Annotated in this window: 55 protein-coding genes and 1 tRNA gene (2 of these 56 only partly in view); 40 read left to right on the top strand and 16 right to left on the bottom strand. The window is 65.2% G+C overall.

Going from position 1 to position 56512, the window contains the following annotated elements; genetic code table 11:
- Positions 1 to 279 carry the final stretch of a polyribonucleotide nucleotidyltransferase gene (pnp, locus tag V6Z91_RS29810; protein ID WP_338764892.1) on the top strand. 1839 nt of this gene lie to the left of the window's left edge, so the window shows 279 of its 2118 coding nt (coding positions 1840-2118); its start codon lies beyond the left edge, outside the window; the stop codon is at positions 277 to 279.
- 131 nt (positions 280 to 410) lie between these two features.
- Positions 411 to 1457, top strand: coding sequence for a zinc ribbon domain-containing protein (locus V6Z91_RS29805; RefSeq protein WP_338764889.1), 1047 nt, complete (start codon positions 411 to 413; stop codon positions 1455 to 1457).
- Positions 1458 to 1583: 126 nt separating this feature from the next.
- On the opposite strand, the gene V6Z91_RS29800 is transcribed toward V6Z91_RS29805, so the two are convergent.
- The 5 genes from V6Z91_RS29800 to V6Z91_RS29780 all read right to left on the bottom strand — a co-directional run bounded on the left by V6Z91_RS29800 (position 1584) and on the right by V6Z91_RS29780 (position 8565).
- Positions 1584 to 3206, bottom strand: coding sequence for a methyl-accepting chemotaxis protein (locus tag V6Z91_RS29800; protein WP_338764886.1), 1623 nt, complete (start codon positions 3204 to 3206; stop codon positions 1584 to 1586).
- A gap of 281 nt (positions 3207 to 3487) precedes the next feature.
- The gene (locus tag V6Z91_RS29795; RefSeq protein ID WP_338764883.1) at positions 3488 to 4882 is read right to left on the bottom strand and encodes a c-type cytochrome; all 1395 of its coding nucleotides are present in this window, start codon (positions 4880 to 4882) and stop codon (positions 3488 to 3490) included.
- A 209-nt stretch (positions 4883 to 5091) separates the two neighbouring features.
- Complete coding sequence (locus V6Z91_RS29790) at positions 5092 to 6003, bottom strand: carbohydrate kinase (protein WP_338764880.1); 912 nt, start codon at positions 6001 to 6003, stop codon at positions 5092 to 5094.
- Entirely contained in the window at positions 6000 to 7202 is a 1203-nt protein-coding gene (locus tag V6Z91_RS29785; protein ID WP_338764877.1) for an AGE family epimerase/isomerase, read from the bottom strand. The genes V6Z91_RS29790 and V6Z91_RS29785 overlap by 4 nt, the downstream gene beginning before the upstream one ends.
- A gap of 358 nt (positions 7203 to 7560) precedes the next feature.
- Entirely contained in the window at positions 7561 to 8565 is a 1005-nt protein-coding gene (locus V6Z91_RS29780; protein ID WP_338764875.1) for a LacI family DNA-binding transcriptional regulator, read from the bottom strand.
- Positions 8566 to 8910: 345 nt separating this feature from the next.
- Between V6Z91_RS29780 and V6Z91_RS29775 the strand changes: the two genes are divergently transcribed.
- The 4 genes from V6Z91_RS29775 (at position 8911) to V6Z91_RS29760 (ending at position 13740) form a co-directional block, all read left to right on the top strand.
- Positions 8911 to 10185 carry a sugar MFS transporter gene (locus V6Z91_RS29775; RefSeq protein WP_338772118.1) on the top strand — a complete coding sequence of 425 codons (1275 nt, stop codon included), beginning with the start codon at positions 8911 to 8913 and terminating at the stop codon, positions 10183 to 10185.
- Positions 10186 to 10461: 276 nt separating this feature from the next.
- The gene (locus V6Z91_RS29770; RefSeq protein WP_338764873.1) at positions 10462 to 11766 is read left to right on the top strand and encodes a cellulase family glycosylhydrolase; all 1305 of its coding nucleotides are present in this window, start codon (positions 10462 to 10464) and stop codon (positions 11764 to 11766) included.
- A complete protein-coding gene (locus V6Z91_RS29765; protein WP_338764871.1) occupies positions 11763 to 12962 on the top strand; it encodes a glycoside hydrolase family 27 protein in 1200 nt (399 codons plus the stop codon). The genes V6Z91_RS29770 and V6Z91_RS29765 overlap by 4 nt, the downstream gene beginning before the upstream one ends.
- A 43-nt stretch (positions 12963 to 13005) precedes the next feature.
- A complete protein-coding gene (locus tag V6Z91_RS29760; protein ID WP_338764869.1) occupies positions 13006 to 13740 on the top strand; it encodes a GDSL-type esterase/lipase family protein in 735 nt (244 codons plus the stop codon).
- A gap of 116 nt (positions 13741 to 13856) precedes the next feature.
- Here V6Z91_RS29760 and V6Z91_RS29755 read toward each other — a convergent pair whose 3' ends face one another.
- Together V6Z91_RS29755 and V6Z91_RS29750 are read right to left on the bottom strand one after the other, a co-directional pair.
- Positions 13857 to 14468: a transposase gene (locus tag V6Z91_RS29755; protein WP_338764866.1), complete on the bottom strand. Its 612-nt coding sequence runs from the start codon at positions 14466 to 14468 to the stop codon at positions 13857 to 13859.
- 226 nt (positions 14469 to 14694) lie between these two features.
- Positions 14695 to 17403: a TonB-dependent receptor gene (locus tag V6Z91_RS29750; protein WP_338764864.1), complete on the bottom strand. Its 2709-nt coding sequence runs from the start codon at positions 17401 to 17403 to the stop codon at positions 14695 to 14697.
- A 417-nt stretch (positions 17404 to 17820) separates the two neighbouring features.
- Here V6Z91_RS29750 and V6Z91_RS29745 point away from each other — a divergent pair, with 417 nt between their 5' ends.
- From V6Z91_RS29745 to V6Z91_RS29615, 27 genes are all read left to right on the top strand, one after another.
- Positions 17821 to 18582 carry a DUF2807 domain-containing protein gene (locus V6Z91_RS29745; protein ID WP_338764861.1) on the top strand — a complete coding sequence of 254 codons (762 nt, stop codon included), beginning with the start codon at positions 17821 to 17823 and terminating at the stop codon, positions 18580 to 18582.
- Between the two features lie 88 nt (positions 18583 to 18670).
- Positions 18671 to 19255 carry a tetratricopeptide repeat protein gene (locus V6Z91_RS29740; RefSeq protein ID WP_338772116.1) on the top strand — a complete coding sequence of 195 codons (585 nt, stop codon included), beginning with the start codon at positions 18671 to 18673 and terminating at the stop codon, positions 19253 to 19255.
- A gap of 135 nt (positions 19256 to 19390) precedes the next feature.
- A complete protein-coding gene (locus tag V6Z91_RS29735) occupies positions 19391 to 20371 on the top strand; it encodes an NAD(P)H-quinone oxidoreductase (protein WP_338764858.1) in 981 nt (326 codons plus the stop codon).
- A 129-nt stretch (positions 20372 to 20500) separates the two neighbouring features.
- Entirely contained in the window at positions 20501 to 21250 is a 750-nt protein-coding gene (gene tpiA / locus V6Z91_RS29730) for a triose-phosphate isomerase (protein WP_338772114.1), read from the top strand.
- 320 nt (positions 21251 to 21570) lie between these two features.
- A complete protein-coding gene (secG, locus tag V6Z91_RS29725) occupies positions 21571 to 21984 on the top strand; it encodes a preprotein translocase subunit SecG (RefSeq protein WP_338764855.1) in 414 nt (137 codons plus the stop codon).
- 98 nt (positions 21985 to 22082) lie between these two features.
- Positions 22083 to 22167 (top strand) — tRNA-Leu (locus V6Z91_RS29720).
- A 179-nt stretch (positions 22168 to 22346) separates the two neighbouring features.
- Positions 22347 to 22706, top strand: coding sequence for an NADH-quinone oxidoreductase subunit A (locus tag V6Z91_RS29715; protein ID WP_338764852.1), 360 nt, complete (start codon positions 22347 to 22349; stop codon positions 22704 to 22706).
- A 3-nt stretch (positions 22707 to 22709) separates the two neighbouring features.
- Entirely contained in the window at positions 22710 to 23186 is a 477-nt protein-coding gene (locus V6Z91_RS29710; protein ID WP_130188314.1) for an NADH-quinone oxidoreductase subunit B, read from the top strand.
- 20 nt (positions 23187 to 23206) lie between these two features.
- A complete protein-coding gene (locus V6Z91_RS29705) occupies positions 23207 to 23800 on the top strand; it encodes an NADH-quinone oxidoreductase subunit C (RefSeq protein ID WP_338764845.1) in 594 nt (197 codons plus the stop codon).
- The gene (locus tag V6Z91_RS29700; RefSeq protein ID WP_338764843.1) at positions 23800 to 25053 is read left to right on the top strand and encodes an NADH-quinone oxidoreductase subunit D; all 1254 of its coding nucleotides are present in this window, start codon (positions 23800 to 23802) and stop codon (positions 25051 to 25053) included. Before V6Z91_RS29705 ends, V6Z91_RS29700 begins: the two co-directional genes overlap by 1 nt.
- A gap of 17 nt (positions 25054 to 25070) precedes the next feature.
- A complete protein-coding gene (gene nuoE, locus V6Z91_RS29695; RefSeq protein WP_338764841.1) occupies positions 25071 to 25547 on the top strand; it encodes an NADH-quinone oxidoreductase subunit NuoE in 477 nt (158 codons plus the stop codon).
- Complete coding sequence (gene nuoF, locus V6Z91_RS29690) at positions 25544 to 26842, top strand: NADH-quinone oxidoreductase subunit NuoF (RefSeq protein WP_338764839.1); 1299 nt, start codon at positions 25544 to 25546, stop codon at positions 26840 to 26842. The genes nuoE and nuoF overlap by 4 nt, the downstream gene beginning before the upstream one ends.
- A 10-nt stretch (positions 26843 to 26852) precedes the next feature.
- Entirely contained in the window at positions 26853 to 29192 is a 2340-nt protein-coding gene (nuoG, locus tag V6Z91_RS29685) for an NADH-quinone oxidoreductase subunit NuoG (RefSeq protein WP_338764837.1), read from the top strand.
- The gene (gene nuoH, locus V6Z91_RS29680; protein ID WP_338764835.1) at positions 29192 to 30271 is read left to right on the top strand and encodes an NADH-quinone oxidoreductase subunit NuoH; all 1080 of its coding nucleotides are present in this window, start codon (positions 29192 to 29194) and stop codon (positions 30269 to 30271) included. The genes nuoG and nuoH overlap by 1 nt, the downstream gene beginning before the upstream one ends.
- A gap of 14 nt (positions 30272 to 30285) precedes the next feature.
- On the top strand, positions 30286 to 30774 hold the full coding sequence (gene nuoI / locus V6Z91_RS29675) for an NADH-quinone oxidoreductase subunit NuoI (RefSeq protein WP_338764833.1): 489 nt from the start codon (positions 30286 to 30288) through the stop codon (positions 30772 to 30774).
- An 18-nt stretch (positions 30775 to 30792) separates the two neighbouring features.
- Positions 30793 to 31422, top strand: a complete 630-nt coding sequence (locus V6Z91_RS29670) for an NADH-quinone oxidoreductase subunit J (protein ID WP_338764831.1) — start codon at positions 30793 to 30795, stop codon at positions 31420 to 31422.
- Positions 31419 to 31727, top strand: coding sequence for an NADH-quinone oxidoreductase subunit NuoK (gene nuoK, locus V6Z91_RS29665; protein WP_338764828.1), 309 nt, complete (start codon positions 31419 to 31421; stop codon positions 31725 to 31727). Before V6Z91_RS29670 ends, nuoK begins: the two co-directional genes overlap by 4 nt.
- Positions 31728 to 31763: 36 nt before the next feature.
- On the top strand, positions 31764 to 33884 hold the full coding sequence (gene nuoL, locus V6Z91_RS29660; RefSeq protein ID WP_338764826.1) for an NADH-quinone oxidoreductase subunit L: 2121 nt from the start codon (positions 31764 to 31766) through the stop codon (positions 33882 to 33884).
- A gap of 24 nt (positions 33885 to 33908) precedes the next feature.
- Positions 33909 to 35408, top strand: coding sequence for an NADH-quinone oxidoreductase subunit M (locus tag V6Z91_RS29655; protein WP_338764824.1), 1500 nt, complete (start codon positions 33909 to 33911; stop codon positions 35406 to 35408).
- A 22-nt stretch (positions 35409 to 35430) separates the two neighbouring features.
- On the top strand, positions 35431 to 36921 hold the full coding sequence (gene nuoN, locus V6Z91_RS29650) for an NADH-quinone oxidoreductase subunit NuoN (protein WP_338764822.1): 1491 nt from the start codon (positions 35431 to 35433) through the stop codon (positions 36919 to 36921).
- Positions 36921 to 37229 carry a DUF2818 family protein gene (locus V6Z91_RS29645; protein WP_338764819.1) on the top strand — a complete coding sequence of 103 codons (309 nt, stop codon included), beginning with the start codon at positions 36921 to 36923 and terminating at the stop codon, positions 37227 to 37229. The genes nuoN and V6Z91_RS29645 overlap by 1 nt, the downstream gene beginning before the upstream one ends.
- A gap of 57 nt (positions 37230 to 37286) precedes the next feature.
- Positions 37287 to 37850, top strand: coding sequence for an NUDIX hydrolase (locus tag V6Z91_RS29640; RefSeq protein ID WP_338764816.1), 564 nt, complete (start codon positions 37287 to 37289; stop codon positions 37848 to 37850).
- Positions 37851 to 37886: 36 nt separating this feature from the next.
- Positions 37887 to 38561 (top strand): hypothetical protein, encoded by a 675-nt coding sequence (locus V6Z91_RS29635; protein WP_338764813.1) that lies wholly within the window; start codon positions 37887 to 37889, stop codon positions 38559 to 38561.
- A 93-nt stretch (positions 38562 to 38654) separates the two neighbouring features.
- Positions 38655 to 39344, top strand: coding sequence for a 2-C-methyl-D-erythritol 4-phosphate cytidylyltransferase (ispD, locus tag V6Z91_RS29630; RefSeq protein WP_338764811.1), 690 nt, complete (start codon positions 38655 to 38657; stop codon positions 39342 to 39344).
- Entirely contained in the window at positions 39341 to 39835 is a 495-nt protein-coding gene (gene ispF, locus V6Z91_RS29625; protein ID WP_338764809.1) for a 2-C-methyl-D-erythritol 2,4-cyclodiphosphate synthase, read from the top strand. Before ispD ends, ispF begins: the two co-directional genes overlap by 4 nt.
- A gap of 2 nt (positions 39836 to 39837) precedes the next feature.
- Positions 39838 to 40134 (top strand): hypothetical protein, encoded by a 297-nt coding sequence (locus tag V6Z91_RS29620; protein WP_338764807.1) that lies wholly within the window; start codon positions 39838 to 39840, stop codon positions 40132 to 40134.
- A 126-nt stretch (positions 40135 to 40260) separates the two neighbouring features.
- Positions 40261 to 40677: a VOC family protein gene (locus V6Z91_RS29615; RefSeq protein WP_338764804.1), complete on the top strand. Its 417-nt coding sequence runs from the start codon at positions 40261 to 40263 to the stop codon at positions 40675 to 40677.
- Positions 40678 to 40760: 83 nt separating this feature from the next.
- Here V6Z91_RS29615 and V6Z91_RS29610 read toward each other — a convergent pair whose 3' ends face one another.
- The 6 genes from V6Z91_RS29610 to V6Z91_RS29585 all read right to left on the bottom strand — a co-directional run bounded on the left by V6Z91_RS29610 (position 40761) and on the right by V6Z91_RS29585 (position 47647).
- The gene (locus tag V6Z91_RS29610; RefSeq protein WP_338764801.1) at positions 40761 to 42935 is read right to left on the bottom strand and encodes an ATP-binding protein; all 2175 of its coding nucleotides are present in this window, start codon (positions 42933 to 42935) and stop codon (positions 40761 to 40763) included.
- Complete coding sequence (locus tag V6Z91_RS29605; protein ID WP_338764798.1) at positions 42932 to 43528, bottom strand: biliverdin-producing heme oxygenase; 597 nt, start codon at positions 43526 to 43528, stop codon at positions 42932 to 42934. The genes V6Z91_RS29610 and V6Z91_RS29605 overlap by 4 nt, the downstream gene beginning before the upstream one ends.
- Before the next feature lie 16 nt (positions 43529 to 43544).
- A complete protein-coding gene (locus V6Z91_RS29600) occupies positions 43545 to 44528 on the bottom strand; it encodes an FHA domain-containing protein (protein ID WP_338764796.1) in 984 nt (327 codons plus the stop codon).
- Positions 44525 to 45961: a serine protease gene (locus V6Z91_RS29595; protein ID WP_338764793.1), complete on the bottom strand. Its 1437-nt coding sequence runs from the start codon at positions 45959 to 45961 to the stop codon at positions 44525 to 44527. The genes V6Z91_RS29600 and V6Z91_RS29595 overlap by 4 nt, the downstream gene beginning before the upstream one ends.
- 112 nt (positions 45962 to 46073) lie before the next feature.
- Positions 46074 to 46730, bottom strand: a complete 657-nt coding sequence (gene ribA / locus V6Z91_RS29590) for a GTP cyclohydrolase II (protein WP_338764790.1) — start codon at positions 46728 to 46730, stop codon at positions 46074 to 46076.
- Between the two features lie 215 nt (positions 46731 to 46945).
- Positions 46946 to 47647, bottom strand: coding sequence for a pirin family protein (locus tag V6Z91_RS29585; RefSeq protein ID WP_338764789.1), 702 nt, complete (start codon positions 47645 to 47647; stop codon positions 46946 to 46948).
- 148 nt (positions 47648 to 47795) lie between these two features.
- Here V6Z91_RS29585 and V6Z91_RS29580 point away from each other — a divergent pair, with 148 nt between their 5' ends.
- The 5 genes from V6Z91_RS29580 (at position 47796) to V6Z91_RS29560 (ending at position 53421) form a co-directional block, all read left to right on the top strand.
- Positions 47796 to 48716, top strand: coding sequence for a LysR substrate-binding domain-containing protein (locus tag V6Z91_RS29580; protein ID WP_338764787.1), 921 nt, complete (start codon positions 47796 to 47798; stop codon positions 48714 to 48716).
- A gap of 110 nt (positions 48717 to 48826) precedes the next feature.
- On the top strand, positions 48827 to 49777 hold the full coding sequence (locus tag V6Z91_RS29575) for an HDOD domain-containing protein (protein WP_338764784.1): 951 nt from the start codon (positions 48827 to 48829) through the stop codon (positions 49775 to 49777).
- Complete coding sequence (locus V6Z91_RS29570; protein WP_338764782.1) at positions 49770 to 51932, top strand: EAL domain-containing protein; 2163 nt, start codon at positions 49770 to 49772, stop codon at positions 51930 to 51932. The genes V6Z91_RS29575 and V6Z91_RS29570 overlap by 8 nt, the downstream gene beginning before the upstream one ends.
- Before the next feature lie 66 nt (positions 51933 to 51998).
- Positions 51999 to 52949, top strand: coding sequence for an EamA family transporter (locus V6Z91_RS29565; RefSeq protein WP_338764779.1), 951 nt, complete (start codon positions 51999 to 52001; stop codon positions 52947 to 52949).
- Between the two features lie 58 nt (positions 52950 to 53007).
- A complete protein-coding gene (locus tag V6Z91_RS29560; RefSeq protein ID WP_338772112.1) occupies positions 53008 to 53421 on the top strand; it encodes an IS1595 family transposase in 414 nt (137 codons plus the stop codon).
- Positions 53422 to 53637: 216 nt separating this feature from the next.
- Here the strand turns inward: V6Z91_RS29560 and V6Z91_RS29555 are convergent, their stop codons facing one another.
- On the bottom strand, positions 53638 to 53994 hold the full coding sequence (locus V6Z91_RS29555; RefSeq protein ID WP_338764777.1) for a KGG domain-containing protein: 357 nt from the start codon (positions 53992 to 53994) through the stop codon (positions 53638 to 53640).
- Between the two features lie 276 nt (positions 53995 to 54270).
- On the opposite strand from V6Z91_RS29555, the gene V6Z91_RS29550 reads away from it, so the two are divergent.
- Complete coding sequence (locus tag V6Z91_RS29550) at positions 54271 to 54654, top strand: PPC domain-containing DNA-binding protein (RefSeq protein ID WP_338772110.1); 384 nt, start codon at positions 54271 to 54273, stop codon at positions 54652 to 54654.
- Here V6Z91_RS29550 and V6Z91_RS29545 read toward each other — a convergent pair.
- Positions 54651 to 54863: a DUF3820 family protein gene (locus tag V6Z91_RS29545; protein ID WP_338764775.1), complete on the bottom strand. Its 213-nt coding sequence runs from the start codon at positions 54861 to 54863 to the stop codon at positions 54651 to 54653. The two genes, V6Z91_RS29550 and V6Z91_RS29545, sit on opposite strands and share 4 nt — an antisense overlap.
- Before the next feature lie 112 nt (positions 54864 to 54975).
- Here V6Z91_RS29545 and V6Z91_RS29540 point away from each other — a divergent pair, with 112 nt between their 5' ends.
- Positions 54976 to 56181, top strand: coding sequence for an MFS transporter (locus tag V6Z91_RS29540; protein WP_338764774.1), 1206 nt, complete (start codon positions 54976 to 54978; stop codon positions 56179 to 56181).
- A gap of 97 nt (positions 56182 to 56278) precedes the next feature.
- Here V6Z91_RS29540 and V6Z91_RS29535 read toward each other — a convergent pair whose 3' ends face one another.
- Positions 56279 to 56512: the 3' portion of a DUF3861 domain-containing protein gene (locus V6Z91_RS29535; RefSeq protein ID WP_338764772.1), read on the bottom strand. Its footprint extends 93 nt past the window's final position; 234 of the gene's 327 nt are visible here — the last part of the coding sequence; its start codon lies beyond the right edge, outside the window — the gene reads right to left on this strand; the stop codon is at positions 56279 to 56281.

The raw sequence follows: 56512 nt of genomic DNA, 5'->3' as shown, positions 1-56512 counted from the left end.
AAGCGCCGCATCGAAGAGCTGACCGCATCGGTCGAAGTGGGCAAGACCTACGACGGTACCGTGCTCAAGCTGCTGGACTTCGGCGCGATCGTGCAAGTCATGCCGGGCAAGGATGGCCTGCTGCACATCTCGCAGATTGCCAACGAGCGCGTGAACGCCGTGGCCGACTACCTGAAGGAAGGCCAGCAGGTGCGCGTGAAAGTCCTGGAAACGGACGATCGCGGCCGCCTGAAGCTGTCCATGAAGGCTGCCGCGGAAGAAGGCGCGGCTGCCAAGTAAGCACCGTTCGCTTCAGCGATGAAAACCGCCGTGCGCAAGCCCGGCGGTTTTTTTTTTAGAGTATTGCCACAGCATCGCGCCGGCGAAAGCCGCTATGCTCCGTTCCGGTCCAACTTACCGGGAGCATCACGATGAGCAAAGCACTTCGCCTCTCCGAAAAATGGTTCCAGCGCGGCTTGTGGATCGTCGCGCTGCTGTTCGCCGGCTTCCTGATCGGCCTTGGCGGCAAGGTGGTCGACAACCTGAATCTGGTCGAGGAACCGATCGAACTGGTCCAGTTCATCGATCCCGCCAAACTGGCGGCGGTCCACGAAACGATCCGCGCCACCGACCGCAGGGAAGAGGATGCCCGCAAGGCCCTCGAACAGGCGGAGCAGCAGCATCGCGTGACCAAGGCGAACACGGAATCGGCGCGCGACACCTTCAACAACTGGCTCTCGACCCGCCACGCGACGGCGCGCCCCGACCAGGACCCCGAGCTCATCGCGCGCACGCGCCAGCTCGACGACCTGGCGGCAAGGGAGCGCAAGGCGCTGGGCGAAGTGGAACAGCAGCAGCAGGTGCGCCTGAATGCGCGCCAGGCGAGCGAGGCTGCCTACGAACAGTTGCATGCGCTGGAACGCGCGGCGCAGGCGCCCCTCGAAAAAGCCCAGCACCTGCGCGAGCTGCGCATCTTCGCCTACCGCCTGGCCCTGACCTTGCCCCTGCTGTTGGCAGCAGGCTGGCTGTGGAAGCACAAGCGCAAGAGCACGTGGTGGCCCTTCGTGTGGGGCTTCATCTTCTTCGCGCTGTTTGCCTTCTTCGTCGAACTCGTGCCTTACCTGCCGAGCTATGGCGGCTATGTCCGCTACGTGGTCGGTATCCTGCTCACGGTGGTCGTCGGCCGGCAAGCCATCCTCGGCCTGCAGCGCTACCTGGAGCGGCAAAAGGCGGCCGAGGCGCTGCCCGACACGCAGCGCCGCGAGAACCTGGGCTACGACATCGCCATGGCGCGCATGGCCAAGAGCGTGTGCCCCGGCTGCGAGCGCCAGGTGGACTTGAAGGACACGAAAATCGACTTTTGCCCGCACTGCGGGATCGGGCTGTTCAACCGATGCGTGGCTTGCGAGGCGCGCAAGAATGCGTTCACGCGGTTTTGCTATGCCTGCGGGACACAGGCCGCCGCACCCAAGGCATGAACGCGGCACAAGCACCACGACCAGTGTTGTAAAAAATCGGGGACTGTCCCCGTTGGGGAAGCGCCACACAAAGTGTTGTAAAAATTTGGGGACTGTCCCCAAATTCTTACAACGGTGATTGGGCGATTACTGCCAGGCCAGCTGCGCGGCCGAGTGCGCGACGGCAGGGCGCTTGAGCGGCGCGGCGGCGTGGCCCGATGCCTGCTGTTCCAGCCGGAACACGCTCACCGTCTCCTCCAGCGTGGCGGCCTGTTCCTGCAGGGCGCCCGCGGCGGCGGCGGCTTCCTCGACCAGGGCGGCGTTCTGCTGCGTCACCTGGTCCATCTGTGTGACGGCATCGTTGATCAGGTCGATGCCCGAGCTTTGCTCGGACGTGGCGGACATGATTTCCGTCATGATGCCCGCCACGCGGGCGATGCTCGTCACGATCTCGTTCATCGTCGTGCCGGCCTGGCCGACGAGGGTGGAACCCGCTTCCACGCTGGCTACCGAGTTGTCGATCAACTCCTTGATTTCCTTGGCGGCGGCGGCCGAGCGCTGGGCCAGCGTGCGCACTTCGCTGGCCACGACGGCGAAGCCGCGCCCCTGCTCGCCGGCACGCGCCGCTTCCACGGCGGCATTCAGCGCCAGGATATTGGTCTGGAAGGCGATGCCGTCGATGACGGCGATGATGTCCTCGATCTTCTTCGACGACGTGGTGATGGCACCCATCGTATCGACGACCCGGGCCACGATCTGGCCGCCCTGTTGCGCTACCTGCGACGCGGTGGCGGCCATGTCGCTGGCCTGGCGCGCGTTGTCGGCGTTCTGGCGCACGGTCGACGTCAGCTCTTCCAGCGACGACGCGGTTTCCTCCAGGCTGGCCGCCTGCTGTTCGGTGCGGCGCGACAGGTCGAGGTTGCCGTCGGCGATTTCGTTGCTGGCCACGGCGATCGAGCTGCTGCCTTCGCGCACGGTGCGCACCGTGTCGGCGAGCTTTTGCTGCATGGTGGCCAGGCCCTTCATCAGCGTGCCCATTTCGTCATGGCGCTTCACGTCGACGCGGCGCGACAGGTCGCCGGCGGACATCGCGTCGAAGTGTTCGAGCGCTTCGCGCAGCGGGCCCATGATGGCGCGCACCAGGGTCACGCAAGCGACCACGATCAGTGCGATGCCGGCGATGATGGCGCCGATGGACAGGGCCATCACGGTGCCGTACAGGCGCTGGCTCGCTTCGAAGCTGTGCTTCGCGGTGGCGAGCTGGTAGTCGTCGAGCTTGTCCGACGCGTCGCTGTAGGCGGAGTACAGCGCCTGCATGTCCTTCATCACGATCTGGTCGATGCGCGCGGCGTCCTTGGCGAGAAGCGCCTGCTCCAGCGCGTGCAGGCCATTGTCGACCAACGCCTTGCGCGTGGCGCCCACCTTGTCAGACAGCGCTTTTTCTTCCGCATCCTGTTCGAGGGACAGGTAACGCTGCCACGCCTCGTCCGACTTGGCCAGGAAGTCGTTGGCGCGCTTGAGCAGCGCCGGCACGTCCGGCGAATCGGGGTGGAACACCGCACGGTCGTGCACCAGGCGCGCACGCGTCAGCAACAGCTTGGAATCGGAGGTGGCCTGCGACGAGACCAGCTGGTTGCTGTAGGTCTCCTCGAGGGCTGCATTGACGGAGCGGATGCCGTAGACGCCCGTGCCGCCGGTGATGGCGATCAGGAAACCCAGGACGGCCATCGTGGCGATCAGGCGGGTACGGATGGTGAGACGGTTCAACATGATGATTCCGTGAGTGAGCAGGGCGGACGAGCCCCGGCGATATCGGGCCGCGTATATAGCGGGCGGATGCGCGGGGAGATGGGCGCGGATGCTGCCGGAATGTGCGTCGAGCTGGGCAGGGAGAGGGGCGGGAGGTTGGGCCGTCTCGTTCCGGGAGCGAAGGCCACAACCTTAGCATGGCTGTTGACGTAACGCAACATTAAGTGAGCTTGCGCACCGGTAGTGTTGCGTGCCTGCTTAAAAGTTAGCCAGCCGACAAGCAGTGCGGGCTAGCGGCATGCTTATTTGCCGGTGTAGCTCACGCGATAGATCCTGCCCGCGTGGTCGTCCGAGATCAGCATCGCGCCGTCGTCGGCGATGGCGATGTCGACCGGCCGGCCGCTCACGTCGTCGCCCTGCAGGAAGCCGTCGATGAACGTGGTGGTCGACACTTCCTGGTTACCCAGCAGCGTGACGAGGCTGACCTTGTAGCCGATCTTCTGCGTGCGGTTCCACGAGCCGTGCTCTGCCACGAACACCTGGTTGCGGTACTGGGCCGGGAACTGGGTACCTGTGTAGAATGCCAGGCCCAGCGGCGCCACGTGCGGTCCCAGCTTGGCCACCGGCGGCGTGAACTGCGCACAGCTGCGTCCGGCGCCGAATTTCGGGTCCGGCACCACGCCGCCATGGCAGTAGGGGAAGCCGAAGTGCATGCCGGTCTTGGGTGCCACGTTCAGTTCGCACGAAGGATTGTTGTCGCCCATCTCGTCCGGGCCGTTATCGGTGAACCACAGGTCCTTCGTCACCGGGTGCCAGGCGAAGCCCACCGTGTTGCGGATGCCGTTGGCCACCATCTCCCACCCGGAGCCGTCGGGATTCATGCGCCAGATCTTCGAATACACTTCGTCATCGCGGTCGCAGGTGTTGCAGGGCGAGCCGACCGGGATGTACAGCTTGCCGTCCGGGCCGGCCTTGATGATCTTCTCGCCATGCCATTTATCGTCCGGCAGGTCGTCCTTCACCACCTTGTAGGCCGGCTGGCTCGCGTAGGTCTTGTCGATCGCGTCGAAGCGGATCACGCGGCCGATCTCGGCCACGTACAGGGCGCCGTTCAGCAAGGTCACGCCGATCGGGTTTTCCAGGCCCTGGGCGATCGTCACCACCTTGTCGGCCTTCTTGTCGCCGTTCTCGTCGACCACGGCGTACACCTTGCCCGCCTTGCGCGAGCCCACGTAGACGATGCCGCTGGGGGAAACCGCCATCGAGCGTGCGGTTTCCACGTTCTCGGCGTAGACGGAGATCGCGAAGCCCTTCGGCAGCGTCAGGCGCGACAGGCCGTCACCGGCGTTTGCCGGCACGGTTTTAGGTTGCGCTACCAGGGCGGGTGCGGAAGCGGCCTTGCGGCCACCCGGCGCTACATAGGCCGCAAGCGCGGCGATCTGTGTCTTGTCCAGCGTGCCTTCCCAGCCCGGCATGCCCTTGTCCGGCAAGCCCTTGGCGATGATCTTAGCCAGGTTGGCCGTCGTGGGCGCGCCGTTCCCCCAGGTGTTGTCCGCCAGGCTGGGCGCTGTCGCGCCTTCCAGTTTCACGCCGTGGCAGGCGGCGCAATTGTTCTGGTACAGTCGGGCGGCGTCCACGGGCGGCGCGGCGTGCGCGGCGCCGGCCATGGCCAGCATGAGGGGCAGGGCGTACTTCATCGATTACTCCGGTCGGGTTGGCAATCCCGCCATCATAATCTCAAGCCGCGTTGACCTCTAGTACCCCGAATCAGAGATTCATTGAACAAATTCGACGAGAATCGCCCCGATGCTGCGTTGAAAATGCCCGGAAAGGCCCCGGCCTTACTGGACATGTCCGCCTTGCCTCGAGACGATTTCGCCAGATTTGTAATCAACGAACTTCTGATTCAGGACACTGGCAGCAGTCGTTCGATATCCGCAAGAGACGGCGGGCTGGCGCCGGCGCCGAGGCAGGCCGCGGCGCCGGACGCGACGGCGAAGTGCAGATGTTCCTGCGGCGAGCGCCGCGGCGCGGCCAGCTGGCTCCAGGCGAAGCCGGCGATGCTGGCGTCTCCGGCGCCTACCGTGTCGGCCACCTGCACGGGCACGGCCGGTGCATGCCATGCGCCGTCGGGCGCGTGCAGCGACGCCCCGCGTTCGCCGCGGGTGTACAGGTACTGCGCTGCCGGGTTGAAGCCGCGCAGCGTCGCGAACGCCGCCTCGATGTCGTCGGTGCGGAACAGGCCGGCCAGGTCTTCGTCGGAGACCTTCACCACGTCGGCCAGCGCCGTCATCGCGCGCAGCGTCGCGTCGTAGCGCTCGTCCATCAACAGGCGCCAGTTCGGATCGTAGCTGATGCGGATGCCGGCCTGCTTCGCCTCCCGTGCCAGCTCCAGCAGCCGGTCGGCCAGCGGCCGGCGCGCCAGGCTGATGCCGCCGAAGTGTATCCAGCGGCAATGGGCACGCCACCCCTCGGGCAGGGCGCGCGGGTCGAAGTGCAGGTCGGCGCTGTCGTCGCCCACGAAGAAATAGCTGGGTGGCGACAAGCGGTGCACGATCGCCAGCAGCGGCGATTTGTCCAGCCGCTGCAGGAAACGCGCATCGAGGCCGGACGCCATCGACGCTTCCCACAGCGCGTCGCCGAACACGTCGCGGCTGATGGCACCGGCGAAGGCCGTCGGTACGCCCAGCTTCGCCATGGCGCGCGCCACGTTCCACGTCGAGCCGCCGGTGCGCGATGTCCATTGCGTGCCGGCGGCGCCCTGCACGATCAGGTCCGTGAGCGCCTCGCCGGCGGAAATGAAGACTGGTTCGCTCACGCCAGTACCCCCAGCACTTCGTAGCAGGCGCCCATCGTGTGGTAGTCCGTCTTGCCGGCCGGGCTTTTCTCGTCGGTCAGCTTGGCATTGTCCGGCGCCAGGATGCGGTACCACGCGCCGTGCTCATGGTCGACGAAATGTTCCCAGCTGTACTGCCAGATGCGGTCGTACCAGTCCCAGTAGCGCTGCTCGCCGGTGCGCGCGGCCAGCAGGGCGGCGGCGGCGAAGCTCTCGGCCTGTACCCAGAAATACTTGTGGGCGTCGCAGATCGAGCCGTCCGGCGCGAAACCGTAGTGGATGCCGCCATGCTTCTCGTCCCAGGCCCGCGCCAGCGCGGCGTCGAAGAAGTGCGCCGCGCGCCCGGGCAGCCAGTCCGGCGGGCCGGCCAGTTTGTCCGCGTGGCGTTCAAGGATCAGCAGCAGCTTGGCCCATTCGGTGAGGTGGCCCGGCTGGTAGCCCCACGGACGGAAGATGTTGGTGCTGTCGTGGCGGTTGTAGTCGGCATCCACCGACCAGTCTTCCTTGTAGTGTTCCCATACCAGGTCGTCCGCCAGGCTTGCCTGCCGCAGCGCGATATTGCGTGCCAGCGTTTCGGCGCGGTGCAGGTAGCGCAGTTCGCCCGTTGCGTCGTAGGCCGCCAGCATGGCTTCGCACGAGTGCATGTTCGCGTTCTGCCCGCGATACGGCGCCACCTGCCAGTCGGCCGAGGCTTCGTCGGCGTACAGCCCATGCTCCGCTTCCCAGAAGCGCCGTTCCATCAGCTCGTACGTCTCTTCCAGCCAGCCGCGCGCTTCCTCCACGCCAGCCAGCAGCGCATGGGCATACGCCAGCACCACGAACGCCAGACCGTAGCAATGATTGGTCGGATCCGTGACGGTCTTCACGCCGTCGCGCCAGTCCAGCTCCCAGGCGTAGCCGCCGCTGGCCGGGTCGCGGTGCACGTCGCGCAGGAAGGCCAGGCCATGGCGCACGCGCCGCAGGTCCGCCTCGTCGTGGAAGTGGCGGTAGGCCATTGCGTAGTTGAACACGAAGCGCGTGCTGCTGACCAGGTGCCGGGTATGCGCGTCGTAAACCGTGCCGTCGTCCTTGTAGAAGTGGTAGAAGCCGCCGCTCGGGTCCGTCGAGCGCGGGTCGTAGAAGTTGCGCGTGTCGCGGATATGCCGCAGCAGGGTTTCGCGGGAATGGAAATCTGGTAACATGAATTGTCCGTTTCAGGGTTCTTTCGCGGCCGCCGCCATTGTTAATGCCCGAGCGTTCCTGCCCGAGCGCTCCTGCCTGGCACGTGCCAGCGAAAATCGTTTGTTGATTTGCCTGCCGCCGCTCGCACGGTGGCACTGGCCTGTTGATCCGGCCACTTGTCACTTGGCCGGTCGATCCGGCTGCTCGTTTCTTCACTAGTCGATGCGACGGTCCGTCACCTGGCCGGTCGATCCGGCCGCTCGCTACTTCACCTGTCGATCCGGCCATCGTTTTCCAGGCGCGTACCTGCCCCGCGCGGCCATCGTCCGCGCTGTCCATCGTCGATAGTGCGGGGCTCGTGGCGGTCGTGGTCCCCCTTCAGCAAACGGTGCTGGCGCGCACCACCAGTTCGACCGGGGAGGTTTTCTCGACCACTTCCTCGGTGCGCCCGCCCAGCAGCAGTTCCACGCCCATCGCCCCCAGTTCCTTCTTGTTGATGCGCAGCGTCGTCAGCGGGCGGTGGCCCAGCACCGCGGTCGAGATATCGTCGAAGCCCACGATCGCCACGTCGTGCGGCACCTTGAGGCCCTTGGCGAGGCAGCAGCGCATCGCCACCAGGGCGGCGCTGTCGTTGTAGCAGAACACGGCGTCCGGCGGCTTCGGCAGGGCGAGCAGGCTTTCCATTGCTTCCCATGCGCCCTGTTCGAGGTCCACGCCGTCCGGCAGCGGGGCTTCCAGCCGTGGATCGGCCAGGATGCCGGCATCGAACAGCGCCTGGCGGTAGCCACGTGCCCGCTCGCGGATGCTGTAGTGCGACAGCGAGCCGCAGATGAACCCGACGCGCTCGCGGCCCCGCTCGATCAGGTGCCTCGTGGCCAGGTACCCGCCCATCATATTGTCCGGATTGACGGAGCTGTAGCCGCGCAGCTTCATGTCGATCAGCACGATCGGCTTGCCGGTGCCCCGCAAGGCGGTCAGCAGCTCCGGCTCGAAGAAACCGGCGCACACGATCGCGTCGGGGGCATGCATGCGCAGCTGGTCCACCAGGCCATCGGCCGGGCCGACCGCCATGAATGACAGCACGATGCCCTGCTTGCGGCAGGCTTCCTCGGCGCCGTGCAGCACCGGCGAGTAGAACGGGCTGCTGGCGGCCGTGTTGTGCTGGCGGTGCAGCAGGAAGGTGAGGCGCCGCAGCCGCTTCGGGCGCAGCTTGCAGAAGTCGTAGCCCAGGTCGCGCGCCGTCTCCAGCACCATCTGGCGCGTCACCTCCGTCAAGCCCGGTTCATTCTTCAGGGCCCGCGAGATCGTTCCCGCCGAGACGCCGGCGGCGCGTGCGATGTCGCGGATCGTGACGCCGCCCTGCGCGGCGGTGGCGGCCCTCATCGACGGCCGCCCGCTGGAAGTTTGCTCATGGATCGCCTCCGTTATGGTCGAACGGTGCCTGCCTGCCGTTCTTTATGGGCACAGTCTTGCACAGCCGTGCGCGCATGGTCAAACGGCGGCCCCTCGATGCCCGCCAGTTTAGTCGCATTTACTAAACACGCTGACCAACCCGGCAACACCCCGCCCCGGCATCGGGGAAAGGGCCGCAGGGCCTGTTTAGTGAACGCCGCTAAACTGGGCCCGTTTCGCCGATCGCGTTTGACCGGCCGGGGGTGCTTAGGGAGAATCGTTGCCATAACAACACCCGGCACGGCCGGCACAACCAGGAGACGATCGATGGCACAGATGTCACCCGCGGCCCTTGCGCCGCAGGGCAGCGCCCCGGCGCAGCCGCAGCAAACCTTCCCGCTCGTGGTGATCACGGTCCTGTTCTTCATGTGGGGTTTGCTCACATCGCTGAACGACGTGCTGATCCCGCATCTGAAGTCCGTCTACACCCTCAACTACGTGCAGGCGATGCTGGTGCAGTTCTGCTTCTTCGGCGCGTATTTCATCGTGTCGCTGCCGGCCGGCGCGCTGATCCGGCGCATCGGCTACAAGCGCGGCGCGGTGGCCGGCCTGGTGGTGGCGGCGCTGGGCTGCGCGCTGTTCTACCCGGCCGCCATCAGCGGCTACGCGCTGTTCCTGTTCGCCTTCTTCGTACTGGCGGCCGGGATTACGGTGCTGCAGGTGGCGGCCAACCCGTTCGTGACGGTCCTTGGCCCGCCGGCCACCGCATCGAGCCGGCTGACGCTGACCCAGGCGTTCAACTCTCTGGGCACGGCCATCGCCCCCGCCCTGGGTGGGTTGCTGATCCTGGAAGGGGCGCAGGCTGGCGTCGACGTATCGCAACTGACTAGCGCCGCCCTCGAACAATACCGGCTGCTGGAAGCGGCGGCGGTGCAAGGCCCCTACCTGGCGCTGGCGGGGGCGCTGCTGGCGCTGGCCGTGCTGTTCGCCATCGTCAAGCTGCCGTCGATCACGCATGCCGGCGATACGCCCCAGGCGGTACACGCCTCGGTGCTGCGGCACCGCCACCTGGTGCTCGGGGCGATCGGCATCTTCCTGTACGTGGGCGGCGAGGTAGCCATCGGCAGCTTCCTGATCAATTTCATCGGCGAACCGCAGATCCTTGGTCTCGACCACGGCGCGGCGGCGAAATACGTCAGCTACTACTGGACGGCCGCCATGGTCGGCCGCTTCATCGGCTTCGTCGTGATGCGCCATGTCAGCCCCGGCAAGGCGCTGGCGTTCAATGCCGCCGCCAGCATCGTGCTGCTGCTGGTGGCGATCTTCGGTTCGGGCGCGACGGCGATGTGGGCAACGATCGCGGTGGGGCTGTTCAATTCCATCATGTTCCCCACGATCTTCAGCATGGCGCTGCACCGGCTGGGCGCGCAGACGGGGCAGGGCTCCGGCATCCTGTGCATGGCCATCGTCGGCGGCGCCATCGTGCCCTTCGTGCAAGGCGCGCTGGCGGACGCGATCGGGCTGCAATGGTCGTTCTTCGTGCCGGCCGCCTGCTACGTGTTCATCCTGTATTTCGGCATCCGCTACGCAGGCATGTACGTGGAAAAGTAAGACCGGCGCGGGACTCATGAAGCACCACGCAGCACTACTGCTGGCGATGGGGCCGCCCCATGCCTGGCTGCCCACCCCCAGCCCTGGCTGGACAAGAACCTGGAGCCGGACCCGCGCCGGCCACGAAGGCGCCGGATGACCGGCGAAGCGCGCGCCACCGGCGGGGGCCACGAGGTGAAGCCGGCACGACGAAGGACACACCGCAACGATTCAACTGCCTGCCCGCGTGCTCGACGCGGCAGGCCAACCGATGAACACGAAAACGAAAGGATGACGATGAAAAAGATGATCGCACTGGCAGCTTCGCTGATGATGATGGGTGTGGTGCCGAGCGCCTGCGCGGCGGCGCCGGAGTTTGTGGCGGTGAAGAAGACGCAGTTCACCCGCAACGGCCATCCGTACTACATCGCCGGCGCCAACTTCTGGTATGGCGCCTACCTGGGCGCCAACGACCGTCCGCGCCTGCTGAAGGAACTCGATACGCTCAAAAGCATGGGCATCAACAACCTGCGCGTGCTGGCCGTTTCCGAGAATACGGACATGAAGAGCGCCGTGCGCCCGGCCACGACCAACGAGCCGGGCAAGTACGACGAGCGCCTGCTCGCCGGCATGGACTTCCTGCTGGCCGAGATGGGCAAGCGCGACATGACGGCCGTGATCTACCTGAACAATTTCTGGCAATGGTCGGGCGGCATGACGCAGTACCTGAACTGGTTCGCCGGCACGCCCGCGCTGGACCCGAACGTGACCAAGGACTACGAGACCTACATGCGCGAGACGGCCCGCTTCTACACGAACGAGAAGGCGCAGGCGGAGTATCGCAACGTGATCCGTACCTTCATCAACCGGAAGAACACCGTGACGGGCAAGCCGTACGCGGGCGACCCGGTGATCATGTCGTGGCAGCTGGCCAACGAGCCGCGGCCGGGCAATGCCAAGTCCACGCCGGAAGAAAAGGCGACCTATGTGAAATGGATCGCCGACACGGCCGCGTATATCCGTGGGCTGGACAAGAACCACCTCGTCAGCACCGGCAGCGAGGGCCTGGCCGGCTCGGCCCAGGACCCGGACCTGTTTCGCAAGGCGCATGCCACGAAGGATGTCGACTACCTGACCTACCACCTGTGGCCGAAGAACTGGGGCTGGATCGATTCGAAACGTGTGGACGCCACGTGGAGCGGGGCGCTGGAGAAGAGCAGCCATTACCTGAACGTGCACATCGACTATGCGAAACAGCTGGGCAAGCCGATCGTGCTGGAGGAATTCGGCATGGACCGCGACGGCGCCTCGTTCGACATCAAGGCGGCGACCACGGTGCGCGACCGCTTCTACAAGGTGGTGTTCGACGTGGTGGTTGAGCGGGCCGAGAAGGGCGACCCGATCGCGGGCTTCAACTTCTGGGCCTGGGGCGGGGCCGGCCGGGCGGCCAATCCGGATTACTGGTGGAAGGAGGGGAACGACCTGATGGGCGACCCGCCGCAGGAAGAGCAGGGCCTGTACTCCGTGTTCGATACCGACAAGTCGACGATTGCGCTGATCCGCCGCTACGCCGACCGCCTGCACGCACTGGAGCGCAAATGAAAAAGCTCGCTGCCGCCTTGATGGTGATGGGCGCCGCGACGGCGCATGCGCAGAAGTACGAAGGCCTGGGCGACACGCCGCAGATGGGCTGGAACAGCTGGAACAAGTTTGCCTGCGACATCAACGAGCAGCTGATCCGCGAAACGGCCGATGCGCTGGTGAGGAACGGCATGCGCGACGCCGGCTACACCTACGTCAACATCGACGATTGCTGGCACGGCCAGCGCGATGCGAACGGCAATATCCAGGCCGACCCGCAGCGCTTCCCGTCCGGGATCAAGGCGCTGGCCGACTATGTGCATGCGCGTGGGCTGAAGCTGGGCATTTACTCTGACGCGGGCGCCAAGACATGCGGCGGCCGGCCCGGCAGCCGCGGCTACGAGTACCAGGACGCACGCACGTATGCCTCCTGGGGCGTCGACTACCTGAAATACGACTGGTGCGAAACGAAGGGCCTGAATTCGGAAGGCGCGTACACGACGATGCGCGACGCACTGCGTGCAGCCGGCCGCCCGATCCTGTTCTCGATCTGCGAATGGGGCGACACCAAGCCATGGGACTGGGCCAAGGAAGTGGGACATTCTTGGCGTACCACCGGCGACATCACCGCGTGCTGGGATTGCGAGCTGTCGCACGGCTCGTGGTCGTCGTTCGGAGTGCTGAAGATCATGGACAAGACGGCCGCGCTGCGCAAGTACGCGGGGCCGGGCCACTGGAACGACATGGACATGCTCGAAGTCGGCAACGGCCTGACGCCGGACGAGGAGCGTGCGCACTTCTCGATCTGGGCGATGATGGCCTCGCCGCTCATCTCCGGCAACGACCTGCGCAGCATGTCCGCGCAGACGCTGAAGATACTGACCAATCGCGACGTCATCGCCATCAACCAGGACAAGCTGGGTATCCAGGCCTTGCGGCGCATGGCGCAGGGAGACCTGGAAATGTGGATCAAGCCGCTCGCCGGCGGCGACTGGGGTGTGCTGTTCCTGAACCGGGGCGAGCGTACCGTCGACTACCGGCACGACTGGCAAAAGTATCCGCTGGCGGACGATATCTCGAAGCACGAGGCAGACCTGAAGAAGAAGACGTTCCGCTGGGCCGAGCTGTGGCAGGGGCGCAGCGGCGACACGTCGAAGGCGCTCGACGTGAAGCTGGCGCCGCACAGTGCGATGATGCTGCGGTTGAAGGCGCCCTGACGTATCATTCCGTCCAGTCTGCGAAGTCAACAAAGGAGATGGGATGAAGAAGAAGATGGTGGTGCTGGCAGCGCTGGCCGCGCTGTGGTCCGCGGGCGCGACGGCCGTGGAAACGCGCTCGTGCGCGCTGAACGTCGAACCGCGCACGGTGGAGTACCCGTGGATGTCGATCGAACGCTGGCACCAGATGAACGACGGCCTGAAGGCGCGCGCTGCGCAGGGCGACGTGGACGTGCTGTTCCTCGGCGACTCGATCACCGAGATGTGGGACAAGAACGCCTGGGACAGCCGCTTCGGCAAGTACCGCGCCGCGAACTTCGGCATCGGCGGCGACCACACCGGCAACGTGCTGTGGCGGCTGAAGAACGACGGCATGCAAAAGCTGAGGCCGAAAGTCGTGGTGCTGCTGATCGGCGTGAACAACTTCGGCTTGTGCAATGAGCAGCCGGAGCAGGTCACCAGCGGCGTGAAGGCCGTGGTCGCGGAACTGCGCACGCTGTATCCGGACGCGAAGATCCTCTTGAACGGCATCCTTCCCAACGGCGAGCTGGCAAACGACGAGCGGCGGGCCAAGGCCAAGGGCGTGAACCGCGAAATTGCCGCGCTGGACGATGGCAAGCACGTGTTCTTCCGCGACTACGGCGCACGCTTCCTGGAGGCGAACGGCAATATCGCCAAGGAGACGATGCCGGACTTCCTGCACCTGACGCCGAAGGCTTACGCCACGTGGGCCGAGGCGATGGGGCCGGATATCGACAGGCTGCTGAACGCCCATTGATCAGCTGGTCTCAATACAACACTGGGGACTGTCCCCAACACTGGGGACAGTCCCTGAATTTTTACAACACCTGGGACAGTCCCGTTCTTTCCAACAGGTAAGCGGCTCGACCCTGCTTACGCCGCGCAGAGCGGCCGGTTCTTGCGGAGCGCGCTCCGGATCAGTTCGAGATCGCCGGCCCCGATCGCCTCCCTGAAGAGATGACGATAGTCGCGATATCGGCATGCATCGTTCTTGTTCAGCGCCAGGTAGGTGACGTGCGGCGTCAGCAATTCATCCAGAACCAGGCCCGCATTGCCGCCATGGCTCGACCATCGATACCTTGAAGGCGAATCCACTATACCGGCGCGCACCGGGTTCAACTCGATATAGCGCTGGCAGGTGAGGAAATATCGGTCACTCGTCACAGGCGATGACCAATAACGGCCTTCCCACACGCTGCCGCTGCGGTTGCAGCGGCGATTCAGGTATTGCGCATAGTTCTGGCCGATACTTTTCATGAATCCGGACAGCAGCAATACATCGTCGGCCGACGCCAGCAAGTGCACGTGGTTCGTCATCAGTACATAGGCATGGATCGAAGCGCGATAGGATTGCGCATATTCGCCTAGCCAGTGCAGATAGTGGTGGAGGTCCGAACGCTCCAAAAAGCAGGGCTGCCGGTTATGGCTGCGCTGGACGATATGGAGAGGGTACCCAGGCAAGAAGAGTCTGGCGCGACGTGGCATGGCTGATCTCCGTTCGTGAAGGAGCTCAACAGTGCCACCGTCATCCCGGCATCCCACTGCGCTTGCGCAACTGGGAGCAACCACGGCGACAGGAGGTGTTGTAAAAAATCGGGGACAGTCCCCAACCGCTTTTGTCTCGACGGCGCAACAAAAGTGTCGGGGACAGTCCCCTGTTGTAAAAAAGCCGCGCGGGGCGCGGCTGTGCGGGATGGCGGGGAGAAAGGGATCAGTACTCGGCGCCGAGCCGCAGGCCGAACATGCGCGGTTCGACGTAGCGGGCTTTCATGAAGCCGCCGAAGACGGATTCGCGGTTCAGCGCGGCGTGCTTGTTGGCGACGTTGCGCACGTACAGTTCCGCGTACCACTTGTCGTTCGGCGCATCGAGGCGGGCGGACATGTCGGCCAGCGCGTAGGCCTTCTGGTAGCGGCCGATATGGGCGAACTCGGAGTTGCGCAGGTCGAAGTAGGCCTTGTCGCGCCAGTTCACCTTCACGTACGGCGTGATGCGGTAGCCGTTCTCGAAGCCGAACTCCTGCGAGAAGCTCAGGTTGACCTGGTACTTCGGCGTGTTCGGCAGGTGGTTGCCGTCGACGTTGTACAGCCGCCGGCCGATCAGCGCCTTGTCCGGGCCATTGTACGTGCCGGGGCAGGGCTCGATGCCCAGTTCCACGCGCACGTCGCACTGGTAGTCGTCGGAGAATTCCTTGAAGTCGTGCACATCGGTGTTGATGTAGGCGAAGCCGCCGCCGAAGCGGGCGCCGCGCCATGGCCGGTAGTCCCATTCCAGTTCGAGGCCGGGGATGTCCACCTTGCCGACGTTGATCGTGCGCCAGCCTTCATACACATCGCACTTCGGCTGGTCGGCCGGGCAGGGCAGGCCGGCGGCCGGGATGATCTGGTTGATGAAGTAAGTGCCCGTCAGCTGCATGTCCTTGTACTTCATGAAGAAGGCGGTGGCCGACAGCGACAGCCGGTTGTTCAGGAACTTGCCCTTGTAGCCCAGTTCGAAGTTCGTCACCGTCTCGGGGCCGTAGGGCAGGAACGTCACCACGCCCCGGCTACCGTCCGCGCACAGCTGGTAGTTGCAGCTGTCGGTCTTGTCGGCGAAGCCGCCGGCCTTGTAGCCCGTCGACACGGACGCATACGCCATCTCGTTCGGATTGATCTGCTTTTGCAGGCCCACGCGCCAGGTCACCTTCTTCCAGGTCTCCTTGTGGTCGTTCGAGGTGGGCGCGCCGTACAGGTGATACGCGGCCACGCTGCCGCCCATTGCCGGGGTGAGGTCGGTGCCGTCGTGCACGCGGAAGCCCGGCGTGCCCGGCGTGCCCTGGCTGTACAAGCCGTTGTAGTAGTTCGGGCTGCCGATCCAGTTGGCGCCATACACTTCGCCACCCTTGTCTTCCTTGCTGTCGCGGCTGTAGCGGGCGCCCAGCGTGCCGGTCCAGGTTGGCGCGAACTTCCAGTCGGCCTGCGCGAACGCGGCCTTCGCGTCGACCTGCCGGTTCGGCTGGTGGTACAGCACCGAACCGACGTCGCCGAACGGCTTCTGGATCGTCTCCGTCATCTCGTAGTCGATGCGGTTGCGCTCGTGCATCCAGAACAGGCCCGCCACGTACTGCACGGAACCCAGCGTCTGCTTCAGCTGCGCTTCATGCACCGTCGACAGGTAGCGCGAATCGAGGGTACGGTGGAACACGTCCTTCAGCGGCCACGTGCCCCAGTTGCCGGTCGTCGTGTTCGGGTAAGCGCCGTTGATCTGGAACGGCGCGGCGTGCTGCATGCCCTTGTCGTCGTCGGTGATCTCGGAACGCTTCTGGTCGGCCACCTGGAACGTGTAGTCGAAGGTGGTGGTGGGATTGATCGTCCACGACAGGCCGGTGCGCAGCGTGCGGATCTGCATGTCGACCTCGCCCGGCACGTTGACCAGCAAGTCCCACTTGCCGGTGCCCGGCGCGCACGCATAGCGGGTGCCGGCGGTGGTATCGCAGTCGCGGAAGTCGGACCCGCCGGCGCCATTGTCCTGGAAGTGTTCATACGTGGCCTTCAAGGTCAGGTCCTGGTTCACCCTGTACAGGGCGGACAGGCGCGCGGCCCACTGGTCCTGGTTCGTGTAGAACTTGTCCTTGCCGATGACGGCGTTGAAGCGCTGGTCCACGTCCGGCTTGCCGTTCGGGATCCAGCCCAGCTCGGGGGCATTCGCCTCGGACAGGTCGCGCATCTGGTTCGCATACCCGTCGCGCCTGACGATCATGAACGTGCCGCGCAGGGCCAGCTGGTCGCTCACCTTCACGTTCTGCACGGCCGACACCTGCTTCTTGCGGTAATTGCCGATATCGATGTTCGCCTTGCCGTAATTGCCCGAGAAGTCCGGCTTGGCGGCAATCACGTTGACGCTGCCGCCCGTCGAGTTGCGGCCGAACAGCGTGCCCTGCGGACCGCGCAGCACTTCGACCTGGTCGACGTCGAACATCAGCGCCTGCGCGCCCTGCGGCCGCGGCGAATACATGCCGTCCACGTGGAAGCCCACGGCCGGGTCGCCCGTTTCGGTGAAGTTGGTGGAGGTGATGCCGCGGATCGTGATCTGCACGGCGGAGTCGAGGCCGGTGTTGTCGATGACCACGTTGGGGATCTCGCCGGCCAGGTCCTTCAGGCTGGTCGCGCCCTTGCGCGTGAGCTGTTCCTGGCTGAAGGCCGACACGGCCAGCGGCGTCTTCAGCAGCGACGTCGAATAGCGCGTCGCCGTCACCCTCACTTCGGGGATCTGGTCGCCCCCATTGGTCGCTCCCAGCTGGGGCGCCTCGGCGGGCGGCGCATTATTGGCATCGGCGGCCGCGCCGCCGGCCTGGGCGTGCGCGGAAGGTGCGACATGGGCGGCGCCCAGACCGCAGGCGCTGGCCACGGCAAGGCTCATCAGGGTTCGCTTGGTCGATCGCATTTCGTCTCCTTGGAATATCGGCCGGGGCCGGCCTTTTTGTCGAGACGAGTATTCATTCTTGAAAAAGCAAGATCAAGCGATTCCCGAAATGCCGTTGCTGTTTAATCCAATTTACTAAACAGGGCGCGCGTGCGGCGTCAAGCCCGCGCGAACCGCGGTGACCGCGGCCTCGCCTGTTGCGTGAAAGCGGGGAGGGCGCCGCCTGCACCGCCATTTCGTCGCCTGTCCCGCGGATTTTGCAGTTCGTCGCAGCCGCCATGACACGCCCGGGCGAGCCGTCTAATATGTCACATTCGATCAACCCACCCGGAAGGAGAATAACGATGATTACCGCACACATGATTTGCCGCGCCGTCCGGGTCCAGCTGGCACGCATCGTCCGCTGAGCATTCAACCCGAGAACAGCAAGGAAGCACCATGCACAAACCCTTCAGCTTTGCCCTCCTGATGACGACCCTGTGGCTGTTCCTGGGCGCCGTGCGCGCCCAGGACACCACCACCGAGACCAGGATGATCGACGCCAAGGTGGTGCGCGTCAAACTGGATGGCCTGATCAACCTGAAGTTGATGCAGGGGGCCGAGCCGTCGCTGCAGATCGTGGGCGACCGGCGCTACGTCGGCAAGGTGACGGCGGTGCAAACGGGCGACACTTTGGCACTCGATTGCGAAGGCGCGGGCAACAAGAGCAGTCGCGGGGCCCTGCGGGCCGAACTGGTGCTGCCACAGTTGCGCGAACTGGTCTCCGAAGGCATGGGCACGACGGAGGTCGCCGGCTTTTCGGGCGACGAGATCGACATCACGCTCGATGGCACCGGCAGCATGAAGATCGCCGGCGCCTACAAGCGCATGAAGGCGAACCTGGGCGGCATGGGCAGCATGCACATGTGGGTGTCGGACAGCGAAAACGTCGACATCGACCTGCGCGGCGCCGGCTACGTGACGATCGGCGGGCGCAGCAAGCTGCTGCGGGCATCGCTGGGCGGCCTCGGCGGACTCAATGCGCAGCAATTCCAGGCCGATTCGGTGGACATCGACCTGTCCGGCCTGGGCAACGCCACCGTGCACGCGCGGACCAACGCGAATCTGCACCTGTCCGGCCTCGGCTCGGTGACGGTGTACGGCAATCCGCTGAACCGCAACGTCAGCGTCGATGGATTGGGGAAGGTCAGCTGGAAGTAGCTGGACCGCACTGGGAACACAACAAGAACGAATTCATTTCGCAATGAAAAAACTAGGAAGACTCATCACGGCAATCGCCGCCTCGACGATGTTCGCGCTGGCCCTGCACGGCAGTGCGATCGCCGGCTTTGCCGAAGGCGCGAGCGCCTACAACAACCGCAACTACGCGCTCGCCTACAAGGAAATCCTGCCGCTGGCGCGGGCCGGCAATCCGGACGCGGAGCACCTTCTGGGCCTGATGTACTACATGGGCCGCGGCGTGCAGCAGGACTACAAGCAGGCGCTCATGTGGCACCGCCGCGCCGCCATGCAGGGCAAGGCCGATGCGCAGTATGTCGTCGGCGCCATGTACTACACGGGCAATGCCGTGATCCAGGATCACAAGCAGGCCGTGACGTGGTTCCGCAAGGCGGCCGAGCAGGGCCATGCGGAGGCGCAGCAGGTGCTCGGGCTGATGTACCGCTACCACATCGGCGGCATGCCGCAGGATAACGTGATCGCCTACATGCTGTGGAACCTGGCCGCCGCCGGCGGCAACGCCAACGCCGCCGAACAGCGCGCCGCCGTCGCCAAGAAGATGACGCCGGAGCAGATCGAGGAAGGGCAGGCGTTGTCGGCCGCGTGGCGGCCGGGCAAGCCACTGCCGCGGACGTCGCGGACAGGAGGCGGATAAGAAGTTGCCTCGAAAATGGGGTACGTCCCCGTTTTTACGGCAATGTTTCTCTGGAAATGGGGTACGTCCCCATTTTTGTGGAAACATTGCCATGCTTCCCTGCGCTAAAATCGCCCTTTCCCTGAAAGGACGACCATGCGCGCAATCGAGATCACCAAGGCCGGCCCGCCTGACGTACTGCGGCTGTGCTACCGCGACAAGCCCCAGCCCGGTCCGGGCGAACTGCTGATCCGCGTGCACGCGGCCGGCGTGAACCGGCCGGACGTGTTCCAGCGCCTCGGCAGCTATGCGCCGCCGCCGGGCGCTTCCGACCTGCCGGGCCTGGAAGTGGCCGGCGAGGTGGTCGACGGCGATTTCGCCCACAGCGAATTCAAGGCGGGCGACCTGGTCTGCGCGCTGGTGCAGGGTGGCGGCTATGCCGAATATGCGGTGGCGCCCACCCTGCAATGCCTGCCGGTGCCGCAGGGCCTGTCGCTAATCGAGGCCGCTTCGCTGCCGGAAACCTATTTCACCGTGTGGAGCAATGTGTTCGACCGCGCCCGCCTGGGTCCGGGCGAATCGCTGCTGGTGCAGGGCGGCACGTCTGGCATCGGTGTCACCGCCATCCAGCTGGCCAGCGCGCTCGGCCATCGCGTATTCGCCACCGCCGGCAGCGAAGACAAGGCGCGCGCCTGCGAAAAGCTGGGCGCCGAGCGCGGCATCAACTACCGGCACGAGGATTTCGGCGCCATCGTCAAGCAGCTCACCGGCGACAACGGCGTGGACGTCATCCTCGACATGGTGGGCGGCGATTACCTGCCGCGCGAGATCAACTGCCTGGCCGACGATGGCCGTATCGTCATCATCGCGCTGCTGGGCGGCGCCAAGGGCACGCTGGACATGGGCCAGGTGCTGCGCCGCCGCCTCACCGTCACCGGTTCCACGCTGCGCCCCCGCTCGGTGGCCTTCAAGGCCGCGATCGCGCGGCAGTTGCGCGAGAAAGTGTGGCCGCTGCTGGAGGCGAAGAAGATCCGCCCCGTCATCTACGAAAGCTTCCCGCTCGAGCAGGCGGTGGACGCCCACAAGCTCATGGAAAGCAGCACGCACGTCGGCAAAATCATGCTGCAGGTGACGTAATCGCCAGGTGCCGGACTCGACTACATCGCTCATGTAGTCGATCGGCGCACGTTTGACCCTGTATTGCCGAGCAAGTTACAATCCCGAGTTATCTTGAAACTCCTACAACTCAAACACATCGGGACAGCCATGCGTCGCAAACTCGTCATCGGAAACTGGAAGATGAACGGCAGCCTTGCCGGCAATTCTGTATTATTACGCGGGATCGTTGAAGGCCATGTTGCCGGCAATGCGGATCTGGCGGTATGCGTGCCGGCTCCTTACCTGGCCCAGTGCCAGGCTGAGCTGAACGGAACGCCCGTCGCATGGGGCGCCCAGGATGTGTCGGCCTACGCGGCCGGCGCCTACACGGGCGAGATGGCGGCTTCGATGCTGCAGGAATTCGGTTGCCGCTACGTGCTGGTCGGCCACTCCGAGCGCCGCGCATACCACCACGAAAGCAATGAACTGGTGGCGCAAAAAGCGCTGGCCGCGCTGAACGCCGGGTTGACGCCGGTGGTCTGCGTGGGCGAAACGCTGGAAGAGCGTGAGGCCGGCCGCACGAATGTTGTCGTGTGCGCGCAACTGCAATCGGTGCTGGACGTGTTGGAAAATCCGGCGCTGGAAAAGATCGTGCTGGCTTACGAGCCCGTCTGGGCGATCGGTACGGGCAAGACGGCCACGCCGGCGCTGGCGCAGGAAGTGCACGCCGCCTTGCGCAAGCAGGTGGCGGACCGCAGCCCGGCCGCGGCGGCGAAGCTGCAGATCCTGTACGGCGGCAGCATGAAGCCGGAAAACGCGAAGGACCTGATGGCCCAGCTCGATATTGATGGCGGCCTGATCGGCGGCGCATCACTAAAGGCGAATGACTTTCTGGCCATCGCGCGCGCCGCTTCGTGAAGGGACGGCACGAAACTGGGAGTCGGCGCATCATTGAAGGCGAATGACTTTCTGGCCATCGCGCGCGCCGCTTCGTGAAGGGGCGGCACGAAACTGAGTATCGGCGCATCATTGAACGCGGCCGATTTCTCGGCATCGCCAAGGCAGCAGGCAGAAGCCGTAAAGCCGGGGTAACGCATCGGTAGCATGCATTGGCAACGATAATTTGTCACGAATGATCAACGGCGATCCGCTATACTCCCCGGCGCAGCAGATATCCCGGAAACGGGTAGGGTAGGCGGGCCACGAGCCCGCGCATTTACAATTGAGAATGGAATAGCATGAACACCTTGTTCAATCTGGTCGTGGTAGTACAGGTTATTTCGGCGCTGGCCATCATCGGCCTGGTGCTGATGCAGCACGGTAAGGGCGCCGACATGGGCGCCGCGTTTGGTTCCGGCGCGTCCGGCAGCCTGTTCGGTGCCACCGGCTCGTCGAACTTCCTGTCGAAGTCGACGGCGCTGGCCGCGGCAATCTTCTTCGGTGCGACGCTCGGTCTCGCGGTGTTGTCCAATGGGCGCACCGCCAGCACGGGCAGCAGCGTGCTGCAGAACGTGACCGTGCCCGTGAAAGGCTCGGCCGCGATCCCGGCGGCCACGGCACCGGCCGCGCCTGCAGCCAATGCCGAAGTGCCGCCCGCTTCGAACGAAGGCGTGCCTCCGGCAACGGCTCCAGCGCCTGCTGCGCCGAAGTAAAACAGAGTATTTTGAAGTTTTTGCCGTTTTTCTCTTTGATTTCGCGCAATTGACATTAACAAAACGCGCAAAGACGAGTAGAATAATGGCCTTGAAATGCCGACGTGGTGAAATTGGTAGACACGCTATCTTGAGGGGGTAGTGGCGCAAGCTGTACGAGTTCGAGTCTCGTCGTCGGCACCAGAATTTGAGAAGCCAGCAAAAGGCCCATGAGTTTTTCCTCACAGCCTCTAGCTGGTTTTTTTACGAGGATGTGTCGTTCGGTCCCCGTCTCAGCTTTGACCGGGGCTTAACGTTCCAGCCAGCCCGCAACGGGTTGGTGCCTCGCCAACCGGTCGTTCAACAACAGCTGTGACCCTATCGTGAACCTCGAAACTTATTTCCCCGTACTTCTGTTCATCCTGGTCGGCATCGGCGTCGGTGTCGCTCCCCAGGTGCTGGGTCGTCTTCTTGGCCCGTATCGCCCGGACGCGGCGAAACTCTCCCCCTACGAATGCGGCTTCGAAGCCTTCGAAGACGCCCGCATGAAATTCGACGTGCGCTACTACCTCGTCGCAATCCTCTTCATTCTGTTCGACCTGGAAACGGCATTCTTCTTCCCGTGGGGCGTCTCCATGCGCGAACTGGGCTGGCAGGGCTACGTGACGATGATGGTGTTCATCGCTGAATTCATCGTCGGTTTTTGGTATATCTGGAAGAAAGGTGCCCTTGATTGGGAATAAGCCATGGCTATTGAAGGCGTATTAAACGAAGGTTTCATCACTACCTCGGCCGACAAGCTGATCAACTGGGCGCGGACCGGGTCGATGTTCCCGATGACGTTCGGTCTGGCGTGCTGCGCGGTTGAAATGATGCACGTGGGCGCGGCCCGCTACGACATGGACCGCTTCGGCGTCGTGTTCCGCCCGTCGCCGCGTCACTCCGACGTGATGATCGTGGCCGGCACGCTGTGCAACAAGATGGCTCCCGCGCTGCGCAAGGTGTACGACCAGATGCCGGAACCGCGCTGGGTCATCTCGATGGGCTCGTGCGCCAACGGCGGCGGCTACTATCACTACTCCTACTCCGTCGTGCGCGGCTGCGATCGCATCGTGCCCGTCGACGTCTACGTGCCGGGCTGCCCGCCGACCGCGGAGGCACTGCTCTACGGCATCATGCAGCTGCAAAACAAGATCAAGCGCACCAATACGATCGCACGGTAAACGGGGCGCCCCAAAAAATTATGACAACATATTTGGAAGCTTTGCAAGGCGCCCTGGCCAGCGCCCTGGGCGAGCGCGTCACCACCACGGTGGCCCTCGGTGAAATCACCCTGGTCGTCAAGGCCGACGACTACCACGCAGTGATGAAAACACTGCGCGACGATGCCGCACTCGGGTTCGATACCTTCATCGACCTGTGCGGCATTGACTATTCCAGCTACGGCGAAGGCACGTGGGAAGGCCCGCGCTTCGCGGCCGTGGTGCACCTGCTGTCCGTGAAGCACAACTGGCGCGTGCGCGTGCGCGTGTTCTGCCCGGACGACGAGATGCCCCTCGTGCAGTCGATCACGGACATCTGGCGCGCCGCCAACTGGTACGAGCGCGAGGCGTTCGACCTGTACGGCATCCTGTTCGAAGGCCACAGCGACCTGCGCCGCATCCTGACCGACTACGGCTTCATCGGCCACCCGTTCCGCAAGGACTTCCCGGTCGCCGGCTACGTGGAAATGCGCTACGACGCCGAGCAGGGCCGCGTGATCTACCAGCCGGTGACGATCGAGCCGCGTGAAAACGTGCCGCGCGTGATCCGTGAAGAAAAATACGGGATGAAATAATGGCTGAGATTAAGAACTACACCCTGAACTTTGGTCCGCAGCACCCGGCAGCGCACGGCGTGCTGCGTTTGGTGCTTGAGCTGGACGGTGAAGTGATCCAGCGCGCCGACCCGCACATCGGCCTGCTGCACCGCGCGACCGAGAAGCTGGCGGAACAGAAGACCTACCTGCAATCCGTGCCGTACATGGATCGTCTCGACTACGTGTCGATGATGTGCAACGAGCACGGCTACGTGATGGCGATCGAGAAGCTGCTGGGCATCGAAGTGCCGCTGCGCGCCCAGTACATCCGCGTGATGTTCGACGAGATCACCCGCATCCTGAACCACCTGATGTGGCTGGGCGCGCACGCGCTGGACGTGGGCGCGATGGGCCCGTTCCTGTACTGCTTCCGCGACCGCGAAGACCTGTTCGACTGCTACGAAGCCGTGTCGGGCGCGCGCATGCACGCGGCCTACTACCGCCCGGGCGGCGTGTACCGCGACCTACCGGACGCGATGCCGAAGCACCGTCCGTCGTCGATCCGCAGCCAGAAGGAAATCGACAAGCTGAACGAGCACCGCCAGGGCTCGCTGCTGGACTTCCTGGAAGCCTTCACGAACCGCTTCCCCGGCTACGTGGACGAATACGAAACCCTGCTGACCGATAACCGTATCTGGAAGCAGCGTACGGTCGGCATCGGCGTGGTGTCGCCGGAGGACGCGCTGGCGATGGGCTTCACCGGCGCCATGCTGCGCGGCTCCGGCGTACAGTGGGACCTGCGCAAGAAGCAGCCGTACGAAGTGTACGACCTGATGGACTTCGACATCCCCATCGGCACCAACGGCGACTGCTACGACCGCTACCTGGTGCGCGTGGAAGAGCTGCGCCAGTCGAACCGCATCATCAAGCAGTGTATCGAATGGCTGCGCAACAACCCGGGCCCCGTGATGACGGACAACCGCAAGGTTGCTCCGCCGCCGCGCGTGGACATGAAGTCGAACATGGAATCGCTGATCCACCACTTCAAGCTGTTCCAGGAAGGCTTCCACGTGCCGCCGGGCGAGGTGTACACCGCCATCGAACACCCGAAGGGCGAATTCGGCATCTACATCGTGTCCGACGGTGCCAACAAGCCGTACCGCCTGAAGATCCGTACGCCGGACTACACGCACCTGCAAAGCCTGGACGAAATGGCGCGCGGCCACATGATCGCCGACGCCGTCACCATCATCGGCACGCAGGACATCGTGTTCGGCAGTATCGACCGCTAACGAGGCAGGAATAGATTATGTTATCCGAGCAGTGCTATAAAAAAATCGACCGCGAGTTGGCCAAGTACCCGGCCGACCAGCGCCAGTCGGCCGTGATGGCCTCGCTGGCTCATGCCCAGGTTGAGCTGGGCTGGCTGTCGCCTGAAACGATGAAGGAAATCGCCGACTACATCGGCATGCCCGCCATCGCCGTGCAGGAAGTGGCGACCTTCTACAACATGTACAACCTCAAGCCGACCGGCCGCCACAAGATCACCGTGTGCACCAACCTGCCGTGCGCCCTGTCCGGCGGCGTGAAAGCGGGCGAGCACCTGAAGCAGAAGCTGGGCATCGACTACCGCGAAACGACCGAGGATGGCGAGTTCACGCTGCTGGAAGGCGAGTGCATGGGCGCCTGCGGCGACGCACCCGTCCTGCTGGTGAACAACCACCGCATGTGCAGCTTCATGAACAATTCCAAGCTCGACGAGCTGGTGGAGGAGCTGAAGAAATGACTTCCCTCCACGATCGACACATCAACCCGCTGATCCTGAAGGACCTGACGGGCGACAACTGGCACCTGGCCGACTACGTGAAGCGTGGCGGCTATTCGGCGCTGCGCCGCATCCTCGAAGAGAAAATCCCGCCCGAGCAGATCATCGCCGACCTGAAGGCTTCCGGCCTGCGCGGCCGCGGTGGCGCGGGTTTCCCGACCGGCTTGAAGTGGAGCTTCATGCCGCGCCAGTTCCCGGGCCAGAAATACCTCGTCTGCAATACAGATGAGGGCGAGCCGGGCACTTTCAAGGACCGCGACATCATCCGCTACAACCCGCACGCGCTGATCGAAGGCATGGCCATCGGCGCCTACGCGATGGGCATCACCGTGGGCTACAACTACATCCACGGCGAGATCTTCCAGGAATACCTGCGTTTCGAAGAGGCGCTGGAAGAGGCGCGCGCCGCCGGCTGGCTGGGCGACAACATCCTGGGCTCGGGCTTTTCCTTCCAGCTGCATGCGCACCACGGCTACGGCGCCTACATCTGCGGCGAGGAAACCGCGCTGCTGGAATCGCTGGAAGGCAAGAAGGGCCAGCCGCGCTTCAAGCCGCCGTTCCCGGCCTCGTTCGGCCTGTACGGCAAGCCGACCACGATCAACAACACGGAAACGTTCGCGGCCGTGCCGTTCATCCTGAACATCGGTGCCGAGAACTACCTGGGCCTGGGCAAGCCAAACAACGGCGGCACGAAGATCTTCTCGATCTCCGGCGACGTGGAACGCCCGGGCAACTACGAAGTTCCGCTCGGCACGCCGTTCGCAAAGCTGATGGAACTGGCCGGCGGCATGCGCGGCGGCAAGAAGATCAAGGCCGTCATCCCCGGCGGTTCGTCCGCTCCGGTGATCCGCGGCGAGATCATGATGCAGACCGACCTGGACTACGACTCGATCGCGAAAGCGGGCTCGATGCTGGGTTCCGGCGCCGTGATCGTGATGGACGAGACGCGCTGCATGGTGAAGGCGCTGGAACGCCTGGCCTACTTCTACTATGAAGAGTCCTGCGGCCAGTGCACGCCTTGCCGCGAAGGCACGGGCTGGATGTACCGCATGATCCACCGCATCGAGCACGGCCAGGGCCGCCAGAGCGACCTGGACATGCTGAACTCGATCGCCGACAACATCCAGGGCCGCACGATTTGCGCGCTGGGCGATGCCGCCGCGATGCCGGTGCGCGCGTTCATCAAGCAGTTCCGCGAAGAATTCGAATATCACGTCGAGCACAAGCACTGCCTGGTGCCTGTCTCGGCCTTCTAAAGCGTTGATCATGGTTGAAATCGAAATTGACGGCAAAAAGGTAGAAGTCCCACCGGGTTCGATGGTGATGGACGCTGCCAACAAACTGGGAACCTACATCCCGCACTTCTGCTATCACAAGAAACTGTCGATCGCAGCGAACTGCCGCATGTGCCTCGTCGAGGTGGAAAAGGCGCCGAAGCCGCTGCCGGCCTGCGCCACCCCCGTGTCCGCGGGCATGATCGTGCGCTCGCACAGCGAGAAGGCCGTGCAGGCGCAGAAGTCCGTGATGGAATTCCTGCTGATTAACCACCCGCTGGATTGCCCGATCTGCGACCAGGGCGGCGAGTGCCAGCTGCAGGATCTGGCCGTGGGCTACGGCAAGAACAACTCGCGCTACGAGGAAGAGAAGCGCGTCGTCGTGCCGAAGGAAGCCGGCCCGCTGGTCTCCATGAAGGAGATGAGCCGCTGCATCCACTGCACCCGCTGCGTGCGCTTCGGCCAGGAAGTGGCCGGCGTGATGGAACTGGGCATGCTGGGCCGCGGCGAGCACTCCGAGATCACCACGTTCGTCGGTGAAGCGGTGAGCTCGGAACTGTCCGGCAACATGATCGACCTGTGCCCGGTCGGCGCGCTGACGTCGAAGCCGTTCCGCTACAGCGCCCGTACCTGGGAACTGTCGCGCCGCAAGTCGGTGTCGCCGCACGACGGCCTGGGTACCAACCTGATCGTCCAGGTGAAGCAGGGCTTCGTCAAGCGCGTGCTGCCGCTGGAAAACGAAGACATCAACGAGTGCTGGATTTCCGACAAGGACCGCTTCTCGTACGAAGGCCTGTACTCGGCCGACCGCCTGACGCAGCCGATGCTCAAGCAAGGCGGCGAGTGGAAGGAAGTCGACTGGCAGACTGCGCTGGAATATGTCGCGCACGGCTTGAAGAATATCCGTCACGAACACGGCGCCGATGCGATCGCCGCCTACGCGACCGCCCACTCCACGCTGGAAGAGCTGGCCCTGCTGAAGAAGCTGACTTCGGGCATCGGTTCGGACAACATCGACTTCCGCCTGCGCCAGACCGACTTCGCCCTCGACGGTGAAGTCACGCCATGGCTGGGCATGCCGATCGCCGACGTGTCGAACCTGCAGCGCGCGCTGGTCATCGGTTCGTTCCTGCGCAAGGATCACCCGCTGCTGGCCTCCCGCCTGCGCGCCGCGGTGAAGAACGGCGGCCAGCTGACGCTGGTGAACGCCACCGCCGACGACAGCCTGATCAAGGTTGCCAACAATATCGTGGCCGCGCCGTCGGACTGGCTGGCCGCGCTGTCGGGCATCGTTTCCGCCATCGCATCCGCCAAGGGCGAAGCGGCCCCGGCCGGCTTCCCGGCCGAGTTCAGCGACGCCGCCAAGGCCGTTGCCGCCAGCCTGCTGTCGGGTGAGCAGAAAGCCGTCTTCCTGGGCAACGCCGCCGTGCACCACCCGCAAGCGTCCGCGATCGCGGCCGCTGCGCAGTGGATCGCCAACGCGACGGGCGCCAGGTTCGGCTACCTGACCGAAGCGGCCAACACCGTGGGCGGCTACATCGTGGGCGCATACGCGGCCAAGGCCGCTCCTGCGTTCGCGGTGCCGAAGAAAGCCTACCTGCTGCTGAACGCCGAGCCGGAGCTGGATGCGGCGAATCCATCGCAAGCCGTCGCCGCGCTGAAGGGCGCCGAGATGGTCGTCGCGATGTCGGCCTTCAAGCACGGCCTGGACTATGCCGACGTGCTGCTGCCGATCGCCCCGTTCGCCGAAACCTCGGGCACCTTCGTCAACTGCGAAGGCCGCGCACAGAGCTTCAACGGCACCGTGCGTCCGCTGGGCGAGACCCGCCCGGCCTGGAAGGTGCTGCGTGTGCTGGGCAACATCCTGGGCCTCGCGGGCTTCGACTACGAAACGTCGGAATCGATCCGCGACGAAGTGCTGGGCAAGGGCGTGGCCGATGTGTCGGGCAAGCTGTCCAACGTGTCCAAGGTGGCACTGAAGTCCGCCCAGTTCGGCACCGGCGACAAGCTCGAGCGCATCGCCGACGTGCCGATCTACTTCGCCGACGCCCTGGCGCGCCGTTCCGGCCCGCTGCAGGCGACGGTGGATGCGCAGGCACCGAAGGCGCACATCTCGGCCGCGCTGGCCGAACAGATCGGCGTGAAGACGGGTGACATGGTGCAGGTGCTGCAAGGCGCCGGTTCCGCGATCCTGGAAGCGCGCGTGGACGCTGGCCTGCCGGCCAACGTGGTACGCGTCTCCGCCGCACACGCATCGACGGCTACCTTGGGCGACATGTTCGGCTCCATCTCGGTGGCAAAAGTGGCAACTGAGGCAGGGGAGAGCAAATAATGGCGCTGGAAATCGTCAATACCATCACCACCACCGGCGAGGCGACGCTGGGCGCCGCCTGGCCGCTCGTGTGGACGATCGTCAAGGTCCTGTGCGTGCTGATGCCGCTCCTGGGCCTGGTCGCCTACGCCACGCTGTGGGAACGCAAGCTGATCGGCTTCATCCAGATCCGTATCGGCCCGAACCGCGTGGGCCCGATGGGCCTGCTGCAACCGATGGCCGACGGCATCAAGATGCTGCTGAAGGAAATCGTGGTGCCGACCAAGGCCGCCAAGAGCCTGTTCGTGATCGGCCCAGTGATGACCATCATGCCGGCGCTGGCCGCCTGGTCGGTCGTGCCGTTCGGCCCGGAAGCCGTGCTGGCCAACGTCAACGCGGGCCTGCTGGTGCTGCTGGCGATCACCTCGATGGAGGTGTACGGCATCATCATCGCCGGCTGGGCATCGAACTCGAAGTACTCGTTCATGGGCGCCATGCGCGCCTCGGCGCAGATGATCTCCTACGAGATCCCGATGGGCTTCGCGCTGGTCGTGATCCTGATGGTGTCGGGTTCGCTGAACTTCATCGACATCGTCGTCAGCCAGCAGACCGGCCGCTTCGCCGACATGGGCCTGAACTTCCTGTCGTGGAACTGGCTGCCCCTGCTGCCGCTGTTCGTCGTGTACCTGACCTCCGGCCTGGCCGAGGCGAACCGCGCGCCGTTCGACGTGGTCGAGGGTGAATCGGAAATCGTGGCTGGCCACATGGTGGAATACTCCGGCATGTCGTACGCCATGTTCATGCTGGCCGAATACGCCAACATCATCCTGGTGGGCGCGCTGGCATCGATCATGTTCCTGGGCGGCTGGTCCGCGCCGTTCGCGTTCCTGGAATTCGGCGGCGGCTTCGGCGGCTTCTTCTGGCTGTTCGTGAAGACGTTCCTGATCGTGTCGCTGTTCATCTGGGTGCGTGGTACCTTCCCGCGTTACCGTTACGACCAGATCATGCGTCTGGGCTGGAAGGTCTTCATTCCCCTCACGCTGTTCTGGCTCGTGCTCGTCGCGACCTGGATGCAGACGCCGTGGAACATCTGGAAGTAAGGGAAGCGCAAAAAATGACTCGAGTAAAAGACCTTATCGGCAGCCTGATGCTGACCGAGTTGATCAAGGGCCTCGCGCTGACGGGCAAGTACATGTTCTCGCGCAAGATCACCGTGCAGTATCCGGAAGAGAAGACGCCGATGTCGCCGCGCTTCCGCGGCCTGCACGCGCTGCGCCGCTATCCGAACGGTGAAGAGCGCTGCATCGCCTGCAAGCTGTGCGAGGCGGTGTGCCCGGCGATGGCGATCACGATCGAATCCGACGAACGCGACGACGGCACGCGCCGCACCACGCGCTACGACATCGACCTGACCAAGTGCATCTTCTGCGGCTTCTGCGAAGAATCGTGCCCGGTCGACTCGATCGTCGAGACGCACGTGCTGGAATACCACGGTGAGAAGCGGGGCGACCTGTACTACACCAAGGAGATGCTGCTGGCCGTCGGCGACCGCTACGAGGCGGACATCGCCGCCAACCGCGCCGCGGACGCCGCGTATCGCTGATCGAGATCGGAATAAGAAATGACCTTTACAACCGTATTGTTCTACGTGTTCGCGATCATCATGGTGGTCGCATCGGCACGCGTGATCACGGCGCGCAATCCCGTGACGGCGGCACTGTTCCTGGTGCTGGCCTTCTTCCAGGCAGGCGGCATCTGGATGCTGCTGAAAGCCGAGTTCCTGGCCGTGGTGCTGGTGCTCGTGTACGTGGGCGCCGTGATGGTGCTGTTCCTGTTCGTCGTGATGATGATCGACATCGACCAGACCGAGCTTCGCAAGAACTTCTGGAACTACCTGCCGGTGGCCTCGATCATCGGCGGCATCATCGTGCTGGAAATGGCCTCGGTGCTGTGGCGCAGCTTTGGCATGGAAACGCCCGTGCCGGAAGCGGCGAACACGATCGGCACCACGAAGGCGCTGGGCATGCTGATCTACACCCAGTACATCTACGCGTTCGAAGTGGCCGCCGTCATCCTGCTGCTGGCGATCGTCGCCGCCGTCGCGCTGACGCTGCGCCGCCGCAAGGACGTCAAGTACTTCGATCCGGGCGAGGCCGTGCGCGTGCGCCGCAACGACCGCCTGAAGATCGTCAAGATGGACGCCGTGAAGAAGGATGTGGCGTCGACCGAAGCAACCAAGGAGGCTCCATGACCCTGTCGCTGGCTCATTACCTGGTCCTGGGCGCGATCCTGTTCGCGATCTCGATCGTCGGCATTTTCCTGAACCGCAAGAACGTCATCGTGCTGCTGATGGCCATCGAGCTGATGCTGTTGGCGGTGAACCTGAACTTCATCGCGTTTTCCCACTTCCTGGGCGACGCGGCGGGCCAGATCTTCGTGTTCTTCATCCTGACCGTGGCGGCCGCCGAATCGGCGATCGGCCTCGCGATCCTGGTGCTGATGTTCCGTAACCTGGACACCATCAACGTCGAAGACCTGGACAGCCTCAAAGGCTAGTTTTTAACCCTCGAATAATAAACAGATAGGTTCATCATGACGGGGCTTAACCCTAACCTTCTTCTCGCTGTTCCCCTCGCGCCATTGGCGGGGTCCGCGATCGCGGGCCTCCTGGGCACGAAGTTCTTCGGCAACGTGGTCAACCGCAAGGTGGCCACCGCGGCAACGATCCTGGGCGTGCTGGTCGCGTTCCTGATCTCGTTCCAGACCTTCCTGCAGGTGCTGGACGGCGCTACCTACAACGACACGGTGTACCGCTGGATGACCGTGGCCGGCGTCAACCTGGAAGTGGGCTTCCAGATCGACACGCTGTCGGCGATGATGATGTGCGTCGTGACCTTCGTGTCGCTGATGGTGCACATCTACACGATCGGCTACATGGCCGAGGACGAAGGCTACAACCGCTTCTTCTCGTACATCTCGCTGTTCACCTTCTCGATGCTGATGCTGGTGATGGCCAACAACTTCCTGCAGCTGTTCTTCGGCTGGGAAGCGGTGGGCCTGGTCTCGTACCTGCTGATCGGCTTCTGGTTCAAGCGTCCGACCGCGATTTTCGCCAACATGAAGGCGTTCCTGGTCAACCGCGTGGGTGACTTCGGCTTCATCCTCGGTATCGGCCTGGTCCTGGCCTACACGGGCACGATGGATTACCAGGAAGCCTTCGCCAAGAAGGACCTGCTGGTCAATGCGACCCTGCCGGGCACCGACTGGATGATCATCACCGTGGCCTGCATCTGCCTGTTCATCGGCGCGATGGGCAAATCGGCACAGTTCCCGCTGCACGTGTGGCTGCCGGACTCGATGGAAGGCCCGACCCCGATCTCGGCACTGATCCACGCCGCGACGATGGTGACCGCCGGCATCTTCATGGTGTCGCGCATGTCGCCGCTGTTCGAACTGTCGGACGTGGCACTGTCCTTCATCCTGATCATCGGCTCGATCACCGCGCTGTTCATGGGCTTTTTGGGCATCATCCAGAACGACATCAAGCGCGTGGTGGCGTATTCGACGCTGTCGCAGCTGGGCTACATGACCGTCGCGCTGGGCGCCTCGGCCTACTCGGTGGCCGTGTTCCACCTGATGACCCACGCGTTCTTCAAGGCGCTGCTGTTCCTGGGCGCGGGTTCCGTGATCATCGGCATGCACCACGACCAGGACATCCGCAACATGGGCGGCCTGCGCAAGTACATGCCGATCACGTGGATCACGTCGCTGCTGGGTTCCCTGGCGCTGATCGGTACCCCGTTCTTCTCCGGCTTCTACTCGAAGGATTCGATCATCGAGGCGGTGCACGCCACCCACCTGCCGGGCGCGGGCTTCGCGAACTTCGCGGTGCTGGCCGGCGTATTCGTGACGGCGTTCTACTCGTTCCGCATGTACTTCCGCGTGTTCCATGGTCCTGAGAACTTCGGCAAGGCGCATGCGCATGACCATCATGACGATCATCACAGCGCAAAGGCCGCCCATGGCGACCCACACGCGCTGCACGATTCGGACGCGCACCACGAAGAGGAATCGCATGTCGATTCCGACGACGATGATCATCACCACCACGGCCTGGCACCGGGCGAGAAACCGCACGAGTCGCCGTTCGTCGTGTGGTTCCCGCTGGCCGCGCTGGCGATTCCGTCGGTGATCATCGGCTTCCTGGCGATCGGCCCGATGCTGCATGGCGACTTCTTTAACAACGTGATCTTCGTCGACCACGCCAAGCACCCGGCGATGCACGAGCTGAACGAAGAGTTCCACGGCGCGGTCGCGATGGCGATCCACGGCCTGCAGACGGCACCGTTCTGGCTGGCACTGGCCGGCGTGGTGGCGGCGTACTACTGCTACATGGTCAATCCGCGCGTGCCGGCCTGGTTCTACGACAAGTTCAAGTTCCTGCACACGCTGCTCGACAACAAGTACTACATGGATGCGTTCAACCAGGCGGTGTTCGCCAAGGGTGCGCGCATGCTGGGTACCGGCCTGTGGCAAGTGGGCGACCGTGCCCTGATCGATGGCCTGGTGGTCAACGGCTCCGCCAAGGTGGTGGGCTGGTTCTCGTCGCTGACGCGCCTGGCGCAGACGGGTTACATCTACCACTACGCGTTCGTGATGATCATCGGCATCCTGGGCTTCCTGGTGTACTTCCTGCCGTTCTGGCACGCTTAACGCCACACGCATAAGAGATAAAAGATGCAGTCAACGATTAATAATCTTCCTCCTTACCTCAGCCTGTCGATCTGGCTGCCGATCATCTTCGGCACCATCATCCTGGCGATCGGCCGCGACTCGCGTGCCGGGCTGGTACGCGTGCTGGCACTGGTCGGCTCGATCGTCTCGCTGCTGCCGACGATCCCGCTGTTCACCGGTTTCGACAACGCCGCGCACGGCGTGCAGTTCGTGGAAAGCAGCAAGTGGATCGATCGCTTCAACATCCACTACTTCCTGGGTATCGACGGCCTGTCGCTGTGGTTCGTGCCGCTGACCGCCTTCATCACGATCATCGTGGTGATCTCCGCCTGGGAAGTGATCCAGGAACGCGTGGCCCACTACATGGGCGCGTTCCTGATCCTGTCCGGCCTGATGATCGGCGTGTTTACCGCGCTGGACGGCCTGCTGTTCTACTTCTTCTTCGAAGCCACCCTGATCCCGATGTACATCATCATCGGCGTGTGGGGCGGTGCGAACCGCGTGTACGCGGCGTTCAAGTTCTTCCTGTACACGTTCCTGGGCTCGCTGCTGACCCTGGTCGCGCTGATCTACCTGTACAACAAGTCCGGTTCCTGGAACATCCTGGAATGGCACCAGCTGCCGCTCTCCTGGAGCGAACAGATCGCGATCTTCGTCGCCTTCTTCATGGCCTTCGCCGTGAAGGTGCCGATGTTCCCGGTGCACACCTGGCTGCCGGACGTGCACGTGGAAGCGCCGACCGGCGGTTCCGCCGTGCTGGCCGCGATCATGCTGAAGCTGGGCGCCTACGGTTTCCTGCGCTTCTCGCTGCCGATCACGCCGGACGCTTCGCACTACCTGGCGCCGGTCGTCATCGTCCTGTCGCTGATCGCTGTGATCTACGTGGGCCTGGTGGCCATGGTGCAGAAGGACATGAAAAAGCTGGTCGCCTACTCGTCGATCGCGCACATGGGCTTCGTCACGCTGGGCTTCTTCATGTTCAACGACATGGGCACCCAGGGCGCCATCATGCAGATGATCTCGCACGGCTTCGTGTCCGGCGCGATGTTCCTGTGCATCGGCGTGCTGTATGACCAGGCGCACTCGCGCCAGATCGCCGACTACGGCGGCGTCGTGAACAAGATGCCGAAGTTCGCCGCGTTCTTCATCCTGTTCTCCATGGCCAACTGCGGCCTGCCGGCAACCTCCGGCTTCGTGGGCGAATTCATGGTGATCCTGGGCGCCGTGCAGTTCAATTTCGTGACCGGCATCCTGGCCGCCACCGCGCTGATCCTGGGCGCCGCCTATTCGCTGTGGATGGCCAAGCGCGTCATCTTCGGCAAGGTGGCGAACCACCACGTGGCCGAACTGAAGGACCTGAACAACCGCGAGTTCCTGATGCTGGGTCTCCTGGCGATCGCGACCCTGTACATGGGCCTGTACCCGGCGCCGTTCACCGACACGATGCAAACCTCGGTGGCCGACCTGCTGCAGCACGTGTCGCAGACCAAGATTGCACCTTGATTGCAGATAGGACTTTAGTTACATGAATCCGAACGATACCAATCTCGCACCGATTTACGCCGAGATCTTCCTGCTGATCGCCACCTCGGCGATCCTGCTGATCGACGTGTACCTGCCTGCCGCGAAGCGGAACATCACGTACATGCTGTCGCTGCTGGCCCTGGCCGGCACGGCGGTGATCACCTACGGCGATTTCTCCGCCGGCGCCACGACCTACGCGTTCAACAACATGGTCGTGTCCGACCCGATGGGCAACCTGCTCAAGCTGTTCACCTACCTGTCGGTGGGCATCACGCTGGTGTATGCCCGCGGCTACTCGACCGATCGGGGCATGCTGGGCGGTAACCTGGGCGGCGAGTTCTACGGCCTCGCGCTGTTCGCCACGCTGGGCCAGATGGTGATGATCTCGGCCAACAGCTTCCTGTCCATCTACCTGGGCCTGGAACTGATGTCGCTGTCGCTGTACGCGCTGGTCGCCCTGCGCCGCGACAACACCAACGCCACCGAAGCATCGATGAAGTACTTCGTGCTGGGCGCGCTGGCTTCCGGCTTCCTGCTGTACGGCATGTCGATGCTGTATGGCGCGACCGGCACGCTGGACCTGACGACGATGGCAAGCAAGATCGCCGCCGGCACAATCAACAACACGATCCTCGTGTTCGGCCTGGTGTTCGTGGTGGCCGGCCTGGCCTTCAAGCTGGGCGCCGTGCCGTTCCACATGTGGGTGCCGGACGTGTACCAGGGGGCGCCGACCGGCGTCACCTTGCTGCTGGGCGGCGCGCCGAAGCTGGCCACGTTCGCCATCGTCGTGCGCCTGCTGGTGGAAGGCCTGATCCCGCTGGCATTCGACTGGCAGCAGATGCTGCTGATCCTGGCCGTGATGTCGCTGGTGATCGGCAACCTGACCGCCATCGCGCAGTCGAACCTGAAGCGCATGCTGGCTTACTCGACGATCGCGCAGATGGGCTTCGTGCTGCTGGGCATGATGGCCGGCGTGATCGGCACCGACCAGTCCAATGGCCCTGCCGCCTACAGCTCGGCGATGTACTACTCGATCACCTACGTGCTGACCACGCTGGCGACCTTCGGCCTGATCATGGTGCTGGCCCGTTCCGGCCATGAAGCCGAGGAACTGGCCGACTTCAAGGGCCTGGGCAAGCGTTCGGGCTGGTACGCGCTGCTGATGACGCTGCTGATGTTCTCGCTGGCCGGCGTGCCGCCGATGATGGGCTTCATGGCCAAGCTGACCGTTCTGCAATCGGTGCTGAAGGCCGGCCACCTGTGGCTGACCGTGTTCGCGGTGATGGCATCGCTGGTGGGCGCGTTCTACTACCTGCGCGTCGTGAAGGTGATGTGGTTCGATGAACCGACCGACACCGCGCCGATCCGCGTGGCGGGCGACAAGAACGTGGTGCTGGCCCTGAACGGCCTGCTGGTGGTGGTGCTGGGCGTGGTGCCCGGCCCGTTGCTGGATGCCTGCACCCAGGCCATCAGCAAGACGCTGGCATCGTGATGGACGTCGGCGCGTCGGCCTGGCTGGTCATCCTGCTGGCTCTCGTGCTGGCGAACCTGCCGTTCATCAATGAGCGCATCCTCGCCCTCGTCCCGCTGAAAAGCGGGGCAGGGCACAAACCCTTCCTCGTGCGGCTGCTCGAACTGACGGTGCTGTACTTCGTCGTCGGCGGCATCGGCCGCGCGCTGGAAGGGCGCATCGGCACCGTGTTCCCGCAGACGTGGGAGTTCTACGCGATCTCCGCCTGCATGTTCCTCGTCCTCGCCTTTCCCGGCTTCGTCGTGCGCTACCTGAGGAAGCGTCACTGAGCATCGTTGTTCACGATGCGCTGCTACACTGTGGCCTTTACGATCACAGGAGCATGCATGAGCAATGACGCTCACCTGAAGGAAGTGAAGGTCGACGGCGGCATCGCCTACGACGGCGGTTTCCTCAAGATTCACAAGGACCGGGTGCGGTTGCCCAATGGGGCAATCACCAACCGCGAATACATCCGCCACCCCGGCGCCGTCGCGATCCTGCCCGTGCTGGACGATGGCCGCATCCTGCTGGAACGCCAGTTCCGCTACCCGAACGACCAGGTCTTCATCGAATTCCCCGCCGGGAAGATCGACGAGGGCGAAGATCATCTCGCCTGCGCCAAGCGCGAGCTGGAAGAGGAAACGGGCTACACGGCCACCGACTGGCATTTCGTCACCACCATCCACAACGCGATCGCTTATTCGGACGAGCACCTCGAACTGTTCCTGGCGCGCGGGCTCAAGCCGGGCACGGCGAAACTCGACGAGGGCGAATTCGTCGAGTGCTTCACCGCCACGCTCGACGAGGCGCTGGAGTGGGTCCGCACGGGCAAGATCACCGACGTGAAGACGACCATCGGCCTGTTCTGGCTCGACAAGCTGCGCAGCGGGGACTGGAAGGTGGATTGAGCGATGCCGGTGCTGCCGCTTCTCGCGGGGTTTCTCATGCTGTTGCTGGCATCGGCGGCCGCGCAGGCAGCGCCAGCGCGCACGCCATTCCAGATCCGCTGCGAGGATACGATCACCAAGACGGTCTCCGTGTTCTCGGCCAAGCAGAACGGCTACACGATCAACACCCAGCTCTCCTATAAAATGCTGACCGCGATGAAGGGCGTGGCCAGCCGCAACGACTTCGTGCTGGGCCTGACGCGCACCGAATCGATGGTGCAGGTGAGCGCCGACGGCGCCATGCTGCAGGACCGGGCCAGCGGCTACGAATGCATCGCCCCGCAGCTGAAGGTGCAGCTGACCTATGCGCCCGTGAAGATCTATGTGGGCAACGAGTTTCCCGTGGGGTCGTGCGGCTACAAGGAGATATTGGCGCACGAGATGCGGCACATGCAGGCTTACATGGACCACTTGCCGAAGGTGGAAAAGACGGTCGCTGCGGCACTGGCCAAGCGCTTCGGCGGCAAGCCGTTCTACGCGCCGTCCGGCACGGCGCGCACGGCGCTGTCGTTCGAGATCGATTCGGGCTGGCTCCCCTACATCAAGGCCGAGATGGCCAAGGTGGAGGCGGTGCAGGCGAAGATCGACTCGCCGGCGGAGTATGCGCGGCTGTCCAAGGTGTGCAATGGGGAGATCCAGAAGATCCTCGTGAAGACCCGCGCCGGCCGCTGATGTCGCCACCGTCAAGGCCGCATGTATGTTTCCCAGAACCGGGGTCAGACCCCGGTTTCAGGCAATATGTCGGGTCGCCTATTTGATGATGAGATGAATTACTTTGCCCTGATCCCCGCCGCCGGCGTGGGCGCCCGGATGGCCGTGGGCTATCCCAAACAATACCTGCCCCTGCTGGGCAGGCCGATGCTGCGGCATACCGTCGAGGCGTTCCTGCGCTGCCCGCAGGTTGCGCACACCTACGTGGTAGTGAGCGCCGAAGACGCGTATGTCGACGAGGTGCTGCCGGCCGGCCTGGCCGGCGTCACCGTACTGCGCTGTGGCGGCGCCACGCGCATGGAATCGATCCGCAATGGTTTGCGGCTGCTTGCGGAAGGCGCCGCCGCCGACGATCGCGTGCTGGTGCACGACGCAGCCCGGCCCGGCCTGACGCCGGCCCTGGTGGACAAGCTGATCGCCGAGGCGGGGCGCGACCCGGCCGGCGGCCTGCTCGCGCTGCCGGTGGTGGACACCGTGAAGAGCACGCGGCGAGGTAGTGTGGCGACGACGCCGCGCGACGGACTCTGGCTGGCGCAGACCCCGCAGATGTTCCCGTATGCGCTGCTGATGCGGGCACTCGAGGAGGCGCCCGATCCCGATGCGATCACCGACGACGCCAGCGCCGTCGAACTGCTCGGCTTCTCGCCCCGGCTCGTCGAAGGGCACCCCCGCAACCTGAAGGTGACGCTGCCGACCGACGCGCGCATCGCCGAAATGTACCTTTCGATGGATACCGAACAATGAAGAAACTCCCATACCGCATCGGCCAGGGCTACGACAGCCACCGCCTCGTCGAGGGCCGCAAGCTGATCCTCGGCGGCGTCGAGATCCCCCATGAGAAGGGGCTGGACGGCCATTCCGATGCCGACGCGCTGCTGCACGCCGTCACCGACGCGATCCTGGGCGCCGCCGCCCTGGGCGACATTGGCCGGCACTTCCCGGACACGGCGGCCGAATTCAAGGGCGCCGATTCGCGCGTGCTGCTGCGCGCCGCCGCCGAAAGAGTCAAGGCAACCGGGTACGACATCGGCAACGTCGACGCAACGATCATCGCGCAGCGCCCGAAAATGGCACCGCACATCGCCACGATGGTGGCCCATGTCGCCGCCGACCTGGGCATCGAGCCGGGCCAGGTCAACGTGAAGGCGAAGACCAACGAAAAGATGGGTTACCTCGGCCGCGAGGAAGGCATCAACGCCGAGGCGGTCGCCCTCCTGGTGCTGCGCGAGGAGTGAGCGTGGCGCGCGACCTGTCGGCGTACCGCGAAGTGGCCATCGAATCGTTCGACGACGATGGCACGGTGCGCGTGCGGCCCGTCGTCGGACAGGCTTACCACCCGCTGCTGCGCGTGCAATGCTCGCGCGTCCTGGTGACGGACTATCCGGTCGGCACGCGCTTCCTCGTGCACGCCAAGCTGACCGACCGTCTGGGCGGGCCGCCGTTCCTGTACGTCTACCACGGCGACCCGATCGTGGTCCTGTCGCGGGCCGAAACAAAAAAATTCCTTGCAGAATTCCGCCGCGGTCGCATCTGAACAACAGCCAGAACCGGTGACAGGCACCGTTTTTTTTGCAACGGATGTTCCAAGATCGTAGCTGCCTGTCACCGGTATTCTCGCAACGAATTTTCACGGTTTTCGGCAACTTTTCTGGGAGGCAACGTGATACGCATTCGTGAACTCGACCACATCGTGCTGCGCGTGGTGGACCTGGACCGCATGATCCGTTTCTATACCGAGGTGCTGGGCTGCACGGTCGAGCGCCGGCAGGATGGGATCGGACTCGTGCAGCTGCGCGCGGGCAGCGCGCTGGTCGACCTGGTGCCCGTGGACGGCAAGCTGGGCCGCATGGGGGGCGCGGCGCCGGGCAGGGAGGGCAGGAACGTCGATCACTTCTGCTTCCGCGTGGAGCCGTTCGACGAGGCCGCGATCCGTGCGCACCTGGACCGGCTCGACGTGCCCAACGGGCCGGCCGAATCGCGCTACGGGGCGGAAGGGGAGGGACCGTCGATCTACATCGAGGACCCGGAGGGGAATACGGTGGAGTTGAAGGGCGCGCCGTACGAGCCGTCGGCGTAAGACGACGAAAATAGGATCTATCCTCGTTTTTCAAGCAATGTTTCCTCGAAAATGGGGTCTGTCCCCATTTTTTCGGCAACGTTTCAGTCTGGCTGCAGCGGAAACTCCACCCTGAACACCACGTGCGGCGCCTCGTAGCGGTAGGCGACCATGCCGCCGTGCCCCTTCAGCACGTTCTCGGCGATGTACAGCCCGAGCCCCATGCCGGTACGGTTGGTGCGGCTTTGCAGGGCCATGCGCTTGAACGGGTTGAACAGCTGTGCTTCCAATTCCGGCGCGATGGGCGCGCCGTTGTTGCGTACTTCCAGCACCGCCTTGCCGGCTTCTTCCTTCAGCGACACCAGCACGGGCCGGCCGGTGGCGCCGTGGTGGCGCGCGTTGCTGAGCAGGTTGCTGATCACCTGCGCCATGCGGTCCGGGTCGGCACAGCCATGCACACCTTGCGCGATATCGGCCTGGTACACGGTGCCGGGGTGCGCCAGGCGTGTCTCGTCGAGCAGGTCTTCCACCATCTTCGACAGCTCGACGTCGATCTTGCGCATGGAAAGGCCGAGCCCGCTGTCGAGCCGGCTCATGTCGAGCACCTGGCTGATCAGGCGCTGCATGCGCCCCGACGAGCGCTCGATGCGTTGTCCCAGCTGGTGCGGCTCGGCGCCGTGCTGGAGCACCGTGGCCGCCATCGAGATCGATTGCAGCGGGTCGCGCAAATCGTGGCCCAGCATCGCCAGCAATTGCATGCGCGCCTTCTCCGTCTCGGCATGGCGCGCCATGCTGGCGCGGTGCATCTCGCCCAGCAGCTGTTCGGCGACCAGCCGCCGCGGTTCATCCCAGGGCTCCGCCTTGTCGTGCACCGATTCCACCCATTCGTCGAACGAGCCGCGCGGCGTCAGGCGGTGGCCCAGCGGCCCGGTCTTCAGCAGCTTGTCCGGCTTGCCGGCCCAGCGCACGGTTTCCACCTGCTCGCGGCGCAATGCCAGCAGCCAGCCGGCCGTGGCCGGGTCGAAGTGCAGCGCCAGCAGGCCGACCCAGGGGCCCAGGCGGGCTCGCAGCCCTTCCGGCCAGTCGGCGCGGCCGGAACGGTGCAGCATCTCCTCGCCCTGGGCCGGCAGCGAGCCGACGATCGCGGCGGCCAGTTCTTCGTCCACGCCGTGCGCCGTCAGCTTGTTCTGCTGGGTGAACACCAGCGCGTCGGCCGCCAGGTAGCCGGCCAGTTCCTCCGCATGCTGTTCGAGCGCGGCCAGCACGTCGTCCTCGTGCAGCAGCGTTTCGATCAGGCGCGTGCGTACGCCAGCAGCCTGTTCGGCGAGCCGCATGCGCTCGTGCGAGTCGACGCTCACCACCGCGGCCGCCAGCACCTGCGCGATCACGTCGCAAGCCATGCGCACCGAGTACGGCACGCGCAGCGGCGCCATGTGGTGACAGGCGATCAGGCCCCACAGCTTGCCGTTGACGACGATCGACACGCTCATCGACGCGGCCACGCCCATGTTCTGCAGGTATTCGACGTGGATCGGCGACACGCTGCGCAGCACCGAGTGGCTCATGTCCAGCGGCGGCTCGCCCGCCGCGCCCAGCACGGGCACCGGCGTGTAGCCGATGTCGGCGATCAGTCGCAGCGTGTTGATCGTGTACAGCCGGCGCGCCTGGGCGGGGATGTCGCTGGCCGGGTAGCGCATGCCGAGGAAGGGTTTCAGGTCTTCGCGGCGGCTTTCCGCGACCACGTCGCCGCTGTCGTCGTGGCGGAAGCGGTAGGCCATCACGCGGTCGAAGCCGGTGATGGCGCGCACCTGTTCCACCGCGTGGTGCAGCAGCGCCTCGATGGAGCGCTGGCGGCGCAACCGTTCGATGGCGGCGTGGGCTTTCAGGGCGAAGGCGGCCAGCTCGTCGGCCGCGACGTGGCGCACTTCGAACTCGGCGATCGCCCGCGTGCCGTTGCCATGCACCACGCAGTCGAACGTGTTGCCGTTGCCCTGGGTTTCGATGCCGGTCGGCGAATCGGCGCCTTCGACCAGGCAGGCGCGCAACTGCTCCGTCACCGCGGGCGCGAGCGGCAGGCGGTCGTAGGGCGTGCCGAGGACGGGAGCGAAGCCCAGCAGCTCGGCGACGTTCGCGCTCCAGGCGCGCAGCTTGCCGTCGGGCGCGAACGCCAGCAGGGCGCCATGCGGCTGGACGAGGCCGGGGATGTGGATCGGCTCGTCCGCGCAGTTATCCAGGCCGACGGGCGCCGGCACGCTCTGCGGGAGCGGTTGCTCGCTCATGCGGCGGCCTGCAGCGCCGGGTCGGCGCGGCGCAGGGCGATCAGGCTGTCGAAGGCGTCGCGCGCGCCCTGGCAAGCCTCGGCCACCGCGCGGTCGCCTTGCACCTGGGCGCGCAGCGCGCGGAGGAAGTGCTGCCAGCGGGGCCCGGGCGGTACGCCGCCCGCGTGCAGGTAGCGCAGCGGGTGCGGTGCCAGCGCATCGGCCAGCCGGCGGTACAGCACGGCGCCACCGAGGCGCGATCCTTCGATCACGTAGGCCACGCCCCAGCGGTAGGCAACGCTGTCGCGCCCGTGCCAGACGGCGGCGGCGGACGGCTCGCGGCCGGCGGGCAGCGCCGGGTCGGCCAGGTCGGCCTCGATCAGGGGCAGGTGAGGCGAGGGCGGCAGCAGTGCGGCATCCTGCGGGCCGTCGGCGAAACGGCCCTGCCACGCTTCGATCGGCTCGAGCCAGCGGTGCAGCAGCGCCAGGTGCGCCCGGTAGTCGGCCAGCGTGGGCGCCGGCCGGGCCAGGGGCATGCCGCCGTCCAGCTCGGCGTGGCGGCTGGCGGTAGCCTCCCGCAAGGCGGCGAGGATGTCGGGATGAGCGGAAATCATTTGCCCATTTTACAGATCAGTTGTCGTCGCCGTCGTCCGATTCGTTGCCTGGCACGTCGCGCCGGCGCTCCTCGTCGGCTTGCGTCCTGAGCCGAGCCGCGGCGCCCATGAAGTCGTCCACGCTGTGGTCCGGGCTCTGGCGCACGGACGGCGGCAGCAGCACGGACATGTACAGCTCGTCCGACAGCCGCCCGTTCTCCTCCAGATTGCTCATCATGACGAGGCCCGACCCAAGCCCCAGCAGCACGCCGCAGATGACCTGCAGGCGCCGCGGCGAGATATGGGGCCGCACGGTCTTCACATGGAAGTACACCATGCCGCAGGCGATCAGCATGGCCACGTGCTCGCCATAGCGCGTGAAGACCTCGGCGGACCAGGCGAAGGCGAGCACCGAGGACAGCGCCTCCCAGGCGCCGATCGCCACCAGTCCGACACCGAGGATGAACAGGTGCCGCCCCAGCCGCGCATGACCGCCGAACAGCCGGTTTACCAGCGCCCAGATACCGCTCCAGGCCAGGCCGGCGCCGAGGCCGCCGGCGATTTTGAGCAGGTAGCGGATCGCCTGGAAGCCTTCCGTGTCGGACAGCGCTTCCTGTACGCCCATGAACAGTGCGACCAGTGCGAGCCCGGCCATCGCCGGGGCGCCGCCTTCCCACGCATGCATGGTGGTATCCGTCAGTTCCGCCGGCACGGGAAAGCCGGCGTCGCGCACGCGCAGCCGCGTGTGGCCGAGCCGCACGACCGTGGTGCCGTCCAGCGCCACTTCCGGCTGGCGACGCCCGTGCAGCACGATGCCGTTCTGGCTGCCCAGGTCGCGCAGCACGAGGAAGCCGTCTTCGCCGCGGTCCAGCACCGCATGGCGGGGCGCCGTGTGGGCGTCGTCCAGCACGAAATCGTTGTCGTAGCCGCGGCCCAAGGTCACCGGCAGCGTGTCGAAGCGCTGCCTGGACAGTACGTCGCCATTGCGCGCCAATACCTCGATGAAGTAAGGCGCCGTCATTTCACGCTCACGCGCGCCAGCGCTTCGAGAAAGGCGCGTGCGGTGCGCATGCCGTTGTCATAGGATACGCCGCGCGCATCCAGCCGGCTTTGCAGGTTCATCATGCCATCGTCGGTGCTGGCCGTGATCAGGGAAAAGTCGTACAGGCCGGCGAACTTGCGGTAGGCGCGCACGCACAGCACGGCGCGCATCGGCAGCGAGCCATTGGTCACGAACTGCTCGGTGCACTGCGGGCCGGTCAGCCGCGTGTCCTTGTAGCTGCCGAAATCCTCGTTCTTGAACGAGGCCGACGACAATTGGGCGAAACGGATCGCATCGAGCCCCGTGCTGCGCAGGTATTGGTGGCGGATCCCCACCGCGCCGGTCTGCAGCGAGCCGGAGACGAAGACCGACGACTCCATCGTGCAGCTGGTGGTGTCGACCGCGAACGGTTTCTCGCTGCGCGAGGTAGCCTGGGCGCTGGAATTGCCCCAGCAGCGCATCTGCTCCGTCTCGCGCACCGGTACTTCGTAGGGGCCCATCACCTTCTTCGTCAGCGGGCCGGTGAGGAGGTGGTCGATCATCGCCTTCTGGTGCGCCAGCAGCTGCTGCGTGACGACGGCCGTGAAATCCTTGGGCGGCGCGGGCCGGCCTTCGACCTGCTTGAGCAGGCGCTGCGCATAGCGGATCGGCACCAGGAAGCTGACCAGCTCCCCGTCCAGCCGCTTGGCCACGTTGACGCCGGCCACCTCGCCATCGGCCGTCACGCTCGGGCCGCCGCTCATGCCCGCGTTGATCGGGCCGGTGAACATCAGCTGGTCGTAGAAGCTGCGCGAGATGATGCCGTTGTAGGCGCCTTCGGAGATGGCGAAGCCCAGATCGAGCGGGTTGCCGAGCGAGTACAGGTACTGGCCCTGCGTGAGGCGTACCTCGCCCTCCGGCACCTTGAAGAAGCCGGTGCCATAGCGGTTCACGCGCACCACGGCCAGGTCGTGCAGCACGTCCACGGCCAGCAGTTCGATGTTGCCGCGCTGGCCCGCCGTGTCCACCCATTCGCCCGTGTAGGTATCCGGGTCCAGCGCGAACTGGGAGACCACGTGGTAATTCGTCAGCACCAGGTTCGACGTGCCGACCAGGAAGCCGGAACCGACCGATGATTGCGTGCGCCCGCTCTTGAGCAGCGAGCGCACCTGCAGCAGGTCGGCCTTGGCGGCGGCGTACAGTTTTTGCGCGGCGGAGGAGGGGATGGGCAACGGTGCTGAATTACCCTGCGCACCCTGCGCACCCTGCGCACCCTGGGCGGGCGCGCGCCGCGGCGCCGGCAGCTGCGCGGCGGGCTGGGCAGCCGGCTGCGCCGCGGGAGCGGTTGGCGGAACAGGCGCGGCCGAGGCGGCGGCGCCCCAGGTCATGGTGATCGCGAATTGAACGGTTGCGGCAAGCCGGGTAGGTTTCATGCAGTCCCTGAACTTCTTTTCAACAACGAAGAGTGTACCTCAGGAACCCCGGCCGGGGGCGGGCCGGGCGGCGGCCGTTACTTTTGCTTACTTCTGGATATAGGCTGGATATTTACTGTTCGCCGTCGCTGTCGGCCGTGGCAACCACCGGCGACATCATGTGCCCCAGCTTCAGCGCCTTCGTATTCAGGTAGTGCTGGTTGAAGACATTGCGGTTCACGAGCAACGGCACGCGCTCGGAGACAGGCACGCCCAGCTTTTCCATGGCGGCGATCTTGCGGGGATTGTTCGTCATCAGGCGCAGGCTTTGCACGCCGAACTGGCGCAGCATCGGCGCCACCAGCTCGTAGCTGCGCTGGTCCGGCTTGAAGCCGAGCTGCTCGTTGGCCTGCACGGTATCGGCGCCCGCCTCCTGCAGCCGGTAGGCGCGCATCTTGTTCAGCAGGCCGATGCCGCGGCCTTCCTGGCGCAGGTACAGCAGCACGCCGCGCCCTTCGGCCGCGATGCGCTGTAGCGCGCCCTCGAGCTGGGCGCCGCAGTCGCAGCGCTGGGAGAACAGCACGTCGCCCGTCAGGCATTCGCTGTGCACGCGCGCCAGCACGGGCGCGCCGTCACCGATATCGCCCAGCACCATCGCCAGGTGCTCCTTGCCGGTCGAATGCTCGATGAACGCGTGCAGCGTGAACTCCGCCCACGGCGTGGGCAGCGCGCACGAGGTGACGTATTCGAGATCGGTGGCATCGACAGGGAGTTCAGCAACGGGCTGCATGGTTAAGCTCTTTTCATTCGGGTACGTATAAGCCCCTCATCATAACAAAAATTGAGGTTTCGGCAGATGCTCCCCCAACGGCAGAGCCCGTGTCACGGTGCCTGACACCATGACACGAGCGCGACCGTAACAACGCGGAGCCCGCGTTACGGGGCCGGGAAGGGACGATGCCGCGGACGACATCACCCACATGCACGGCCCCAGCCACTACTGCATCAGTACGGCAGATCGAAGACCAGTACCTCGGCCGCCTCGGCGTGGTCCAGCTTCACCTGCGTCTCGCGGGTGATCTTCAGCGCGTCGCCGCCCTTCAGCGCGGTGCCGTTGACTGTCACGGTGCCGCGGATCACGTGCACGTAGCTGGTGCGCTCGTCGTCCAGCGGGTGCGCCACGCTGTCACCCTCGTTCAGGATCGTGGCGAAGATGCGGGCATCCTGGTGGATCAGCACCGAGCCGTCGCGGCCGTCCGGCGAGGCGATCAGCCGCAATTTGCCCTGTTTGCTCTCCGGCGAGAAGTGCTTTTCCTCGTAGCCGGGGGCGATGCCGGTCTCGGACGGCTGGATCCAGATCTGCAGGAAGTGCACGCGCTCGGTGCTCGAGTGGTTGAACTCGCTGTGCCGCACGCCGGTGCCGGCCGTCATGCGCTGTACGTCGCCGTAGCGCAGCACGCTGCCGTTGCCCATGCTGTCCTTGTGTTCCAGCGCGCCTTCCAGCACGTAGGAGATGATCTCCATGTCGCGGTGGCCGTGCGTGCCGAAGCCCTGGCCCGGCATGACCTTGTCCTCGTTGATCACCAGCAGGGGGCCGAAGCCCATGTGGCGCGGGTCGTGGTAATAGCCGAACGAGAAGGTGTGACGGGAATCGAGCCAGCCGTGGTTGGCGACACCGCGTTCTTCACTGCGACGGACTTCTTGCATGATATGCTCCTTAATGTTGTTTGCGATCGTTTCGAACACCGTTTTTGCAGTGTTCGCAGCTCGGATGTAGGCACTATACGCCCGCTCCGGATAAGAAAAAAACGGAAAATTTACCCCCGTACTATCGAAAATATCGAAAGCCTCGAACATGCTCAGACTCAGCCTGGAAGCCCTGCAGATCGTCGACGCGATCGACCGCCGCGGTTCGTTTTCCGCCGCCGGCAAGGAACTGCACCGCGTGCCTTCGACCATTTCGTACACGGTCGGCAAGCTCGAGGATGATCTCGGGGTGCAGGTATTCGAGCGCAACGGCCCGAAAGTGGAGTTGACGAAGGCGGGCCGCGAACTGTTGAAGGAGGGGCGCTACCTGCTGCGCGCGGCACAGGACCTGGAACACCGCGTGCGCCGCGTGGCGTCGGGCTGGGAGACCGAGCTGGCGATCGGCCACGATTCCATGTTTTCCAGCCTGGCGTTCGGCGACGATATCCGCGCCTTCTACGAGGTGGCCCAGCAGACCCGCCTGCGCATCGTGCGCGAGGCCCTGTCCGGCACCTGGGAAGCCTTGCTCGACCGGCGCGTGGACCTGGTGATCGGCGCGCCGGGCGATGGCCCGGCCGGCGGCGGCTATGTCTCCGAGCCGATCGGCACGCTGCGCTGGGTCTTCGCGGTCGCCCCCACGCACCCGCTGGCGGCCGTGGAGGGCAGGCTGGGCCGCATCCACCTGCAGCAGCACCGCGCCGTGGCCATGGCCGATTCCGCGCGCCAGATGGCGCCCCGCACCGTCGGCCTGCTGCTGGGCCAGGATACGCTGACCGTGCCCGACATGGCATCGAAGGTGCAGTACCAGGTTGCCGGCCTCGGCTTCGGCTTCCTGCCCGAGCCCTGCGCGCGCGCCGCGGTCGCCGCCGGCCTTCTCGTCGAGAAGGAAGTGGAGGAACCGAAACCCGACGAAACTTTCTACCTGGCCTGGCGCACCGGCGAAACCGGCGCGGCGCTGCAATGGTGGCTGGCGCGCATGCGCGGTGCCGCGCTGTTCGATCGCATGTGCCGCCATCTTCCCACGGCTTGATTGCGGCACGTCAAACCTCGGCGTTGTTTGGCCTATTGGCTTGCGGTAATAGTTGACTATGACCAACTAGTTCGCGGTAGCATCAGGATCGTCCTTTCCGAGGTCCGCCCATGAACACGTTCTTCCTGCAGCTGCTTGCCGATCGCAAAGGCATTCCTGCCGGCCTGGTGCTGGCTACGCGACATCCCCCCGAACCCGCCGCACCGCTGCTCCAGCTGGCGGCGCGCTTTCCCTGCCATTACCGCGCCGGCCTGCCCAGCGCCTGCGCCACGCCGCTGCACAATGCCGGGTGGCGCCTCCTGCCGGCGGACCGCACCATGCATGCCGATGCGCCACCCGGCGCTTCCCTGCCGCCACACGTGACCTGGATCGAAGGCACCTGGGCGCTGGCGCCGCCGGCCCGCGCCACGGGCAAGCAGTCGACATCGCGCGCCCTGGCACTGGAGCTCGTGCAGCGGGTGAACGTCGACGCCGACACGCATGAAATCGAGGAACTGCTGCGCCGCGACCCCACGCTGTCCTACCACCTGCTGCGGCTGGTCAATTCGCTCGGCATGGGGGCCGGGCGCAAGGTCACCAACTTTGCCCAGGCCATCCTGCTGCTGGGCCGGCAGCAACTGCGCCGCTGGCTGAACCTGATGCTGTTCGCCGCCAGCAACGGCGACGAGCGTTCGGCGATGTTGCTGGCCAGGGTGTCGGTGCGGGCCCGCCTCATGGAACTGCTGGCGCGCGCCACCGGCATGGACCGGCTGAAGCAGGAGCTGGCCTTCATGACCGGCATGTTCTCCCTGCTGGGCGTGCTGTTCGGCGCGCCACTGGCCGAGGTGCTGGCGCCGCTGGCGATCGCCGACGTCGTGCAACGCGCGCTGCTGGACCGCCACGGCGAGCTGGGCAAGCTGCTGGCGCTGGTGGAGGCGGCCGAAAGCGCCGATTTCGACACCGTCGCGGCCGCGCTCGAAGAAGCCCAGCTGGCGCCCGGCGACTTCAACGCGATGGTGGTCGAGGCCAATTTGTGGATGCTGGGCGTGACGGGCAACGTGGCGGGCAGTACCCATGGATGACACGGCTCTCGCGCGTTGCCTCGACCTGTGCCGCGCGGCGCGCGCGCAGCGCGGCGGCGTGCTGGCGGCCACGCTCGACCGTCTGGAAGCGGAGCTGGTTGCCGTGCGCGACGAAGCGGAACCGCCGGAGGCCTCGCTCGAGCTGGACCTGGCCGGCTATGTCACCGGCTGGAGCACCGGTGCCGCGCGCATGTTCGGCTACACGGCCGCGGAAGCGGTGGGCCAGCACGTGCTGTTCCTCTACACGGATGACGACGACGACAACAGCATCGTCGAGCTGGTGGTAGGGACCGACCTGGCGCGCACCGAGGTCCGCCGCCGCAAGAAATCCGGCGACACGATCTGGGTGCGGCTGTCGATCACGCTGGTGAAGGACGAGGCGGGCGAGACGGCGGGGATGCACGTGCGACTGGCGCGCGTGAAGGATGGGCTGTCGGCGAGCGAGAAAAACAGCCTGCATGTCCGCATCATCGAAGACAGCGACCAGGGCGTGCTGGTCGCCGATGCGAACGGGCGCATTGTCTCGGTCAACGACGCTTTCACGCGCATCACCGGCTACACGCTGGCCGACGCGCTCGGCAAGTCGCCCGACCTGCTGCGCGCGCACCCGCACGATGCCGACTTCCGCACGCGCGTGCGGGCCGCGATGAGCGGTGCCGGCCCGTGGCGCCGCGAGATCGTGGGGCGCCGCAAGAATGGCGAACTGTTCCCGCTGTCGGCGGTGGTGGGCGCCGTGCGCGACGGGCACGGCCAGGTCAGTCATACCTTCGCGCTGTTCAGCGACATCAGCCTGCGCAAGGATGCCGAGGCGCGCATGCAGCGCATGGCCAACTACGATGCCTTGACGGGCCTTCCCAACCAGGGCCTGCTGATGCAGTTGCTGGGGCAGGCCATGGCAGCGGCGCGGCGCAGCCGCGAACATGGCGCGCTGCTGGTCGTGGAGATCACCCGGCTCGGGGCGATCGCCGACACGCTCGGCCACGACGTGGGCAATGCGGTGCTGGTCGAAGCGGGGCGGGTGCTGCGTTCACGGCTGCGCGAGGGCGATATCCTGGCGCGGCTCGATGGCGGCAAGTTCGCCATCGCCCTGCCCAGCGTCGAGCGCCGCGAGCACGCGGCGCTGGTGGCCAGGAAGCTTGCCGACGCGCTGGCGGTCCCGGTCGCCGTGGGGACGCACTCGCTGCAGGTCGGCAGCCACGTCGGCATCGCCGTCTGGCCGGAGGATGCCCAGGATCCCGACGCGCTGTTGCGCGGCGCGGACGTGGCGGCAGCGCGGGCCGGCACCAGCGTGGAGCCGGCGATGCTGTTCTTTTCCGAGGAGATGAACCAGCGCGTGAAGGAACACCTGCGCATCGAAGGCGAGTTGCGCGACGCGCTGGCGAACGGCCAGTTGCTGCTGTACTACCAGCCAAAGGTGAGCCTGCGCAGCGGCAGGATCGTGGGCGCCGAGGCGCTGCTGCGCTGGCGGCACCCGGTGCGCGGGCTCGTGTCGCCGGGCGTGTTCATCCCGGTGGCGGAGGAAACCGGCCTGATCGTGGAGCTCGGCAACTGGGTGATCGAGGAAGCATGCCGCCAGATCCGCGCCTGGCACGACGCCGGTCTGGTCATGCCGCCGGTCGCCGTCAACCTGTCGGCGCGCCAGTTCGACCGCAGCCTGCCGCGGCGCATGGCCGACGTGCTGGCGCGCCACCGTGTTCACCCCGAGCAGATCATGGTGGAGATCACGGAGAGCCTGCTGGTGCGCGGCGCCGAGGCCGCGATCGCGATCATGAACGAGCTGGTGGCGATGGGCCTGGCGCTGGCGCTGGACGACTTCGGCACCGGCTATTCCAGCCTGGCCTACCTGAAGAAATTCCCGATCAGCACGCTGAAGATCGACCGCTCCTTCGTCGTCGGCCTGCCCCTCGAGGAAAACGATTGTGCGATCGCGCGCGCGATCGTCACGATGGCCCAGCAGCTGAGGCAGGAGATCGTGGCCGAAGGCGTGGAGACGGTGGAACAGATGGCTTTCCTGCGCGAGCTCGGTTGCGACCAGCTGCAAGGTTACCTGTTCAGCCAGCCCGTGCCCGCCGCCGACTTCGAACGCATGCTCCGCGACGGCCGGCGCCTGGACGTCACGGCCCCGGTGCCCGCCCTGGCTCCATCGGATCGATGAACGCTGGCCCTTGGATGGAGCCAGCGGTCCGGTGAAAATGATCCCCCGACAACAAGAAAGGGGGGCATGATGAGGCGAGCCGATGTGGGCCAGCTGGTGCTGGTGGGGGCGATCTGGGGGGCATCGTACCTGTTCATCCGCATCGCCGCGCCGGCATTCGGACCGGTGGCGATGGCCGGGGCGCGGGCCATCCTGGCGGCGCTGCTGATGCTGCCGATCCTGCTGTGGCGCGGCGTGGCGGGCGAGACGCTGCGGCACTGGAAGGGTATTGCCCTGGTCGGCGTCACGAACGTGGCGCTGCCGTTCATTCTGTTCAATTTCGCCGCGCTGGCCATTCCCGCCGGGCTGTCGTCCATCCTGTCGTCGACCACGCCACTGTTCGCGGCGCTCATCGGCGCCATCTGGCTGGGCGACCGGCTGACGGTACAGCGCATGGCCGGGCTGGCGATCGGGTTCGCGGGCGTGGTCCTGCTGGTGGCCGACAAGGTGCACCTTGGCGGAGGCGCCCTGTGGCAAACGCTGGCCGCCGCCTTCGCCTGCCTGGCGGCGACCTTGCTGTACGGCTTCACCGGTAATTTCATCAAGCGCCACATGGCACAGGTGCCGCCGCTGGCGATCGCGGGCGGCAGCCAGGTGGCGGCCGCCGTGCTGCTGGCATTGCCGATGGCGGCGACGTGGCCGGAAACGACGCCGGGCCTGGAAGCGTGGACGGCGCTCGTGGCACTCTGCGCGCTGTGCACGTCCTTCGTGTACGTGCTGTTCTACGACTTGATCGCCCGCCTGGGCGCGAGCAGGGCGATGGGCTCGCTGTTCCTGATTCCCGCCTTCGGCGTGCTGTGGGGCGGGCTGTTCCTGGGAGAACCGTTTACGCTGCGCATGGCGCTGTGCTGCGGCGTGATCCTGGCCGGCTGCGCGCTGACGATGGGGCTGTTGAAGCTGCCGGCATGGCCGCGCGGACCGGCGCCCGGGGAGGACGAAGCGGCAAGGAAACGTTGGACGATCGTAAGGTTGAGGTGAGCGGGACTTCGTCTGGCGGCAATCGGGGTAAACGAGAGGCGCTGTTCGCGATTGCTGCATTCTCGTCGCCCGCGACCGCAACAAGCTCACGTACGATTTCGTGACCGGGCGCGGGCCGGTCAGCGCGGGACAATTGGCCCGGCACTTGCTGCCCGTGCTGGCGCCGGACGTCATTCTCGTCAGCGATGGTGCGAAGGCTTACGGGGGGTTTGCGCGGCAGGCGGGCATCACGCACGAATCGGTGAACGTGCAGGGCGGGGAGAGAGTGCGGGAAGCCGTTCACATCCAGAACGTGAACGGCTGGCATGGCCGCTTCAAGACGTGGCTTCGCCGGTTCAACGGTGTCGCCAGTCGATACCTCGCCAATTACACGGGCTGGCAACGGGTGCTGGACGCCGCCGTGCTCACCGCGCCGTCGCACTGGTTACGTGTCGGCGTGGCGCCGGACAGGCATGGCTCAGGTCGCTGTTGACATCGATAGGCCCTGAAAGTTCCGTGATTCAGGGAAAGCCTAGCGTTCGCGAACAGCGCCAAAAGAGAAAGCTGCCCATCGGGCGGCTAGGGGGAAAATGAGAAAGCCGCCCATCGGGCGGCTAGGGAGCAAATGAGAAAGCCGCCCATCGGGCGGCTTTCGTGCCCCCGAATGGCCGGGGGCTGCGCCTCAGCGCATCGGAACGACTGGCTGCGTTTAGCCCTTGTCGTTCTTGTGGCTCTGCCGGCCGGCCTGGGCGTGCTGCTCGGACGAGCCGCCGCGGGTGCCGCCGCCGCTGGAGCCTTGGTTGCCCTGGTTGCCGCCACCGCTGGAGCCCTGGTTGCCGCTCTGGCGGTTGCCGTCATTCTTGTGGCTCATGCTGCCAGCCTTGCGGGCCTCTTCCGAGGTGAACTCATGCGCATTGCCGGAAGCGTGGGCTGCGCGGCCGCCTTCGGAGGCGATTTCGCGCTGGCGCTGCGGGTCCATCGAAGCGAAACCGCGGTTGCTGGTGTCGCCGCTCTGGTTGTTGCCCTTGTTGCCGCCCTGTTTGTTATCTTGGTTGGATGATGCCATGGTTCTCTCCTTGTATGATGAACATTGCACATCCTTTACGGAACCTGTGGTCACACTCGACATCGTGTGCAAGTCGTGTAAAGGAGCGCTCATCTTAGGCCCAAGGGATGGCCTTTTTTATAAGCGTCGAGGAGGGTGCTTTGTAGGACAACGGCCAATGGAAAAGTAACACAGCAGTATGTGAATGTAACGTTTGCGACGACCCGGAAGCCTTTCATGCCAGAAACCATTACCATGTTCCCGACCCCTTCCACCGCCATGCCGGCGGGCACTCCCATGGCCGCCTTGCCGCTGCGGCTGTACCCCGGCGACGACTTGCGCGGCGCCATCGAAACCGCCTTGCGCGGCCAGGGCGCCGCCTTCGTCCTGCAAGGCATCGGTTCGCTGTCCGTGGCACGGCTGCGCCTGGCCGGGCGCCCGGGGGCCGACGAGTTGCTGGGTGATATGGAAATCCTCACGCTGGCCGGTTCCGTGTCGCCGGATGGCGCGCACCTGCACATGACGGTGGCCGACAGCGAAGGCCGCGTGCTCGGCGGGCATGTCGCGCCGGGATGCATCGTGCGCACGACGGCCGAAGTGCTCGTGGCCCTGCTGCCCGGCCATGCCTTCGGCCGTGAACTCGATGGGGCTACCGGTTATCCGGAGCTGGTGATCCGCTAGCCGCGCCGCAGCGGGTCGAGCAGGCTGCGCAGGTTGTTGTGGTCGAGCTCGTACATCAACGCCAGCAGTGCGCCCAATTCTCCTCTCGGAAAACCTTCGCGGGCCATCCAGCCCAGGTAGTGGCCGGGCAGGTCGGCCAGCTTGCGCCCCTTGTATTTACCGTAAGGCATCTCGCGCTCGACGAGCTTGGTGAGGGCTTCCCTATGCATACTGTTGCGGGTGAGTCAAAAATGTTCTGCTTGAGTGTGGGTTTTTCGAAAGAATGACTCCCTGGATACTGCACGTCATCCAATCTCGTGCGTCACTTTACAGGAGTCATCCATGCCCATTGCCTTGCTGGCGCTGACGATCAGCGCCTTCGCCATCGGCACCACCGAGTTCGTCATCGTCGGGCTGTTGCCCACCATCGCCGCCGACCTGCGCGTCACCCTGCCTTCGGCTGGCCTCCTCGTCAGCCTGTACGCGCTGGGCGTGGCGGTCGGCGCGCCCGTGCTCACGGCCCTCACGGGCAGGCTGCCGCGCAAGCTCCTGCTGCTGGCGCTGATGGTGCTGTTCACGGCCGGCAATCTGCTGGCCTGGCAGGCGCCCGGCTATGCGTCGCTGGTCGCGGCCCGCATCTTGACGGGCCTGGCGCACGGTGTGTTCTTCTCGATCGGTTCAACGATCGCCACCTCGCTCGTGCCAAAGGAAAAGGCGGCCAGCGCGATCGCCATCATGTTCACGGGGCTGACCGTGGCGCTGGTGACCGGAGTGCCGCTCGGCACCTTCATCGGCCAGCACTTCGGCTGGCGCGAAACCTTCCTGGCGGTCTCCGCATTGGGCGTGGTCGCGTTCGTCGGCAGCCTGCTGTTCGTGCCGAAGGACATCGCCCACGCGAAGCCGGCCTCCCTGCTCGACCAGGCGAGGGTGCTTGCGCAGCCGCGGCTGCTGCTCGTGTACGCCATGACCGCAGTCGGCTACGGCGGATCGTTCATCGCCTTCACGTTCCTGGCGCCGATCCTGCAACGCGTGGCCGGCTTCGGCGAAAGCGCCGTGGGCCTGGTGATGCTGGTCTATGGCGTATCGGTGGCGGTCGGTAACATCTGGGGTGGCAGGCTGGCGGACCGGCGCGGCCCGGTGGGCGCGCTGAAGATCATCTTCCTCGGCCTGGCCGCCGTGCTGCTGGCGCTCACGTTCACGGCGCCGAACCAATACCTGGTCGTGCTCACCGTGCTGCTGTGGGGTGCCGTCGCCTTCGGCAACGTGGCAGGGTTGCAGGTGTACGTCGTGCAGCAGGCCGAACATTACACGCCGCGCGCCGTCGACGTGGCGTCCGGCCTGAACATCGCCGCGTTCAACCTCGGCATTGCCGGCGGTGCCTGGGGCGGCGGCCAGATCGTCGACCAATTCGGCCTCGTGCATACCGGCTGGATCGGCGCCCTGGTGGTGCTGGGCGCCTATGGCTTGACGGTGTTGTCCGGCCGGTTGGACCGGCTGCATCCGCGGTCGACCGCGTCAGGGAAGTCCGTCCACGCCATCGCGCACTAAGAGAGCCTAACAAAACCCGCAGGGCAAGGCGCGGCGTCGAAGACAGTACACCTGTACGGCGAGACGCTGCAACGCAGCCATGGGGGGGGCGGGCGCTCTAAGGCGTATCCGGCTCCGCCGGGGCCTCGCCCGGCTGGACCGGCCCCCTCTTCAGATGTTTCATGAATTGCTGGAAGTGCGGCCGGAATTCCGTGAACAGCGGGTGGTCGCGGTGCTCCAGCATCGTCTCCGAAAACAGCTTCAGGCCCACGGCGAAGGCGATCGCCGTTTCCGGATCGAAGTCGCCGCGGCCGCGCATGCGCTCGACGATGGCGAAGATGTCGTCATGGTT

The organism is Massilia sp. METH4 (genome assembly GCF_037094685.1).
Classification (GTDB): Bacteria; Pseudomonadota; Gammaproteobacteria; order Burkholderiales; family Burkholderiaceae_D; genus Rugamonas.
The sequence above is the reverse complement of the archived record's forward strand: the minus strand, read 5'-3'. Positions and strand labels throughout refer to the sequence as shown.

Coding starts and splice junctions, on each gene's coding strand:
- V6Z91_RS29805 (WP_338764889.1), top strand. CDS start 411: ATGAGCAAAGCACTTCGCCTCTCCGAAAAATGGTTCCAGCGCGGCTTG.
- V6Z91_RS29800 (WP_338764886.1), bottom strand. CDS start 3,206: ATGTTGAACCGTCTCACCATCCGTACCCGCCTGATCGCCACGATGGCC.
- V6Z91_RS29795 (WP_338764883.1), bottom strand. CDS start 4,882: ATGAAGTACGCCCTGCCCCTCATGCTGGCCATGGCCGGCGCCGCGCAC.
- V6Z91_RS29785 (WP_338764877.1), bottom strand. CDS start 7,202: ATGTTACCAGATTTCCATTCCCGCGAAACCCTGCTGCGGCATATCCGC.
- V6Z91_RS29780 (WP_338764875.1), bottom strand. CDS start 8,565: ATGAGGGCCGCCACCGCCGCGCAGGGCGGCGTCACGATCCGCGACATC.
- V6Z91_RS29775 (WP_338772118.1), top strand. CDS start 8,911: ATGTCACCCGCGGCCCTTGCGCCGCAGGGCAGCGCCCCGGCGCAGCCG.
- V6Z91_RS29770 (WP_338764873.1), top strand. CDS start 10,462: ATGAAAAAGATGATCGCACTGGCAGCTTCGCTGATGATGATGGGTGTG.
- V6Z91_RS29765 (WP_338764871.1), top strand. CDS start 11,763: ATGAAAAAGCTCGCTGCCGCCTTGATGGTGATGGGCGCCGCGACGGCG.
- V6Z91_RS29760 (WP_338764869.1), top strand. CDS start 13,006: ATGAAGAAGAAGATGGTGGTGCTGGCAGCGCTGGCCGCGCTGTGGTCC.
- V6Z91_RS29755 (WP_338764866.1), bottom strand. CDS start 14,468: ATGCCACGTCGCGCCAGACTCTTCTTGCCTGGGTACCCTCTCCATATC.
- V6Z91_RS29750 (WP_338764864.1), bottom strand. CDS start 17,403: ATGCGATCGACCAAGCGAACCCTGATGAGCCTTGCCGTGGCCAGCGCC.
- V6Z91_RS29745 (WP_338764861.1), top strand. CDS start 17,821: ATGCACAAACCCTTCAGCTTTGCCCTCCTGATGACGACCCTGTGGCTG.
- V6Z91_RS29740 (WP_338772116.1), top strand. CDS start 18,671: ATGTTCGCGCTGGCCCTGCACGGCAGTGCGATCGCCGGCTTTGCCGAA.
- V6Z91_RS29735 (WP_338764858.1), top strand. CDS start 19,391: ATGCGCGCAATCGAGATCACCAAGGCCGGCCCGCCTGACGTACTGCGG.
- tpiA (WP_338772114.1), top strand. CDS start 20,501: ATGCGTCGCAAACTCGTCATCGGAAACTGGAAGATGAACGGCAGCCTT.
- secG (WP_338764855.1), top strand. CDS start 21,571: ATGAACACCTTGTTCAATCTGGTCGTGGTAGTACAGGTTATTTCGGCG.
- V6Z91_RS29710 (WP_130188314.1), top strand. CDS start 22,710: ATGGCTATTGAAGGCGTATTAAACGAAGGTTTCATCACTACCTCGGCC.
- V6Z91_RS29705 (WP_338764845.1), top strand. CDS start 23,207: ATGACAACATATTTGGAAGCTTTGCAAGGCGCCCTGGCCAGCGCCCTG.
- V6Z91_RS29700 (WP_338764843.1), top strand. CDS start 23,800: ATGGCTGAGATTAAGAACTACACCCTGAACTTTGGTCCGCAGCACCCG.
- nuoE (WP_338764841.1), top strand. CDS start 25,071: ATGTTATCCGAGCAGTGCTATAAAAAAATCGACCGCGAGTTGGCCAAG.
- nuoF (WP_338764839.1), top strand. CDS start 25,544: ATGACTTCCCTCCACGATCGACACATCAACCCGCTGATCCTGAAGGAC.
- nuoG (WP_338764837.1), top strand. CDS start 26,853: ATGGTTGAAATCGAAATTGACGGCAAAAAGGTAGAAGTCCCACCGGGT.
- nuoH (WP_338764835.1), top strand. CDS start 29,192: ATGGCGCTGGAAATCGTCAATACCATCACCACCACCGGCGAGGCGACG.
- nuoI (WP_338764833.1), top strand. CDS start 30,286: ATGACTCGAGTAAAAGACCTTATCGGCAGCCTGATGCTGACCGAGTTG.
- V6Z91_RS29670 (WP_338764831.1), top strand. CDS start 30,793: ATGACCTTTACAACCGTATTGTTCTACGTGTTCGCGATCATCATGGTG.
- nuoK (WP_338764828.1), top strand. CDS start 31,419: ATGACCCTGTCGCTGGCTCATTACCTGGTCCTGGGCGCGATCCTGTTC.
- nuoL (WP_338764826.1), top strand. CDS start 31,764: ATGACGGGGCTTAACCCTAACCTTCTTCTCGCTGTTCCCCTCGCGCCA.
- V6Z91_RS29655 (WP_338764824.1), top strand. CDS start 33,909: ATGCAGTCAACGATTAATAATCTTCCTCCTTACCTCAGCCTGTCGATC.
- nuoN (WP_338764822.1), top strand. CDS start 35,431: ATGAATCCGAACGATACCAATCTCGCACCGATTTACGCCGAGATCTTC.
- V6Z91_RS29645 (WP_338764819.1), top strand. CDS start 36,921: ATGGACGTCGGCGCGTCGGCCTGGCTGGTCATCCTGCTGGCTCTCGTG.
- V6Z91_RS29640 (WP_338764816.1), top strand. CDS start 37,287: ATGAGCAATGACGCTCACCTGAAGGAAGTGAAGGTCGACGGCGGCATC.
- V6Z91_RS29635 (WP_338764813.1), top strand. CDS start 37,887: ATGCTGTTGCTGGCATCGGCGGCCGCGCAGGCAGCGCCAGCGCGCACG.
- ispD (WP_338764811.1), top strand. CDS start 38,655: ATGAATTACTTTGCCCTGATCCCCGCCGCCGGCGTGGGCGCCCGGATG.
- ispF (WP_338764809.1), top strand. CDS start 39,341: ATGAAGAAACTCCCATACCGCATCGGCCAGGGCTACGACAGCCACCGC.
- V6Z91_RS29610 (WP_338764801.1), bottom strand. CDS start 42,935: ATGAGCGAGCAACCGCTCCCGCAGAGCGTGCCGGCGCCCGTCGGCCTG.
- V6Z91_RS29605 (WP_338764798.1), bottom strand. CDS start 43,528: ATGATTTCCGCTCATCCCGACATCCTCGCCGCCTTGCGGGAGGCTACC.
- V6Z91_RS29600 (WP_338764796.1), bottom strand. CDS start 44,528: ATGACGGCGCCTTACTTCATCGAGGTATTGGCGCGCAATGGCGACGTA.
- V6Z91_RS29595 (WP_338764793.1), bottom strand. CDS start 45,961: ATGAAACCTACCCGGCTTGCCGCAACCGTTCAATTCGCGATCACCATG.
- ribA (WP_338764790.1), bottom strand. CDS start 46,730: ATGCAGCCCGTTGCTGAACTCCCTGTCGATGCCACCGATCTCGAATAC.
- V6Z91_RS29585 (WP_338764789.1), bottom strand. CDS start 47,647: ATGCAAGAAGTCCGTCGCAGTGAAGAACGCGGTGTCGCCAACCACGGC.
- V6Z91_RS29580 (WP_338764787.1), top strand. CDS start 47,796: ATGCTCAGACTCAGCCTGGAAGCCCTGCAGATCGTCGACGCGATCGAC.
- V6Z91_RS29575 (WP_338764784.1), top strand. CDS start 48,827: ATGAACACGTTCTTCCTGCAGCTGCTTGCCGATCGCAAAGGCATTCCT.
- V6Z91_RS29570 (WP_338764782.1), top strand. CDS start 49,770: ATGGATGACACGGCTCTCGCGCGTTGCCTCGACCTGTGCCGCGCGGCG.
- V6Z91_RS29565 (WP_338764779.1), top strand. CDS start 51,999: ATGATGAGGCGAGCCGATGTGGGCCAGCTGGTGCTGGTGGGGGCGATC.
- V6Z91_RS29555 (WP_338764777.1), bottom strand. CDS start 53,994: ATGGCATCATCCAACCAAGATAACAAACAGGGCGGCAACAAGGGCAAC.
- V6Z91_RS29550 (WP_338772110.1), top strand. CDS start 54,271: ATGGCCGCCTTGCCGCTGCGGCTGTACCCCGGCGACGACTTGCGCGGC.
- V6Z91_RS29545 (WP_338764775.1), bottom strand. CDS start 54,863: ATGCATAGGGAAGCCCTCACCAAGCTCGTCGAGCGCGAGATGCCTTAC.
- V6Z91_RS29540 (WP_338764774.1), top strand. CDS start 54,976: ATGCCCATTGCCTTGCTGGCGCTGACGATCAGCGCCTTCGCCATCGGC.